54 protein-coding genes and 1 riboswitch (1 of these 55 cut by a window edge) are annotated in these 56,805 nt (G+C 74.1%); of the genes, 24 read left to right on the top strand and 30 right to left on the bottom strand.

Features of this window, described 5'->3' with window-relative positions; genetic code table 11:
- Positions 1–223 precede the first annotated feature (223 nt).
- The 16 genes from ettA to J4709_RS37610 form a co-directional block, all read right to left on the bottom strand.
- A complete protein-coding gene (gene ettA, locus J4709_RS37685) occupies positions 224–1,888 on the bottom strand; it encodes an energy-dependent translational throttle protein EttA (protein ID WP_208248326.1) in 1,665 nt (554 codons plus the stop codon).
- Between the two features lie 509 nt (positions 1,889–2,397).
- The gene (locus tag J4709_RS37680) at positions 2,398–3,687 is read right to left on the bottom strand and encodes a sensor domain-containing diguanylate cyclase (RefSeq protein ID WP_208248324.1); all 1,290 of its coding nucleotides are present in this window, start codon (positions 3,685–3,687) and stop codon (positions 2,398–2,400) included.
- A 440-nt stretch (positions 3,688–4,127) separates the two neighbouring features.
- Positions 4,128–4,601, bottom strand: a complete 474-nt coding sequence (locus tag J4709_RS55110) for a single-stranded DNA-binding protein (protein ID WP_173095754.1) — start codon at positions 4,599–4,601, stop codon at positions 4,128–4,130.
- Positions 4,602–4,689: 88 nt separating this feature from the next.
- Entirely contained in the window at positions 4,690–6,429 is a 1,740-nt protein-coding gene (locus J4709_RS37670) for a GTPase family protein (RefSeq protein WP_232384639.1), read from the bottom strand.
- Positions 6,426–8,420 carry an AAA family ATPase gene (locus J4709_RS37665; protein WP_307801898.1) on the bottom strand — a complete coding sequence of 665 codons (1,995 nt, stop codon included), beginning with the start codon at positions 8,418–8,420 and terminating at the stop codon, positions 6,426–6,428. The genes J4709_RS37670 and J4709_RS37665 overlap by 4 nt, the downstream gene beginning before the upstream one ends.
- Positions 8,417–9,655, bottom strand: coding sequence for a uroporphyrinogen-III C-methyltransferase (gene cobA, locus J4709_RS37660; RefSeq protein ID WP_208248322.1), 1,239 nt, complete (start codon positions 9,653–9,655; stop codon positions 8,417–8,419). The genes J4709_RS37665 and cobA overlap by 4 nt, the downstream gene beginning before the upstream one ends.
- 111 nt (positions 9,656–9,766) lie before the next feature.
- Positions 9,767–10,879, bottom strand: coding sequence for a nicotinate-nucleotide--dimethylbenzimidazole phosphoribosyltransferase (cobT, locus tag J4709_RS37655; RefSeq protein WP_232384637.1), 1,113 nt, complete (start codon positions 10,877–10,879; stop codon positions 9,767–9,769).
- 10 nt (positions 10,880–10,889) lie between these two features.
- Positions 10,890–11,948, bottom strand: a complete 1,059-nt coding sequence (gene cobC / locus J4709_RS37650) for an Rv2231c family histidinol phosphate aminotransferase CobC (RefSeq protein WP_307801897.1) — start codon at positions 11,946–11,948, stop codon at positions 10,890–10,892.
- Positions 11,945–12,562 carry a precorrin-8X methylmutase gene (locus J4709_RS37645; RefSeq protein WP_208248320.1) on the bottom strand — a complete coding sequence of 206 codons (618 nt, stop codon included), beginning with the start codon at positions 12,560–12,562 and terminating at the stop codon, positions 11,945–11,947. Before J4709_RS37645 ends, cobC begins: the two co-directional genes overlap by 4 nt.
- A 99-nt stretch (positions 12,563–12,661) precedes the next feature.
- Entirely contained in the window at positions 12,662–13,111 is a 450-nt protein-coding gene (locus J4709_RS37640; protein WP_208248318.1) for a cobalamin biosynthesis protein, read from the bottom strand.
- Positions 13,108–14,106 (bottom strand): hypothetical protein, encoded by a 999-nt coding sequence (locus tag J4709_RS37635; protein ID WP_208248316.1) that lies wholly within the window; start codon positions 14,104–14,106, stop codon positions 13,108–13,110. Before J4709_RS37635 ends, J4709_RS37640 begins: the two co-directional genes overlap by 4 nt.
- A gap of 2 nt (positions 14,107–14,108) precedes the next feature.
- On the bottom strand, positions 14,109–14,621 hold the full coding sequence (locus tag J4709_RS37630; RefSeq protein WP_208248314.1) for a hypothetical protein: 513 nt from the start codon (positions 14,619–14,621) through the stop codon (positions 14,109–14,111).
- Positions 14,622–14,706: 85 nt separating this feature from the next.
- Positions 14,707–15,282: a GNAT family N-acetyltransferase gene (locus J4709_RS37625; RefSeq protein WP_208248312.1), complete on the bottom strand. Its 576-nt coding sequence runs from the start codon at positions 15,280–15,282 to the stop codon at positions 14,707–14,709.
- A 33-nt stretch (positions 15,283–15,315) separates the two neighbouring features.
- Positions 15,316–16,686 (bottom strand): cobyrinic acid a,c-diamide synthase CobB, encoded by a 1,371-nt coding sequence (locus J4709_RS37620; protein ID WP_208248311.1) that lies wholly within the window; start codon positions 16,684–16,686, stop codon positions 15,316–15,318.
- Positions 16,680–17,294, bottom strand: coding sequence for a cob(I)yrinic acid a,c-diamide adenosyltransferase (gene cobO, locus J4709_RS37615; protein ID WP_208248309.1), 615 nt, complete (start codon positions 17,292–17,294; stop codon positions 16,680–16,682). The genes J4709_RS37620 and cobO overlap by 7 nt, the downstream gene beginning before the upstream one ends.
- 77 nt (positions 17,295–17,371) lie before the next feature.
- Positions 17,372–19,315 (bottom strand): putative cobaltochelatase, encoded by a 1,944-nt coding sequence (locus tag J4709_RS37610; protein WP_208248385.1) that lies wholly within the window; start codon positions 19,313–19,315, stop codon positions 17,372–17,374.
- Positions 19,316–19,452: 137 nt separating this feature from the next.
- A riboswitch (cobalamin riboswitch) is annotated at positions 19,453–19,576 on the bottom strand.
- Between the two features lie 116 nt (positions 19,577–19,692).
- Between J4709_RS37610 and J4709_RS37605 the strand changes: the two genes are divergently transcribed.
- A complete protein-coding gene (locus J4709_RS37605; protein WP_208248307.1) occupies positions 19,693–20,475 on the top strand; it encodes a TetR/AcrR family transcriptional regulator in 783 nt (260 codons plus the stop codon).
- Here the strand turns inward: J4709_RS37605 and J4709_RS37600 are convergent.
- Entirely contained in the window at positions 20,386–21,072 is a 687-nt protein-coding gene (locus J4709_RS37600) for an ATP-binding protein (protein ID WP_307801894.1), read from the bottom strand. The two genes, J4709_RS37605 and J4709_RS37600, sit on opposite strands and share 90 nt — an antisense overlap.
- Before the next feature lie 194 nt (positions 21,073–21,266).
- Here J4709_RS37600 and J4709_RS37595 point away from each other — a divergent pair, with 194 nt between their 5' ends.
- From J4709_RS37595 to J4709_RS37565, 7 genes are all read left to right on the top strand, one after another.
- Complete coding sequence (locus J4709_RS37595; RefSeq protein WP_208248305.1) at positions 21,267–22,109, top strand: helix-turn-helix domain-containing protein; 843 nt, start codon at positions 21,267–21,269, stop codon at positions 22,107–22,109.
- Entirely contained in the window at positions 22,106–22,306 is a 201-nt protein-coding gene (locus tag J4709_RS37590) for a DUF397 domain-containing protein (RefSeq protein ID WP_208248303.1), read from the top strand. Before J4709_RS37595 ends, J4709_RS37590 begins: the two co-directional genes overlap by 4 nt.
- Positions 22,307–22,480: 174 nt before the next feature.
- Entirely contained in the window at positions 22,481–23,500 is a 1,020-nt protein-coding gene (locus tag J4709_RS37585; protein ID WP_208248301.1) for an LLM class F420-dependent oxidoreductase, read from the top strand.
- Between the two features lie 169 nt (positions 23,501–23,669).
- The gene (locus J4709_RS37580) at positions 23,670–25,325 is read left to right on the top strand and encodes an acetolactate synthase large subunit (protein WP_208248298.1); all 1,656 of its coding nucleotides are present in this window, start codon (positions 23,670–23,672) and stop codon (positions 25,323–25,325) included.
- Positions 25,326–25,412: 87 nt separating this feature from the next.
- Complete coding sequence (locus J4709_RS37575) at positions 25,413–26,288, top strand: RpnC/YadD family protein (RefSeq protein WP_208248297.1); 876 nt, start codon at positions 25,413–25,415, stop codon at positions 26,286–26,288.
- A 108-nt stretch (positions 26,289–26,396) separates the two neighbouring features.
- Positions 26,397–26,636, top strand: coding sequence for a hypothetical protein (locus tag J4709_RS37570; RefSeq protein ID WP_232384636.1), 240 nt, complete (start codon positions 26,397–26,399; stop codon positions 26,634–26,636).
- A gap of 93 nt (positions 26,637–26,729) precedes the next feature.
- The gene (locus J4709_RS37565; protein ID WP_208248378.1) at positions 26,730–27,503 is read left to right on the top strand and encodes an SDR family oxidoreductase; all 774 of its coding nucleotides are present in this window, start codon (positions 26,730–26,732) and stop codon (positions 27,501–27,503) included.
- On the opposite strand, the gene J4709_RS37560 is transcribed toward J4709_RS37565, so the two are convergent.
- Positions 27,466–28,710 carry an MFS transporter gene (locus J4709_RS37560; protein ID WP_208248295.1) on the bottom strand — a complete coding sequence of 415 codons (1,245 nt, stop codon included), beginning with the start codon at positions 28,708–28,710 and terminating at the stop codon, positions 27,466–27,468. The two genes, J4709_RS37565 and J4709_RS37560, sit on opposite strands and share 38 nt — an antisense overlap.
- Positions 28,711–28,799: 89 nt before the next feature.
- Here J4709_RS37560 and J4709_RS37555 point away from each other — a divergent pair, with 89 nt between their 5' ends.
- Positions 28,800–29,381, top strand: a complete 582-nt coding sequence (locus J4709_RS37555) for a TetR/AcrR family transcriptional regulator (RefSeq protein WP_208248293.1) — start codon at positions 28,800–28,802, stop codon at positions 29,379–29,381.
- A 32-nt stretch (positions 29,382–29,413) separates the two neighbouring features.
- On the opposite strand, the gene J4709_RS37550 is transcribed toward J4709_RS37555, so the two are convergent.
- From J4709_RS37550 to J4709_RS37530, 5 genes are all read right to left on the bottom strand, one after another.
- Entirely contained in the window at positions 29,414–30,220 is an 807-nt protein-coding gene (locus tag J4709_RS37550) for a methyltransferase domain-containing protein (RefSeq protein WP_208248290.1), read from the bottom strand.
- 179 nt (positions 30,221–30,399) lie between these two features.
- Positions 30,400–30,636 carry a hypothetical protein gene (locus tag J4709_RS37545; RefSeq protein ID WP_208248288.1) on the bottom strand — a complete coding sequence of 79 codons (237 nt, stop codon included), beginning with the start codon at positions 30,634–30,636 and terminating at the stop codon, positions 30,400–30,402.
- Between the two features lie 185 nt (positions 30,637–30,821).
- A complete protein-coding gene (locus J4709_RS37540) occupies positions 30,822–32,828 on the bottom strand; it encodes an FtsX-like permease family protein (protein ID WP_232384635.1) in 2,007 nt (668 codons plus the stop codon).
- Positions 32,825–33,523: an ABC transporter ATP-binding protein gene (locus J4709_RS37535; protein WP_208248286.1), complete on the bottom strand. Its 699-nt coding sequence runs from the start codon at positions 33,521–33,523 to the stop codon at positions 32,825–32,827. Before J4709_RS37535 ends, J4709_RS37540 begins: the two co-directional genes overlap by 4 nt.
- A complete protein-coding gene (locus J4709_RS37530; protein WP_208248284.1) occupies positions 33,520–33,714 on the bottom strand; it encodes a hypothetical protein in 195 nt (64 codons plus the stop codon). The genes J4709_RS37535 and J4709_RS37530 overlap by 4 nt, the downstream gene beginning before the upstream one ends.
- A 121-nt stretch (positions 33,715–33,835) precedes the next feature.
- Between J4709_RS37530 and J4709_RS37525 the strand changes: the two genes are divergently transcribed.
- The 4 genes from J4709_RS37525 (at position 33,836) to J4709_RS37510 (ending at position 36,949) form a co-directional block, all read left to right on the top strand.
- The gene (locus tag J4709_RS37525; protein WP_307801893.1) at positions 33,836–35,071 is read left to right on the top strand and encodes a sensor histidine kinase; all 1,236 of its coding nucleotides are present in this window, start codon (positions 33,836–33,838) and stop codon (positions 35,069–35,071) included.
- Between the two features lie 4 nt (positions 35,072–35,075).
- On the top strand, positions 35,076–35,723 hold the full coding sequence (locus J4709_RS37520) for a response regulator (protein ID WP_208248282.1): 648 nt from the start codon (positions 35,076–35,078) through the stop codon (positions 35,721–35,723).
- A gap of 95 nt (positions 35,724–35,818) precedes the next feature.
- Positions 35,819–36,151 (top strand): hypothetical protein, encoded by a 333-nt coding sequence (locus J4709_RS37515; RefSeq protein WP_307801892.1) that lies wholly within the window; start codon positions 35,819–35,821, stop codon positions 36,149–36,151.
- 120 nt (positions 36,152–36,271) lie between these two features.
- The gene (locus J4709_RS37510) at positions 36,272–36,949 is read left to right on the top strand and encodes a DUF4328 domain-containing protein (RefSeq protein ID WP_208248280.1); all 678 of its coding nucleotides are present in this window, start codon (positions 36,272–36,274) and stop codon (positions 36,947–36,949) included.
- A 3-nt stretch (positions 36,950–36,952) separates the two neighbouring features.
- Here the strand turns inward: J4709_RS37510 and J4709_RS37505 are convergent, their stop codons facing one another.
- The 3 genes from J4709_RS37505 to J4709_RS37495 all read right to left on the bottom strand — a co-directional run bounded on the left by J4709_RS37505 (position 36,953) and on the right by J4709_RS37495 (position 40,984).
- Positions 36,953–40,300, bottom strand: coding sequence for a DNA polymerase III subunit alpha (locus J4709_RS37505; protein ID WP_307801891.1), 3,348 nt, complete (start codon positions 40,298–40,300; stop codon positions 36,953–36,955).
- A gap of 1 nt (position 40,301) precedes the next feature.
- A complete protein-coding gene (locus tag J4709_RS37500; RefSeq protein WP_208248276.1) occupies positions 40,302–40,577 on the bottom strand; it encodes a DUF6504 family protein in 276 nt (91 codons plus the stop codon).
- Between the two features lie 128 nt (positions 40,578–40,705).
- Complete coding sequence (locus tag J4709_RS37495) at positions 40,706–40,984, bottom strand: hypothetical protein (protein ID WP_232384634.1); 279 nt, start codon at positions 40,982–40,984, stop codon at positions 40,706–40,708.
- Between the two features lie 251 nt (positions 40,985–41,235).
- Between J4709_RS37495 and J4709_RS37490 the strand changes: the two genes are divergently transcribed.
- The 4 genes from J4709_RS37490 (at position 41,236) to J4709_RS37475 (ending at position 46,312) form a co-directional block, all read left to right on the top strand.
- On the top strand, positions 41,236–41,982 hold the full coding sequence (locus J4709_RS37490) for a TetR family transcriptional regulator (protein ID WP_208248274.1): 747 nt from the start codon (positions 41,236–41,238) through the stop codon (positions 41,980–41,982).
- A 91-nt stretch (positions 41,983–42,073) separates the two neighbouring features.
- Entirely contained in the window at positions 42,074–43,036 is a 963-nt protein-coding gene (locus J4709_RS37485; RefSeq protein ID WP_208248272.1) for a quinone oxidoreductase family protein, read from the top strand.
- Positions 43,037–43,076: 40 nt separating this feature from the next.
- Positions 43,077–44,399, top strand: coding sequence for a DUF4389 domain-containing protein (locus J4709_RS37480; protein ID WP_208248270.1), 1,323 nt, complete (start codon positions 43,077–43,079; stop codon positions 44,397–44,399).
- A 146-nt stretch (positions 44,400–44,545) separates the two neighbouring features.
- On the top strand, positions 44,546–46,312 hold the full coding sequence (locus J4709_RS37475; RefSeq protein ID WP_208248268.1) for a serine/threonine protein kinase: 1,767 nt from the start codon (positions 44,546–44,548) through the stop codon (positions 46,310–46,312).
- A 24-nt stretch (positions 46,313–46,336) separates the two neighbouring features.
- On the opposite strand, the gene J4709_RS37470 is transcribed toward J4709_RS37475, so the two are convergent.
- On the bottom strand, positions 46,337–47,296 hold the full coding sequence (locus J4709_RS37470) for an alpha/beta hydrolase (protein ID WP_208248266.1): 960 nt from the start codon (positions 47,294–47,296) through the stop codon (positions 46,337–46,339).
- A gap of 218 nt (positions 47,297–47,514) precedes the next feature.
- Between J4709_RS37470 and J4709_RS37465 the strand changes: the two genes are divergently transcribed.
- Positions 47,515–48,915 carry an amino acid permease gene (locus tag J4709_RS37465; protein WP_232384633.1) on the top strand — a complete coding sequence of 467 codons (1,401 nt, stop codon included), beginning with the start codon at positions 47,515–47,517 and terminating at the stop codon, positions 48,913–48,915.
- A 24-nt stretch (positions 48,916–48,939) separates the two neighbouring features.
- Here J4709_RS37465 and J4709_RS37460 read toward each other — a convergent pair whose 3' ends face one another.
- On the bottom strand, positions 48,940–49,584 hold the full coding sequence (locus J4709_RS37460; RefSeq protein WP_208248264.1) for a LysE family translocator: 645 nt from the start codon (positions 49,582–49,584) through the stop codon (positions 48,940–48,942).
- Between the two features lie 43 nt (positions 49,585–49,627).
- A complete protein-coding gene (locus J4709_RS37455) occupies positions 49,628–50,662 on the bottom strand; it encodes a saccharopine dehydrogenase family protein (RefSeq protein ID WP_208248262.1) in 1,035 nt (344 codons plus the stop codon).
- A 128-nt stretch (positions 50,663–50,790) separates the two neighbouring features.
- Here J4709_RS37455 and J4709_RS37450 point away from each other — a divergent pair, with 128 nt between their 5' ends.
- Entirely contained in the window at positions 50,791–51,753 is a 963-nt protein-coding gene (locus tag J4709_RS37450; RefSeq protein WP_208248260.1) for an AraC family transcriptional regulator, read from the top strand.
- Between the two features lie 38 nt (positions 51,754–51,791).
- Positions 51,792–53,330 carry a glycosyltransferase family 39 protein gene (locus J4709_RS37445; protein WP_208248258.1) on the top strand — a complete coding sequence of 513 codons (1,539 nt, stop codon included), beginning with the start codon at positions 51,792–51,794 and terminating at the stop codon, positions 53,328–53,330.
- A 2-nt stretch (positions 53,331–53,332) separates the two neighbouring features.
- On the opposite strand, the gene J4709_RS37440 is transcribed toward J4709_RS37445, so the two are convergent.
- On the bottom strand, positions 53,333–53,980 hold the full coding sequence (locus J4709_RS37440) for a DUF1444 domain-containing protein (RefSeq protein ID WP_307801887.1): 648 nt from the start codon (positions 53,978–53,980) through the stop codon (positions 53,333–53,335).
- Between the two features lie 135 nt (positions 53,981–54,115).
- Here J4709_RS37440 and J4709_RS37435 point away from each other — a divergent pair, with 135 nt between their 5' ends.
- The 4 genes in view from J4709_RS37435 to J4709_RS37420 are tightly spaced (each overlapping or abutting the next) and all read left to right on the top strand, a layout consistent with a single transcriptional unit that may run on beyond the window.
- Positions 54,116–54,763: an ABC transporter permease gene (locus tag J4709_RS37435; protein WP_208248254.1), complete on the top strand. Its 648-nt coding sequence runs from the start codon at positions 54,116–54,118 to the stop codon at positions 54,761–54,763.
- A complete protein-coding gene (locus J4709_RS37430) occupies positions 54,756–55,961 on the top strand; it encodes an ATP-binding cassette domain-containing protein (protein WP_307801886.1) in 1,206 nt (401 codons plus the stop codon). Before J4709_RS37435 ends, J4709_RS37430 begins: the two co-directional genes overlap by 8 nt.
- On the top strand, positions 55,958–56,779 hold the full coding sequence (locus tag J4709_RS37425) for an ABC transporter permease (protein ID WP_307801885.1): 822 nt from the start codon (positions 55,958–55,960) through the stop codon (positions 56,777–56,779). Before J4709_RS37430 ends, J4709_RS37425 begins: the two co-directional genes overlap by 4 nt.
- On the top strand, positions 56,779–56,805 hold the beginning of the coding sequence (locus tag J4709_RS37420) for a glycine betaine ABC transporter substrate-binding protein (RefSeq protein ID WP_208248252.1). 945 nt of this gene lie beyond the right edge of the window; the window shows 27 of its 972 coding nt (coding positions 1–27); it begins with the start codon at positions 56,779–56,781; its stop codon lies off the right edge, out of view. The genes J4709_RS37425 and J4709_RS37420 overlap by 1 nt, the downstream gene beginning before the upstream one ends.

Raw genomic sequence — 56,805 nt, 5'->3', positions numbered from 1 at the left:
CGCCGTCGGCGTCGGCGCGCTGCTGTCGTCGCGGCTCCTGCGCGTCCTGCTCGACACCGACCCCATCGGCGTCGACGACGACGCCCTGGTCGCCACCTGGGTCGACATGATCCTCAGCCAGCTGCCGCCCGCCGCCGGCTGACCTCCGGCACGCCGGAAAGCGGACGGCCGCGCGGGCACCCCATCCGGGGCCCGCGCGGCCGTCCGCCGCGGTGCGGGCGGGTCAGTCGCGGGTGAGCTTGCGGTGCGTGACCCGGTGCGGGCGGGCCGCGTCGGCGCCCAGCCGCTCGATCTTGTTCTTCTCGTAGTCGGCGAAGTTGCCCTCGAACCAGAACCAGTTCGAGCCCTCTTCCCACGCCAGGATGTGCGTGGCGATGCGGTCCAGGAACCACCGGTCGTGCGAGGTGATCACGGCGCAGCCGGGGAACTCCAGCAGCGCGTTCTCCAGGCTGGACAGCGTCTCGGTGTCCAGGTCGTTGGTCGGCTCGTCCAGCAGCAGCACGTTGCCGCCGAGCTTCAGCGTCAGCGCCAGGTTCAGCCGGTTGCGCTCACCGCCCGACAGCACCCCCGACGGCTTCTGCTGGTCCGGGCCCTTGAACCCGAACGCCGCCACGTACGCGCGGGACGGCATCTCGACCTGCCCGACGTTGATGTGGTCCAGGCCGTCGGAGACGACCTCCCACACCGACTTCTTCGGGTCGATGCCGCCGCGCCCCTGGTCGACGTAGGACACCTTCACGGTCTCGCCGAGCCGCAGCCGGCCGGTGTCCGGCTGCTCCTCGCCGACGATCATCCGGAACAGGGTGGTCTTGCCGACGCCGTTCGGGCCGATGACGCCGACGATGCCGTTCGGCGGCAGGTTGAACGACAGGTCGTCCATCAGGGACCGGTCGCCGAACCCCTTGCCCAGCTTGTCCGCGACGATCACCGTGTTGCCCAGGCGCGGGCCCGGCGGGATCTGGATCTCCTCGAAGTCCAGCTTCCGGGTCTTGGCCGCCTCGGCCGCCATCTCCTCGTAGCGCTCCAGACGCGCCTTGCTCTTCGTCTGGCGCGCCTTCGGGTTCGAGCGGACCCACTCCAGCTCGTCCTCCAGGCGCTTCTTGCGCTTGGCGTCCTTGTTGCCCTCGACCTTCAGCCGGTCGGCCTTCTTCTCCAGGTACGTGGAGTAGTTCCCCTCGTAGGGGAAGCAGCGGCCGCGGTCCAGCTCCAGGATCCAGGTCGCCACGTTGTCCAGGAAGTACCGGTCGTGGGTGACGGCCAGGACGGTGCCCTCGTACTTGGCGAGGAACTGCTCCAGCCACTGCACGCTCTCGGCGTCCAGGTGGTTGGTGGGCTCGTCCAGCAGCAGCAGGTCGGGCGACTCCAGCAGCAGCTTGCACAGCGCCACGCGCCGCCGCTCACCACCCGACAGCTTGCTGACCTCGGCGTCGCCGGGCGGGCAGCGCAGCGCGTCCATCGCCTGCTCCAGCTGGCTGTCGAGGTCCCAGGCGTTGCGATGGTCGAGCTGCTCCTGCAGCTTGCCCATCTCCTCCATCAGCTCGTCGGAGTAGTCCGTCGCCATCTTCTCGGCGATCTCGTTGAACCGGTCGACCATCGCCTTGGTCTCGGCGACGCCCTCCTGCACGTTCCCGAGGACGGTCTTCTCCTCGTTCAGCGGCGGCTCCTGCTGCAGCATGCCGACGGTGAACCCCGGCATCAGGCGCGCGTCGCCGTTGGACGGCTGCTCCAGACCGGCCATCATGCGCAGCAGCGTCGACTTACCGGTGCCGTTCGGCCCCAGAACACCGATCTTGGCACCCGGAAGGAAATGCAGGGTGACGTCGTCCAGGACGACCTTGTCGCCATGTGCCTTGCGCACACGCTGCATCGTGTAGATGTACTCGGCCATGTTTCAAGAGTAGGGGGTCGCAGCCACCATTTCGTCGCCCTCCACCCACCCCCGAACCCCCAACACAGCCCCGCCCCCGCCCACCCCCGGCCAACCACCTCCGCCCGACGTCGAGCCTTGCCCCAAGAGCTGCCGTCGACCGAGCAAGGAACCTCCCCGCGAGCACGGCCAGCCGCCAACCAAGACAGCCAACCTCAACGCGACCAAAAGGCACTGACGCAAAGGGGCGTTCCACTGGACGACCACGCCGGACCGGACAGGCGTCGACCAGGACAGCAAATCTTGACGCGGCCAAACAAGCGCCCACACGAACCGGCGCCCTACCGGGCGGCCCCCAGCCCAGACGGCCGCCGACCAAGGCGCAAGGACAGGTGCTGACGTGGGCGGGCGGGTTATGGGACGGGGCGGACGTTGACCTGGGCGGGCGTAGGGGGCGGAGGGCGTTGGTCTGGGTGGGGATGGCGGGGGCGGACGGGTGTTGGTTGGGGCTTGAGTAGGTAGGTGGGGTGTTAGGCGTCGTCGGGGCGGGGGGTGTCCACGGCGGGGAGGCAGACGCGGTCGCGGCCGGACTCCTTGGCGCGGTACAGGGCGAGGTCGGCCGCAGCGAGCAGTTCGATGAGGTCCTCTCCGTGGGTGCGGAACAGCGCGACGCCGACCGAGACGGTGACGTTGACGGTGCCCTCCTCGGCCGGGACGGCGAGGCGGCGGACGCGGCCGCGCAGGCGCTCAGCCACGCGGCACGCCTCGACGGTGTCGGCGCCCGGCAGCAGCACCACGAACTCCTCGCCGCCGAACCGGCCCACCACGTCGTAGTCGCGCAGCTGGTGGCAGAGGGTGCTGGCGACGCCGACGAGCACCTGGTCGCCGATCAGGTGGCCGTGGGTGTCGTTCACCCGCTTGAAGTGGTCGATGTCGATCAGCAGCAGCGCGAGGGCGTCGTGGGTGCGCTGGGCCCGGGACAGCTCGGTGTCGGCCTCCCGCTGCCAGGCCCCGGCGTTCAGCAGGCCCGTCTTGGCGTCGGTCCGCGCGGCGGCCTGCAACTGCTGGTGCATGAGGCTGCGCTGCAGCAGCATCACGGGTGGCAGCGCCAGCAGCAGCATCCCGAGCGTCAGCGCGCTCGTGATCGCGACGAGGATGCCGACGCACAGCTCCACCACGTCCAGCAGCAGGCTTTCGCGCGTCCAGAGCACGTCCCGCCAGCGGCTCTCGGGGTTGGCGGCGTGCGCCGCCACCGCGACCAGCGCCGTGTTCACGATGGTGAACAGCGCCGCGCAGCCCACCGCCGCGGGGATGCCCGGATACGCATGCACCACCCAGTGCGGCGCACCCTCCAGCGGCGCCGGGACGACCTGGTGGAACACCACTGACGCGCATGCTCCGGCGATGCCGAGGGCCGAAGCGACCAGGCCTCTCCGGTAGACGAGCGTCCGCCGCACCCGGAACTGCAGGAGCGCCTGCAGTGGTATCGGGATCAGCAGCGCGTACAGCGGTGGCAGCAGCAGGGCGACGGGCAGCCACCAGGCCGACAGCAGGTCCCGCGCCACCCCGGCCGGCATGCCGAGGCGCCTCGACGCCTCGATGCAGACCGCACCGCACGCCAGCAGCGCCGCGAAGGTCGCGAGATCCTGCAACCGGAAGGGAGTGCGGAACAGCAGGGCGACGATCAGCCCCAGATGGACGGCGACGACCGTCGGCACATAGACCACGAGCAGGGACGGGCGCCCCAATAGCGATCGGCGGCGGGGCACGCGGGTGAGTTCCCCGCCCCGGTCCTCGGCGGACGACTGCACTGCCGTCATCCTTCCCCCTTACACGCATCACGTTGTGTAACACGATAGTTGCAACGTGTGCGGAACGGGCGGGAAACAGGTACCTTCGGTAGGGCACATGCTGGTGACCGTTCTGGGCACCATGCATAGGAGGCCGCGGATCCGCGGACCTCGGCACATCCTGAGGGGGGCAACACCATGCGCGGCGTTTCCTGGATCTAGGCAGGCCGCTGGACCCCGACGGTGCGGGGGCACCGACCGGCAGTGATTCATCTGCCGGCCACGCCCCCCTCCGCCCGAGTCCGAATCCCCGAACTCCGGGCGTTCCGCCGTCCGTCATCCGGTTGCGTCCGCGCTTCTTCACCCGCCGCTCGCGGCTCGTCACCCGACGGCAACGCCCTACCCCGCCCACATTCCCCACCCCGGGCCTCCTCTCTTTCACCTCGCTCACCCCCTCTCGGTGTTGGGGGTCAGGCGGCTTGGGGGGTGGGTTCGGCTTCAGTGTCGGGTGGGGTGGTCAGGGCCCACTGGTCGGCGGCGTCGCGGGCGGCCTGGCGGTCCTCGTCGGTGAGGGCGCCGCCGCGCTGGACGGGGCGGAAGTCGGCGGTGCCGCGGCCGAGGTCGTGGCCGACGGTGTTGGCCTCGATCTCGGCGGAGAACCGCCACTGGCCGTCGCGTTCGTACTGCCGGACGCGGAGCCGGCCCGTGACGAGGACGGGCGTGCCGCGGCGGAAGTCGGAGGCGTTGACGTTGTCGGCGAGGCCGCGCCAGCAGTTGACGGTCAGGAACATGGTGTCGAGGTCCTGCCAGGAGCCGCTCTCGCGGTCGTAGCGGCGGGGCGTGCAGCCGACGCGCAGGGACAGGAACGGGGTGCCGTTGCCGGTGACGGTGTAGTAGGGCTCGGCGGCGGTCCAGCCGATGACGGTGACGTGCGCTTCGTTCACGGGTCCTCCGTTGGTTCTCGTGGCTTACGTGAACCAACGGTGCCCGAGCCGTCACCCTCGGCGACAGCGTCGTGGAAAATGTGGATAACTATGCGGGCGGGCGGCCCAGGGCGACGTCCACGTCGTGGCGGAAGCCCGCGTAGACGCGCAGGTCGGCGGCGACGGGCTCGATGACCTTGTCGCGGGCGACGCGTTCGATGCCCTCGCGCATGTGCTCTTCCATCTTGTCGCCGTGCTTGGCCGAGGAGAGCGCGACGAGGTTGCGGCAGGCGGACGAGGTGAGCCAGCCCATGCCGAGCGTGCAGACGACGAGGACGGCGACGTAGGGGATCAGGCCGGACTGGCCGATGAAGCCGCCCGGGTCGTCCCCGCCGACCTTGAGCACGCCGTAGGCGACGAGGACGCCGATCCAGACGACGCTGAGGACGGCGACGAGGATCAGGAAGTACTGCCAGGTCTTGACCAGCCACCACCAGCGCGGCACCTGGTTGAAGGTGGGCAGGGCCTCCTTGAGGGACTCGCCGAGCGCCTCGGGGATCTCGGTGGCCTGCGAGCGGGCCGCGGCGCGGACGGAGCGGGCCCAGTGGACGGGGAGTTCGCCGGTGACGCCGTCGGTGACGCCGGCGAGGGCGTTGTCCACGTCGCCCTGCTGGGCGCCGATGGGGCCGGTGAAGGCGTTGCGGAGCTCCTCGCGCAGCTCGGTGAGGCGCATCCGGCGCAGCGGGTCCGAGCGGAGCCGGGTGATCAGGGCGCTGACGGGCCAGCCGACGAAGTCGGAGGCGCGCAGTTCGTAGGCGCTCTCCATGGCCTCGGCGACGGCGGGCGCGCCGGCGGCGTCGGTGAGGGCCTCGACGAGTTCGGTGCGGCGGCCCTCGTCCACGGTGGTGGGGGGCTCTGCGTCGAGGCGGTGCTCGGCGAAGCGCTCGGCGACCCGGTCGACGTCGGCGGCGAGGCGCTCGCTGCGGGCGCGGCGGGCGGCGACGGTGTCGACGAGGACGTCGCGGAAGCCGTGCACGCCGTCCTCGGCGACGGCGGAGGTGGTGATGATGCGCGGCCGGGCGAGGCCCTCGGCCTCCAGGAGGCGGCGCAGGTCGGCGACGCAGTCGTCGATCTCGTCGGGGGCGAGCCGGTCGACCTGGTTGAGGACGATCAGGGTGACCCCGGCGTACCGGGCGAACGGGACGATGTAGTTGCGGTGCAGTGCGGCGTCGGCGTACTTCTGCGGGTCGACGACCCAGACGAGCAGGTCGGCGATCGTGACGAACCGGTCGACCTCGGCGCGGTGCATGGCCTGGATGGAGTCGTGGTCGGGCAGGTCCAGCAGGACGAGGCCCTGCAGGGAGCTGTCGGCGCGTTCCAGGTCGAGGGCGCTGGCGCGGGCGTAGCGGTGCCGCTTGTCGACGTCGAGCCAGTCGAGGAGGGGGCCGGCGCCGTCGAGGCCCCAGACGCAGGCGTGCGCCTTGGACGTCATCGGCCGGCGCATGCCGGTGGGCGAGAGCTCCAGCCCGCAGATGGCGTTGAACAGCGAGGACTTGCCGCTGCCGGTGCCGCCGGCGAGGGTGACGACGGTGTGCTCGCCGGACAGCCGGAGCCGCTGGCCGGCCCGGTCGAGGAGCGCTCCGGCCTCGTCGAGGAGGGGCCGGTCCAGCCGTCCGGTGCCGGCCTGGACGAGGCGGTCCAGGCCGTTGAGCCGGTCGGTGAGGGTGGGGGCGGCGGGGCCGGCGGGCTCGGCGGGGATCGCCGGGTGCTCGCCGGACACGTCCGTCGCGGGGACCGGGACGCCTCCGGGGCTCGTCGGCGAGCCGGCGGGCAGGGCCGAGGTGGTCATCGGGCGACCTCGAGGTTGTAGGTGGCCTGGTACAGCTGGACGGGGACGGTCTCGTCGGGGAGGCCGGCGCCATCGAGCACCTGCCCGAACCGGATGGCCTCCTCGTCGAACAGCATCCCGATGCGGCTGCGCAGGTCGGCGCGGGCCTTGGCGCCCATGCCGCGCAGCGACTCGGCGCCGAACAGCGCCTTGAGCAGCCGCTGCGGGACGGCGCTGTTGCCGCCCTCGACGGCCACGTCGGAGGTGCCGTAGCCGAGCAGGCCGATCGTCAGGACGAGGGAGACGGCCTCGGTGTCGAACGAGACGAGCTTGGCGACCGAGCGCTTGGTCACGCCCTCGGTGCGGATCAGCTCCTGGACGTGGTCCTGCCAGGAGCTGACGGCCCGGGTGACGCGGCGCGACAGCTCCGGGGAGACGTGCCCGATCTCGTCGCCGCGCCCGGCGAGCACCGTGCCGCCGGCCGGGTGGGCGCGCCAGCGGGCGACGACCTGCTCGGCGCCGTGCTCGGCGGTCGACATGATCAGCGATTCCAGGCCGCTGCGCAGCGCGGCCTTCAGCGCGCGCACACGGGCGGGGCTGCGGTGGCGCCGGCTGGAGCCGCGGCCGCGGCGCGCGCGCTGGACGTGCAGGGCGCGCAGCAGGTCGCCGGTGCCGGCGAAGTCCTGCCAGCGGGCGAGCACCTCGCCGCGCAGCAGCGAGCCGTTGCGGGTGGCCTCGTCGAGCTCGGCGAGGGCGGTGCCGTAGGCGGCCTCGACCTCCTGGGCGAGCTCGGCGCGCCGCTCGACCTGCGCCTCGACCTGGCGGGCCAGCTCGGGGACGCGGGTGCGGAAGCTGTCCAGGACGGCGGCGAGGGTGTCGCTGATGACGATCTCGCGGTCCTCGACGTCCTCGGCGACGCCGGTGAGCCAGGCGCGGATGTCCTCGACGGTCTCCTCGGGGAGCCGGCTCTCCTCGATCCGGGTCTCGGGGATCGTGAAGCGGCGGGCGTCGCCGACCTCGTGCTCGTCGAGCATCTCGCCGAAGTGCTCGACGACGTCGGAGCTGCCCTGCCCGACCGATCCGGGGCGGCCGCCGGGGCCGTCGCCCTGCGGGACGCGGGAGAGCACGACGCCGATGGTGGCGCCGTTCTCCTTGGCGCGCTGCAGCATCTGCCACACCTGCGCGTCGGCGTAGCGGGCGGCGGTGGTGACGCACAGCCACAGGTCGGCGGCCGCCATCAGCTTGGTGGCGAACTCGTAGTGGTCCTCGAAGACGGAGTCGAAGTCGGGGCTGTCGAGCAGTGCCAGGCCGGGCGGGAGGGCCTCGCTGGCGATGATGACCAGCTGGTCGCCCGCGATGGCGTCGGGCGCGGGGCCGCGAACGCGGCCCATGCCGGGCAGGAGCGGCCCCTCCATGAACCACTGGACGTGGTCGGGGTGGCAGACCAGGATCGGGCTGCTGGTGGTGGGGCGCAGCACGCCGGTCGCGCTCACGCGGGCCCCGACGAGCGTGTTGACCAGGGTGGACTTGCCCGCGCCGGTGGACCCGCCGAGCACCACCAGCATCGGCGCGCCCGCCGCCTGCAGGCGGGGCAGGACGTAGTCGTCGAGCTGGCCGCGCAGCTCGTCGCGGGCCTCGCGGGCCTCCTGCACGCCGGGCACGTCCAGCAGGAAGTCGAAGGCGCCGAGCTGCTCGCGCAGCGCGGTCAGCGCCCTGACCAGCTCGCCCTGCCGGACCGTCGCGGCACCGGGGCGGGGGCCGGAGGGGCCGCCGGGCCGGACGCCCTTGCGCGCGGCGGCCGCCGCGCGCTCGGGCGGTTCCGCTCCGGGGCCGGTCGCCGTCCCGCCGCCGGACGCCGTCTCCGCGGCCTCCTCGGCGGGCGGGGCGGACGCGGCGGTGTCCGGCTTTTCGGGCATGGCGTCCCGGGACGCGGGCTTCGCGGAGTCGTCGCCTCCGCGTCCGGTGCCCGCCTCCTCGTCGTGGACCGCGCTTCGCTCTGCGGGGGGTGTCACGGATCCCGTCCCAAGTCGGCTCGAATCATGTCGATCTCTCGCGCCACGTCGACCACGTCGCCCACGACCACGATCGCGGGGGGCCGGACTCCGGCGGCGGCCATCTCGTCGGCCACGGTGCCCAGCGTCGCCGTCAGGGTCCGCTGGCCGGGGAGGGTGCCGTCCTGGACGACGGCGACCGGCGTGCCGGACGACCGACCATAGCGCACGAGCGCGGGTGCGATGAGCGCCATCCGCTCCACGGCCATGAGCAGCACGAGCGTCCCGTGGGCGCGGCCAAGCGCCTCCCAGTCCACGGTGGAGTCGGGGTGCCCGGGCGGGACGTGCGCGGAGACGACGTGGAACTCCTGCGCGACGCCGCGGTGCGTCACCGGGATGCCGGCGGCGGACGGCACCGCGACCGAGCTGCTGATGCCGGGGACCACCGTGACAGGGATGCCGTGCCTGGCGCAGTGCAGCGCCTCTTCGCCGCCGCGGCCGAACACGAACGGGTCGCCGCCCTTGAGCCGGACCACGAACTTGCCCTGGCTCGCGTGCTCGACGAGATAGTCGTTGATCTTGTCCTGGGTGACGGTCCGGCCGTAGGGGATCTTGGCGGCGTCGATCACCTCGACGTCGGCGGCCAGCTCGTCCAGCAGCCCGCCGGGGGCGAGCCGGTCGGTGACGACGACGTCGGCCATCGCCAGCAGCTGCCGGCCGCGCACGGTGATCAGCCCCGGGTCGCCGGGGCCGCCGCCGACGAGCGCGACACCGGACGGCTTCTGCCGGGAGTGCCGCGACTCCAGCGCGCCGTCGCGCAGCCCGTCCACGACCGCGTCGCGGATGCCGGCGGCGCGGCGCGGGTCGCCGCCGAGCAGCACCCCGACGGTGGCGTCGCCGGCCTGCCCGCTCGCGGGCGTCCAGGCGGGGGACGACTCGGCGTCGTCGGCGCGCACCGACCAGATCCGGGCGGCCTCCGCCTCGGCGACGACGTCCCCGTTGACCTTGGCGTCGTCGGTGACGGCCTGCACCAGCCAGGCGCCTGCGCAGTCGCCGCGCCGGTAGGGGCGGGCGTGCCAGGCGATGCGGCCGGCCTCGGCGAGGCCCTGCAGCGAGGCGGTCACCTCGGGCGAGACGAGGACGACCTCGGCGCCCGCGTCCAGCAGGGCGGGGACGCGGCGCTGCGCGACCCGGCCGCCGCCGACGACGAGGACGCGTCGCCCTCGAAGGCGCAGACCTAGCAGGTACGGGGGCACGTGGTGATTCTTTCGGACGCCGGTGACGGACAAGTGTCTATGCGGAACAAAGGTACTCGGGTTGGGGAGCTCATGGAGAGGGGCTCCGGCCCTTCGATAGCCGAGCGTGACTCATTCCGAGATCATGTCGTTACGGGGCGCGGCCTCCTTCTCGGCGACCCCGGCGGAGTCGAAGGTGGCGACCTCGTGCAGGACCCGGACCGCACCCTGGACCAGCGGCAACGCCAGCAGCGCGCCGGTCCCCTCGCCCAGCCGCAGCTCCAGGTCGACGAGCGGGCGCAACCCGAGATGATCGACGGCGGCGGCGTGGCCGGGCTCGGCGGAGCGGTGCCCGGCGACGCAGCCGGCGAGGGCGCCGGGGCTCAACTCGGCGGCGGCGAGCGCGGCGGATCCGGCGATCACCCCGTCCAGCACGACGGGAACGCGCAGCGCCGCGGCGCCGAGGACGAACCCGGCGATCCCGGCGTGCTCGAACCCGCCGACGGCCGCGAGGACGTCGAGGGGGTCGCGGGAGCCGGCGCCGTCGAGGAGGCCGTGGCGGGCGAGGGCGGCCCGGACGACCTCGACCTTGCGGGCGTGGGTGGCGTCGTCGATGCCGGTGCCCCGGCCGGTGACCCGCTCGGGCGGCAGGCCGGTGAAGGCGGCGATCAGCGCGGCGGACGCGGTGGTGTTGGCGATGCCCATGTCGCCGGTGATCAGGCAGCGGGCGCCCTGGTCCACCAGCTCGCGGGCGACCTCGATGCCGGCGGCGACCGCGCGGCGGACCTCGCCGGCGGTCATCGCGGGCCCGGCCGTCATGTCGGCGGTGCCGGGCGCGATCTTGCGGTCGAGCAGGCCGGGCGCCGGGTCCAGGGGGGCGGCGACGCCGATGTCGACGACGGTGACGCGGGCGCCGACCTGCTTGGCGAACGCGTTGACGACCGCGCCGCCGGCGGTGAAGTTCGCGACCATCTGCGCGGTGACCTCTTGTGGCCACGGCGTCACACCCTGTGCGTGCACGCCGTGGTCGGCGGCGAAGACGGCGACGGCGGCGGGCTCGGGGAGCGGCGGCGGGCACCGCCCGGCGAGCCCGGCGAGCCGGATCGACACCTCCTCCAGCACGCCGAGCGACCCGGGCGGCTTGGTGAGCCGGGACTGCAGGTCGCGGGCGTCGTCCATCGCCGCCCGGTCGAGCGGCGCGATCGCGGCGCGGGTCTCCTCGATCACGGCGGCGGCGTTCGACAAGGTCGTCTCCTCAGATCCCCAGTTCACCGAGCACTTCCAGCAGGGCGTCGTTGGCCGGGCGGTCGCGCACGGCGATGCGCAGCCAGTCGGTGCCGAGGCCCGGGAAGGTGTCCCCGCGCCTGACCGCGTAGCCGCGCTGCCGCAGCAGCGCCCGGATGCCGAGCGCGTCCGGCACGCGCAGGCACAGGAACGACGCGCGCGCCTCGGGAACCACGTACAGGCCCCGGTTGGTCAGTTCGGCGGCGAGCCGGTCGCGTTCGACGGCGAGGCCGGCGGCCCACGCCTGCGCCTCGGCGAGCGCCTCGGGCTCGCAGCACGCCTCGATCGCCACCAGCGCCGGTGTGGACACGGCCCACAGCGGCTGCGCCTCCGCGAGCCGCGCCACCAGGTGCGGGTGGGCGAGCAGGTATCCGGCGCGCAGCCCGGCGAGGCCCCACGTCTTGGTCAGGGACCGGATCACCACGATCCCGGACGGCAGCCGGGACGCGAGGGTCTCCGGCTCGCCCGGGACGCAGTCCATGAACGCCTCGTCCACCACGACCGTCCGGCCGGGCCGCGACAGCGCGGTGATCGCGGCGGCCGGGTGCAGCACCGACGTGGGGTTCGTCGGGTTGCCGACCACGACGAGGTCGGCGTCCTCCGGCACGACGGCCGGGTCGAGGGTGAAGTCCTTGCCCAGGACGGCCCGCTCCACCGCGTGCCCGGCGGCCCGCAGTGCCGCCTCCGGCTCGGTGAACTGCGGGTGCACCACGACCGCCTTGCGGGGCTGCAGGACGCGCGCCAGCAGCACGAACGCCTCGGCGGCGCCCGCGGTGAGCAGCACCTCCTCGGCACCGCGGCCGTGCCGCCGCGCGACGGCCCGGCGGGCCGGCCGCGGGTCGGGGTACCCGGCCAGGTCGGCGACGGACGCGCGGAGCCGGTCGGCGAGCCACGCGGGCGGCGTGCCGGTGCGGACGTTGACGGCGAAGTCGGCGAGCCCGCCGCCGACCTCGGCGTCGCCGTGGTGGCGCAGGTCGACCTCGTCCACGCCGTCGTCGAGGCCGGGCGCCGCCGGCCGCTGCCCGATCACGGCTCGCCCCCGCCGTAGGACGGCGCGGCGGGCTCGAAGTAGAGCAGCGCGTTGACGGCCGCGGCGGCGACCGCCGGACCGCCCTTCTCCGAGACGTTGCTGAGCTGCGGCAGGCCGCTGGCGCGCAGCGCCTCCTTGGCCTCGGCCGCGCCGACGAACCCGACGGGCGTGCCGACGACCAGGGCGGGCCGGACCCCGCGCGCGATGATCTCGAAGATCGCCTCCGGGGCGGACCCGACGACCCAGACCGCGCCCGGCCCGACCTCGGCGTAGGCCAGCCGGACCGCGGCGGCCGAGCGGGTGGTCCCGGCGGCGCGGGCCATCCGCGCGGCGGCGGGGTCGTCGGCGTGGCAGACCGTCTCGCGGGCGCTGATCCCGGCGGCGGTCATCCGCTCGTCGGTGACGACGGGCGCGCCCGAGCGCAGCGCGGACCAGCCCTGCCCGAGGAAGTCCTCCGTGGTGACCAGGTCCACGGCGTACTCCAGGTCGGCGGTGGCGTGGATCACCCGCTCCGCGACGGCGCGCCACAGCGGCGGCATCGGCGACAGGTCGACCCGGGAGCGCAGGATCTCGTAGGACCGGACCTCGATCGGATGGGGCTGGCGTACGGTCACTGCGCCTCCGGATTGATCATGGTCGGGGTGGGTCACGGTCGGTCCTCGCGGTCGCCGGGGGTTGTCGTCGGGCACCAGGGTTTCACGGGTCGCCGGGCGCTATGACCCGGCTTCACCGGGTTCGCCGGTGATCCGGGCGACCGCCGCCGTGGCGCGCGCCGCCGTGCGCTTCGGCACGACGAGCCGGGCCCCGCCGCCGGGTGCCGACGGTCCGCCGCCGGGCGCGGGCAGGGCGCCGCCGAGCGCGCGGGCCCCGTGCAGGGCCGCCGCCTCGGCGACGCTCGCCGTCCCGGTCCGGGCCCGTACGCCCTCCTCCGGGTTCGGCACCGCCACCTCTGCCAGCACGTCCACAGGGTAGGTGACGAGATGAAATCCGAGCATTTCGGCGGCATCGCGGACATGGCCGGTGCCGGCGCGGGCCGCCGCGGTCGCCACGCACGCGACGTCCTCGCCGCGCAGGTCGTCGCGGTCCAGGACGGCGGCGATCAGCGCGCCGATCTCGCGCGCGTCCGACCGGCTGGACGCGCCGACGCCGATGACCAGGGTCACAGGACCGGGCGGCCGGGCGGGGGCGGGAGGGTCTCGACGCTCCTGATCCGCTTCGCGGCCGGCCGTCCGGAGGCGGGGGCGGGGCGTTCGGCCCAGACGAGGGTGATCGGCGGCGGCGGATCGGCGGCGCCGTCGAGCGGCACCGCTTGGAGGGTCGTGGCGCCGGCCGCGAAGCCATGACCTGCAAGGACGTCCATGAGCGCGGGGGACGCGCCCTCAGAGGCCGTGGCGACGAGGCGGTGCAGCGCCTGCGACGCGCAGGTTGCGAGCACCTCCGGGGACGCGCCCGCCAGGAAGACGGCGTCGGGGACCGGCAGATGATCGATGACCGTGCCGATCTCGCCGCGCGACACCGCCACCCGGACGCCGTGCCTGCGGACGTTCTCCCTCAGCCGGACGCAGACGGAGCCGTCGCGGTCGAGAGCGACGGCCGCCGCGCCGAACCGGGCGCATTCGATCGCCATCGAGCCGTCACCGGAACCGATGTCCCACACCATGTCCCCTATGCGCGGCCCCAGTTTGGCCAAGGCGAACGCACGCGCCTCCGGCGTGAGAACGGGTTCGCCACCGAACGCTTCCTGAGGCAGCGCCCAGGTCGGTTCCCTTAGGGCGGGGCCCGCGATCCATGTGGCCGCGTCCACCTCGCTCCGGTTGTCCATGACCAGGACCACGTCCGGCTTGTTCCACGGCCGCGTCGTCGCCTCGGCCGGACGGACGTGGACGACGCGCTCGGCGGGCCCGTCCACGTCCTCGCATACGACGAACGAACGCGGCGTCTGCGGGAAGAGCGCGCGCCCCAGTTCGGCCGGTCCCGCGCCGGGGACGGTCAGGACGGCGACCTTGGGATGCGCGCGGCAGACGTTCGCCGCGCGCCGGAACTCCTCGGCGGAGACGACCAGCGCGTCGTCCCCGGACACGCCCGCCAGCGCGAACGCCCGTGCCGCCAGCGCCGTCCCGGAGCGCGGCGCGCCGTCGCGGCCGCTGACCGTGAGCACGGCTACCGCGCCATCCGCCCGAACATCCCCACCATGCGCTCTCCCTTCGCGTCGACCAGGACGACCTGCGCCGCCACCGGGCTCGCCGCCGTTCCGGCCGCCTCGGCGGCGAGGCGCTCCAGCTCGCCGGCGGTGCGGCGGCACAGCTCCCGCCCGCACGGGCCGAGCCGCCCGGCGGCCTCCCACAGCTCGTAGGCGGCCTGCGGCGTCCCGGCCGCCTGCACCTCGGCCGCCAGCGCCGGGCCGCCGTCCATGTCCGCGGTGATCGCGGCGAGGACGGGGACACCGCCCGCGATCGCGGCCTGCTCCGCCACGCCGGACACCAGCACGACCTGCGCGAGCCCCTCCCCGACCGCGCTGCGCAGCGCGTCGAGCCCGGCGGGGACGAAGCAGTCGTCCGGCAGTTTCGGCAGCATCCGGCGGGCGGCGTCCGCCGCGTCCGCGCCGTGCATCACCAGCGTCCGGTGCACCGCCCACGCCCCCGTTCGCGTCTCCGTCGCCTGTCTCCCGGTCATGCCCGTCCCTTCTGGTCGTGGGCGTCGAGCCTCCCGGAGGCCGCGCCCGTGCCGGGACACGGCGCGCCGCGCGCCCCCGGATCGGTCAGCATGCCGGGCCGCCCTGCCGGAGATCGGAGGCGATGCGGCTGAAGACGACCATGTCCTGGTTGACGCCGTCGGCGTCGCGCTCGGCGCCCCGCGCGACTCCTTCGCGCACGTAGCCCGCCTTCTCCGCGACCCGGATCGAGGCGTGGTTGGTGGTGAGCGCCCGCAGCTCGATGCGGAAGAGGCCGCAGGACCGCAGCGCCCAGTCCGAGACCAAGGTGAGGGCCTCGGTCGCGTACCCGCGCCCGCGCGCGCTTGACCGCATCCCGTAGCCGACCTCGCAGGTCAGTTGCGCCCAGTCGACTTTGAACAGCCCTATGGTCCCGATGAGGCCGCCTGTATCGCGGTCGGTCACGGCCAGATGGATGCCGAGGCCGAAGCGCTGCACCTTGTGGACGCCCTCGCGCAGGAACCAGGCGAGCGGCTCGGCCTCCAGCGCGTCCGGGAAGTTCGGCGGAAGGAAGTCCTCGCCGGCACGGATCACCTCGATCAGGGCGGGCGCGTCGTCGAGCCCGAACGGCCGCAGGACGAGCCGCCCGGTCTCCAGGCGCACGCTCCCGGTGAAGACGTCCACACCGCTCCCCTCCACGCCCCTCAAGGCAGCCCGTCACAGGCAGGCCGCGACCATCCGGCTGGCGAACCAGGGCGATCCGGCCCAGTGCACATGGAGGTAGGACGCGACGCAGCCGCCCCGCACGAAGCCGGCCGGGCCGGACGCGGACCACTGCCAGGCGGCGGTCTCCCCGTGGACGGGGTCCGTCACCGTGCGGTGGAACTCATGCCCGTGCACCCGTTCGCCCGCGCGCGCGACGACCGAGTCGGCCACCGCCACCGCGGCACGATAACCCAGCGTCAGCCGCGGGGCCATGGCCGCTCTGGCGCCATTCAGCACACCGCACATGGGCGCACCGTCGAGTTCCTGTGCGAGGTACAGGAGTCCGGCGCATTCGGCGTACACGGGGCGGGACGCATTCGCGAACGCCGCCAGTTCCGTACGCAGCCGCTCGTTCGACGACAGTTGCGCCGCATAGACCTCGGGGAAGCCTCCGCCTATGACGACGCCGCGCGTGCCGTCGGGCAGGCCGTCGTCCTGTAGGGGATCGAACCTGACGACCTCCGCGCCGGCCGCTTCTAGCAGTTCCTCGTTCTCGGCATAGCCGAACGTGAAGGCCGGGCCACCCGCCACCGCGATCCGTGGCCTTCCGGCATGCTTCTCCGGCACGGCCTCGGACGGGTTCCAGGGCGCGGCGTCCAACTCGGGCGCCTCGTGGGCCAGTGCTAGCAGGGCGTCTAGATCACACGACGCGGCGACCAGGTCGCCCAGCCGCCGGACGGTGTCCACCGCCTCCGCGTTGCGTTCGGCCGCCGGGACCAGCCCGAGGTGCCGGGACGGCGTCGCGGCGTCGTCGGTGCGGCGCAGCGCGCCCAGAACGGGCAGCCCGAGTTCCTCGACGGCGTCCCGGCACATGCGCTCGTGGCCGTCGGAGCCGAGCCGGTTCAGGACGACGCCGCCGACGCGGACCGTCCCGAACGACCGGAACCCGTGGACCAGCGCCGCGACGGACCGTCCGGCGGCGGCGGACGCGTCCACGACCAGCACGACCGGCGCGTCCAGGAGCGTCGCGACGTGCGCGGTGGACGCGTAGTCCCCTCCCCCGGCCGAGTCGGGCGCCCCGAGCCCGGCCGCGCCGTCGTACAGGCCCATGACGCCCTCGACGACCGCAATGTCCGCGTCCTGCGCGCCGTGCAGGAACAGCGGCGCGACCAGGTCCTCGGACGTCAGCCAGGGATCGAGGTTCCGGCCGGGGCGGCCCGTCGCGAGCGCGTGGTAGCCGGGGTCGATGTAGTCGGGCCCCACCTTGTGCGGGGAGACCCGCAGGCCGCGCGCCGCGAACGCGGCCATCAGCCCGGTGGCCACGGTCGTCTTGCCGCTGCCCGACGAGGGCGCGGCGACGACGAGCCGGGGGACGGTCACCACTCGATGCCCTTCTGCCCCTTCTGGCCGGCGTCCATCGGATGCTTGACCTTGCCCATCTCGGTGACCAGGTCGGCGGCCCCGATCAGCCGCGGGTCGGCGTCCCGGCCGGTGATCACCACGTGCTGGTTGCCGGGCCGGTCCGCGAGCGCGGCGACCACGTCGTCGGCGTCGACCCACCCCCACTTGATCGGGTAGGTGAACTCATCGAGCACGTACAGGCGGTACGTCTCGGCGGCCAGGTCGCGCTTGATCTGCTCCCAGCCCTCGCGGGCGTCGGCCTCGTGATCGGCCTCGGTGCCGGGACGCTGGATCCACGACCAGCCCTCGCCCATCTTGTTCCAGAACACCGGCCCCCCTTCGCCGGTCTGGTCGTGCAGGCGGCCGAGCGCGAGCAGCGCGTTCTCCTCGCCGATCCGCCACTTCGCCGACTTGACGAACTGGAACACCCCGATCGGCCAGCCCTGGTTCCAGGCCCGCAGCGCGAGCCCGAACGCGGCCGTCGACTTCCCCTTGCCCGGTCCGGTGTGCACCATCACCAGCGGCCGGTTGCGGCGCTGCCTGGTGGTGAGCCCGTCGTCCGGCACGTACTCCGGCTTGCCCTGCGGCATCTCGGCCCCTGCTTCCTGGTTCGGCGGCGGATTCCCCGGCGGTCACTCGGTCCCGGCGGTCACGCGATGTTCCGCGATCACGCGACGTTCCGCGCGTCGCGGACGACGCCGGCGAGCGCGTCGGCGGCGAGGCGGTCGAGCCGGACGACCTCGGCGCCGAGCCGGGCGCCGAGCGCGGCGGCGAGGCCGAGCCGCACCGGCCCGGACTCGCAGTCGACGACCACCGACGCGACGCCGGCGAGCAGCCCCGCCGCCGCGGACGGGTCGGGGCCGTGGGTGGCGCGGCCGTCGGTCACCACGACCAGCAGCGGGCGGCGGGCCGGGTCGCGCAGCCGCTCGACCCGCAGCACCTCGGCGGCCCGCACCAGCCCGGCGGACAGCGGCGTGCGGCCCCCGGTCGGCAGCGCGTCGAGGCGGCGTGCCCCGGCCTCCACCGACGAGGTGGGCGGCAGCGCGAGTTCCGCGTCCTTGCCGCGGAAGGTGACGAGGCCGACCTTGTCGCGCCGCTGGTAGGCGTCGAGGAGAAGGCTCAGGACGGCGCCCTTCACCGCGCGCATCCGCTTGCGCGCCGCCATGGAACCGCTGGCGTCCACCACGAACAGGACGAGATTGCCCTCCCGTCCGTCGCGGACCGCCTCGCGAAGGTCTTCGGGTTGGACGACAAGGCCGGAACCGGTGCGTCCACGGGCGTGCTGGTGCGGCGCCGCCGCGCGGAGCGTCGCCGTGAGGTGCAGCCCGCGCGCCCCCGGGCGAGCCCCCGACACGCGTCCGTACGGGCTGCGCGCCTTAGAACGCCGCCCCGGCGCACCGTTCCCCAGGCCGGGGACGGTGAAGAGGCGCGGCTTGTAGGCCGCGTCCGCCGGCGCCGGCTCGCTCTCGCCCGCCCGCCCCGAACCGCCGCTCGGATCGGACGACTCGGACGACTCGGCCGGCGGAGGGACGTGCGCGTCCTCGGCGGCGCCGTCGGGAAGGCCGCCGCCTCCGCCGTCCGGCCCGCCGGGCCCGTCATCGTCGGGAGGCCCCTGGTCATCAGGCGGTTCGGGGTCTTCGCCGTGTTCGTCGAGGACGTCGTCGAGCTTCTGCCGGTCCAGTCCCGGCGCGTCGAACGGGTCGCGGCGGCGCCGGTGCGGCAGCGCCAGCCGGGCGGCCGTCCGCACGTCGTCGGCGGTCACCGCGTCGCGGCCGTGCCAGGCGGCCAGCGCGATCGCGGCCCGCGCCGTCACCAGGTCGGCGCGCAGGCCGTCCACCTCGAACGACGCGCACACGGCGGTGATCTGGCGGAGCGCGGCGTCGGTCAGCTCCACGCCGGGCAGCCGGCGGCGGGCGGCGGCGATCCGGTCGGCGAGGTCCGCCTCGTCCGCGGTGAACGCCGCGGCGAAGCCGTCGGGGTCGTCCTCGAACCGCAGCCGCCGCCGGACGACCTCGGCGCGCTCGGCCGGGTCGCGGGTCGCGGCGACCTCGACGGTCAGGCCGAACCGGTCGAGCAGCTGCGGGCGCAGCTCGCCCTCCTCCGGGTTCATCGTCCCGACCAGCAGGAACCGGGCCGCGTGCCGGATCGAGACGCCCTCGCGCTCCACGTACGACTCGCCCATCGCGGCCGCGTCCAGCAGCAGGTCGACCAGGTGGTCATGGAGCAGGTTGACCTCGTCGACGTACAGGACGCCGCGGTGCGCCGCCGCCAGCAGGCCCGGCTCGAACGCCTTGACGCCCTCGGTGAGCGCGCGCTCGATGTCCAGCGAGCCGGTGAGCCGGTCCTCGGACGCGCCCACCGGCAGCTCCACCAGCCGCGCCGCCCGCTCCTCCGCCTCGCCCGCGGCGTGCGGGCCGTCCGGGCACGCGGGGTCGGGATCGGCCGGATCGCAGGAGAACCGGCAGCCCGGCACGACCGGCGCGGGCGGCAGCAGCCCGGCCAGCGCGCGCACGATCGTCGACTTCGCGGTGCCCTTCTCGCCGCGGACCAGCACGCCGCCGACGCCCGGCGACACCGCGTTGATCAGCAGGGCGAGCTTCAGATCGGCCATTCCGACGACGGCGGAGAAGGGGTAGCGCGCGCGGGCGCGCCGCTCCGGCCGGCCGGCGCCCGTCTTCGACGCAGGTCGCACGTGTCGTCATCCTTCCTCGGGTGTCCACGCCCGTGGCGGTGCCTGTCCGACGGCCGGAGTCTCCTGGCTCCCGGATCACCGCGCTCCCCCGGCCTTCCAGCACCGTGTGCCGTGGCCTCTTCGAGGGGCGCTCCCCTGGTCACAGTTGCGGGACAGCCCCGGATTCGCACCGGGTTCCTCCGCGTCCGTCGCCCGCCCAGGATCGCACACCGGCCGGGCGCGCTCGACCCCGGCTTCTATCGGCGGAGCGCCGATCAATGTTGGCGATACGCCAATCAGATGGTCTACTGGTCGGTATGGAGCGACGCGCAGCCCCGCGCGGCGAGGCCGCCGGAGCCGCGACGCCGCGCCCCGGCGGCACCAGGGGCCCGAAGGCCCGCTACCAGCGCCTGCCGCGCGACGAGCGGCGCGACCAGATCCTCGACGTCGCGCGCCGGATGTTCACCGAACTCCCCTACGCGGAGGTGGCCACAGCGGCGATCGCCCGCGAGGCGGGCGTCCAGCGCGGCCTCATCCACTACTACTTCGGCACCAAGCGCGAGCTGTTCCTCAAGGTCGTCCAGGGTCTGACGGCCACCGCGGCGGTGCAGGCGCCGCCGCCGGACGAGCGGATGACGCTGCCCGAGACGGTCGAACTGTGCGTGAACCTGTTCCTCGACACCGCCGAGCGGAACGCCACGACCTGGTTCGCCGCGCTGGACGCGGAGGGCTTCGGCCAGGACCCGGAACTGCTGGACATCGTCAACCGGTTCCGCGACCGGACCGTCGAGCACATGCTCGCCGTGCTGCGCCTGCCCGCGCCGACCGAGACGCTGCGGGCCGTCCTGCGGATCTACTCCGGGCTCGCGGACGCGGCGACGCGGCAGTGGCTCCAGGAGCGGACCCTCGACCGCGCGCAGGTGCAGACGCTGCTGACCAGGTCGCTGCTGTCGATGGTCACCGACATCGCCCCCGCGCTGGAGGCCCGGGAGGAGCCGGCCGGGGAGCGCCTAGAAGCCGGGGACCGGCTGCTGCACGCCGCCGCGCACGGGAACGGCGAACCAGACGGCCTTCCCGCGGACGCCCGGGCCGAGCCGTGACAGCGTCCGCAGCATGCCCCAGCGGCCCCGCGACAGTTCGCGGACGATGCTGAGCCCGCGCCCGCAGTCGCCGGACGTCCACGAGTAGCCGGGCAGCGACGCGTCGAGGTAGGCGTCGAAGACGGCGCACCGCACCTCCGCGCCGGCCGCACCCGCCGGGGCGCCCGGGGGACGGGCGTCCGGGCCGGCGGGGTCGCCGAGGTAGAGCCACAGCTCGTGCGGGCCGTGGTCGCCCGCGTGCTGGTGGGCGTTGGTGGCCAGCTCGCTCACCATCAGCTGGGCGTCGCCGATCGCCTCGTCCAGCACGCCGAGCGTGGCGAGCGCGTCGCGCAGCACGCGGCGGGCATGGCCGGCGCAGCCGGGTCCGCCCGGCAGCGCCCACACCCAGCCGGGCCTGGCGCCGGCGGGCCCGCGCGCGGCCCCGGCGGCCATCGCGTCGGCCATGGTGGCGGCGGCGAGATCGGCCGCCGGATCGCCGGCGGGGCCCGGGGGCGCCGCCGCGAGGTCGGCGGCCGTCCGGTCGTGCCCGGCGTGCGGACCGGCGGTGTGCCGCGTCGCGCACGGGCTCGCGTCGGTGGTCTCGGGCGGGGTCTTCACGGGTGCCTCCCGCGGGCCGCCTGCCCGGGCGCGCGGTCCGTTCGCCGTCACTATCGGTCCCCGAGCAGTCACGCATTCAAGACTCTCGTGAGATTCTCACGTTCGCAAGCGCCTTCACGGAATTGCCCTGCCCTTCGTGCCGGGTTCGCCAATCGCGTTGTGGCGCGGCCCGAGAGCGGCGAGACTTCGCTCCCATGACGTACCGCCCCACCGTTCGTGGCCGCCGCCTGGCGCGGGAACTGCGCAAGCTGCGCGAAGAGCAGGGTCTGACGCTGCAGGAGGTCGCGGACCGGCTCGACTGGTCCCGGGCCACCGTCTCCCGGCTGGAGACCAGCCAGACCCGCCCGCGGCCCGGCGACATCGCCGACATCCTCGACCTCTACGGCGTGCCGAGCCCCGACCGCGACGCGCTGATCACGCTGGCCCGGCAGGCCGGCCAGCGCGGCTGGTGGACGGCCTACCAGGACGTCTTCGCGGGCAGCTACGTCGCCCTGGAGGACGAGGCGTCGCACATCCGCACCTGGGACCCGCAGCTCATCCACGGGCTGCTGCAGACCGAGGACTACTCCCGCGCCGTGATCAGGGCGGGCCGGCTGCTGCCGGCGGAGGAGGACGTCGAGCGCCGGATCGCCGCCCGCAAGATCCGGCAGGCGCTGCTCGACCGCGACACCGCGCCCCGCCTGCAGGTGATCTTCGACGAGGCGGTGCTGTACCGGCAGATCGGCGGCCGGGACGTGATGCGCGCGCAGCTGGAGCATCTGGTGGCCGCGGTGAACCGCCCAACGGTGACCGTTCAGGTACTTCCGTACGCACAAGAGGGCCATGCGGGGCTTGACGGACGTTTCACCATTTTGTCGTATCCGGACCCCGCAGACCCCGATATCGCCTACGTAGAGGGGACCATGGGTGACGTTTACCTTGAGAGCAGCGAGGCAATAGCAAAGCACAGAGACCGCTTCGATCTGATCGAGGCGGCCGCACTTACCCCCGAGGAATCCGCGCACCTCATAGCCGAGGCAGCAAGGAGCAGCCAGTGACCAACCTGCAGCGCGAACTCAACGGAGCCGCCTGGCGCAAGTCCTCCCACAGCGGGAGCGGCGACCAGTGCGTCGAGGTGGCCCCCCTCTCCAGCGATCTGCGCGCTGTTCGCGATTCGAAGGACCCCGGCGGCCCGGCCCTGGTGCTGACGCCGGACGCATGGCAGGGCCTCCTCGACTCCATCCGGGAGGTCTGAGCACGGCTCCGGAGGGCCGCGGCGCGCGTCGCCGCGCCCCTCCGGCGCGCCCGCCCGCCGCCGGGCCCTTCCCCCGTGCCGCGGCCCCGGGCTTCCCGGGAAAGTAGAACGTGTTCTAGTATCGCCGTGCGCCACCGGCCCGGCGGCGCGGCCCCGCGACCGGAGGATGGCATCGTGACCGCGGAACTCAAGCTCGGCATCAACGTCGGCTACTGGCAGAGCGAGCCCGAGGACCAGACCGAGACGGTGCTGGCCGCCGAGCGCTGCGGATACGACTCGGTGTTCACCGCCGAGGCCTACGGCTCCGACGCGTTCACCCCGCTCGCCTGGTACGCCGCCCGCACATCCCGGATCAAGCTCGGCACCGCCGTCGTGCAGATGTCGGCGCGCACCCCCGCCGCCACCGCGATGCACGCCCTCACCCTCGACGCGCTGTCCGGCGGCCGGGTGATCCTCGGCCTCGGCGCGTCCGGCCCCCAGGTCGTCGAGGGCTGGTACGGGCAGCCGTTCCCCAAGCCGCTCGCCCGCACCCGCGAGTACCTCGACATCGTCCGGCAGGTCTGGCGCCGCGAGGAGCCGGTGACCAGCGACGGCCCGCACTACCCGCTGCCGTACCCCGGCGGCGCCGGCCTCGGCAAGCCGCTGAAGTCGATCGTCCACCCCGTCCGCCCGGAGATCCCCGTCTACCTGGGCGCCGAGGGGCCGAAGAACGTCGCGCTGTCCACCGAGGTCGCGCAGGGCTGGCTGCCGCTGTTCGTCGACCCCGAGCAGATCGAGCCGGTGTTCGGCCCCTCGCTCGCCGGCCGCCCGGACGGCTTCGAGATCGCCGCGACCGTCACCACGATCGTCACCGACGACCTGGCCTCCGCCCTGGAGTTCGCCAAGATCCCCCTCGCCTTCTACATCGGCGGGATGGGCGCCAAGGACCGCAACTTCCACCTCGACCTCATCGGCCGGCTCGGCTACGCCGAGCAGGCGCAGCGCGTGCAGGAGCTGTTCCTCGACGGCCGCCGCTCCGAGGCGATCAAGGCCGTCCCCGACGAGCTGGCCGACTCGATCTCGCTGCTCGGCCCCCTCGGCCGGATCAAGGAGCGGCTCCAGCTCTGGCGCGACAGCCCCGTCAGCACCGTGCTGATCGCCGGGGTGAAGGACGAGCCGACGCTGCGCGCCATCAAGGACATGGCCGACGGCTGAGCACGAGCTCACCCCTGAGGAGGGGCGGTCCGGTTCACACCGGGCCGCCCCTCCCCATTTCGGGTGGGTCACCCGTAACCCACCGCACACGACACGATGGAATGGAGGCGGCGAACCGGGCGCTGCACCGAAGGCACCCGGAGATCACAGACTGGAGATGGGACACACGATGTCCACGCAGGAAGACGCCGCGCGGCTGCTCGTCCGGACCCTGGAGGCCGAAGGCGTCGAGTACGTGTTCGGGATCCCCGGCGAGGAGAACATCCACTTCGTCCACGCCCTGAACGACTCCCCCATCCGCTACATCCTCGTCCGCCACGAGCAGGGCGCCGCGTTCATGGCCGAGATCTACGGCCGCCTCACCGGCAAGGCCGGCGTCGCCTCCGCCACCCTCGGCCCCGGCGCGATCAACCTGCAGCTCGGCGTCGCGGACGCCACCACCAACAGCACCCCCGTCGTCGCGATCTCCGCGCAGGTCGGCCTCGACCGCATCTACAAGGAGTCGCACCAGATCGTCGACCTGGTGTCGCTGTTCCGCCCCATCACCAAGTGGTCCGAGCTGGCGCCGACCGCCGAGGCGCTGCCGGAGATGGTCCGCAAGGCGTTCAAGACCGCGCAGACCGAACGTCCCGGCGCCGTCTACCTCGCCATCCCCGAGGACGTCGAGTCGGCGAAGGTCGCCGGCGCGCTGAAGCCGCTGCCGGTCAACATCGTCCGCCCGCAGGAGCCGTCGCCGTCGCAGATCGCCCGCGCCGCCGACGTGATCGCCCTCGCCCGGCAGCCGATCGTCCTCGCCGGCCACGGCGCCACCCGCGACCGCGCGAGCGAGGCGCTGATCCACTTCTCCGAGCGCCTCGGCCTGCCCGTCGCCACCACCTTCAACGGCAAGGGCGTCTTCCCCGACGACCACCGCAACGCCCTCGGCGCCGTCGGCTTCATGCGCCACGACTATGTGAATTTCGGCTTCGACGACGCCGACGTCCTCATCGCCGTCGGCTACGAGCTGCAGGAGTTCGACCCGGTCAAGATCAACCCGAACGCCGACAAGAAGATCATCCACATCCACCAGTCGCCCGCCGAGGTCGACGACCACTACCCCGTCACCGTCGGGATCCAGGGCGACATCTCCCGCACCCTGCGCGCGCTCGGCGACAGCGTCCACCGCCGCTGGGACGTCAACGGCACCGGCGAGAAGATCCGCCGGATGATCCGCGAGGAACTCGCCGAGGCCGCCACCGAGGACGGCTTCCCCCTCTCGCCCCGCCGCATCGTCGCCGACGTCCGCGCCGCCATGGGCCGCGCCGACATCGTCCTCGCCGACACCGGCGCGGTGAAGATGTGGATGGCCCGCATGTACCCGACGTACGAGCCGAACACCCTGCTGGTCTCCAACGGCCTGTCGTCCATGGGCTTCTCCGTCCCCGGCGCCATCGCCGCCAAGCTCGCCCACCCCGACCGCAGGGTCCTGGCCGCCACCGGCGACGGCGCGTTCCTGATGAACTCCCAGGAACTGGAGACCGCCGTCCGCGAGAACATCCCGATCACCGTCCTGATCTGGGACGACTCCGCCTACGGCCTGATCGAGTGGAAGATGGACCTCGACATCGGCGCCAGCTCCAACATCAAGTTCGGCAACCCCGACTTCGTCAAGTACGCCGAGAGCTTCGGCGCCCGCGGCTACCGCGTGGAATCCGCGTCCGAGCTCCTCCCCACCCTCCGCAAGGCCCTCGCCGAGGACACCGTGTCCGTCATCACCGTCCCGGTGGACTACTCCCACAACCTCCAGCTAACGGACAAGCTGGGCGACCTGACCGGCCCCTTCTGATCACTCTCGAACGCGCTCATGGTCTCGAATAACCATTCGAGACCATGAGCGGAGCGTGACCGTTCGATTACCCTTAGCTTGTGGTCCATGCCAACAAGCGCACACGAGCTGCCGCTGGAGATGGTCCGCAACCAGCCCCAGCTCGTCCCCACGATCCTGCGGACCGTCTTCGACCTGGACATCATCGGTGAACCCAGCATCACGTCCGAATCCTTCGCGGATCTGAACCCTGCCGAACTCCGATGCGACGCCACCGTCCTGTTCGACACCCGGGAAGAACGCACCCACGGCGTCATCGTCGAGTCACAGCAGCGGTTCGACGGCGGCAAGCAGTACAGCTGGCCCGCCTACATCGCGCTGCTCCGGCTACGCCACAAATGCGGGGCGACGCTGCTCGTCCTCTGCCCGGACGAGAACAGCGCCCGCAGGTGCGCCGCCCCCATCGACATGGGCCACCCCAAGTGGGTGCTCAAGCCGCTGACCGTCCACCCCGGAATGCTCCCCCCGATCACCGAACCCGCCGAAGCCGCCCGCATCCCCGAACTCGCCGTCCTCAGCGCCCCCGCGCACGCCGACGGTCCGCACGCATCCGCCGTGGTCAGCGCCGTCGCCGCGGCCATCGACACCCTCACCGGGGACACCGGCCCTCTGTACCATGACTACCTGAGGACGCTGCTCTCCGACGCCGCCCGCAAGCTCCTGGAGGACACCGTGAAGACAGCCGGCTACGAGTGGCAGTCAGACTTCGCCAAGAAGCACATCGCCGAAGGACTCGCCGAGGGTCGCGCCGAGGGAGAGGCGATCGGCGAGGCCAGGTTCCTGCTCCGCATCCTCAGCAACCGCAGGATCGCCGTCCCAGACGACATCCGCGAGCGCATCACGAGCTGCACCGACACCGACCAGATCGAACGCTGGGGCGACCGAGCACTCGTCATCGACCGCGCCGAGCAGCTCTTCGACTGACGCTGGTGGCCGTCCCCGCTGCCGAGCGGGGGCGGCCACCGGTCGGACACCATCGGACCTCCGCGTCCGGTGCATGTCTGCTGCGCGTCGCTCTGGCGGGAAGGGACCATGGACATCAAGAGCTACGAGTGGCAGTCGGACTTCGCCAAGACCCACATCGCCGAAGGCGAGGTGAAAGGCGAGGCCAAGGGGGAAGCCAAGTCGGTGCTTCTCGTCCTCGATGCACGCGGTCTCTCCGTCCCCGACTCCGTTCGTGAACGTGTCACCGGCTGCACCGACACCGACCAGCTCGAACGCTGGGTCCGCCGGGCCGCCGTCATCGACCGCGCCGAGCAGCTCTTCGACTGACGTCCTGGCCGCCGCGCCGCCGATGTGATGATCCGGCTCCGTCCTGTGTTGGGCGGGGCCGGTTCGTGTGGTGGGGTTCTTTGGGTGAGTGGGATGTTGGCGGGGCGGGTCGCGGTCGTTACCGGGGTCGGGCGGCGGGCCGGGATCGGGTTCGCGGTGGCGCGGGAGCTGCTCGACGCCGGAGCGAGCGTGCTGGTGCATTCGTGGACGCCGCATGACGAGGAGCAGCCGTGGGGAGCCGATCCGGTCGAGGAGGTGCTCGGAGCGCTCGGCGGTGTCGGGCCGCGGTTGGTCCATGTCGCGGCGGACTTCGCTGAGGCGGACGCGCCTGGGTTCGTCGTGCGGCGGGCGGTGGAGGTGTTCGGGGCCGTCGACGTGGTGGTGGCCAACCATGCGCGTAGCGCCGAGCAGACGCTCGGGGAGGTCACGGCGGACGAGCTGGACCGGTGCTGGGCGGTCAACGCCCGGGCGAGCGTGCTGCTCGCCCAGGCGTTCGCCGAGGTCCACGATGACGCGCGGCCGGGCGGGCGGATCGTGCTGTTCACCTCGGGGCAGCATCTCGGGCCGATGGGGCGGGAGATCCCGTACGCGGTGAGCAAGGGCGCGATCCACCAGATGACGTTGACGCTGGCGGACGTGCTGGCCGACCGGGGGGTGACGGTCAACGCGGTCAATCCGGGGCCGACGGACACGGGGTGGGCGGACGAGGAGCTGACCGCGCGGGTGGCGGGGGCGCTGCCGTTCGGCCGGTGGGGCCGGCCGGACGACGTGGCGCGGCTGGTGCGGTGGCTGGTGTCGGACGAGGGGCGGTGGATCACCGGGCAGGTGATCAACTCTGAGGGGGGTTTCCGGCGGTGGAGCGGTTGAGGAGGAGGCCGCCGGCGGCGAGGAGGGCGAGGACGATCACGGCGCCGCCGTAGACGTCGGCGGTGTCGCGCAGGCCGATGTGGGTGGTGGCGATGCCGGCGGCGATGGCGGGGAGGCTGAAGGCGAGGTAGCTGAGGGTGTAGACGGTCGCGAAGAGGGCGGCGCGGCGGGCGGGTTCGGCGAGGGACGCGGCGATGCGGAAGGCGCCGAGGAACGCGGCGCCGAAGCCGAGGCCGGAGATGACGGTGGCGGTGAAGAACAGCGGCGTGGACGTGGTGGCGAGCGCGGTGAGGGTGAGGGCGAGGCCCGCGGCGAGGACGATGGAGCCGCCGATCATCATGGGGCGGGGGCGGCGGGGGGCGGTCGCGATGACGGCGGTGGCGCTGGCGGCCATCAGCGCGAAGACGACGAGCCCGCCGACGAGGTGGCTGCGGACGCCGAGGACGCCGGCGGCGAGCGAGGGGCCGAGCGACATGTAGAGGCCGACGACGCCCCAGGTGGCGATCAGGCTGGGGACGATCAGCAGGAACGTGCGGCGGGCGCCGCGCGGGACGCTGACCTGCGGGCGCAGGGAGGCGAGCGCGCCGGGGCGGCGGGCGGACGTCTCCGGCATGGCGAGGATGCCGGCGACGGCGAGGGCGCAGAGCGCGGCGAGCAGCCAGTAGACGAGGGTGGTCGGCGCGGGCGCGTACTGGACGAGCAGGCCGGAGCCGAGGGCGCCGGCGCCGAGGCCGATGCCGGGGGTGGCGCTGTTGACCAGGGACGCGAGGCGCTGGTCGTGCGGCGGCTGGAGGTCGACGAGGCCCGCGCTGATGGCGCCGGTGGCGGTGCCGGTCGCGAGGCCCTGCAGGATGCGGGCGGCGATGAGCCAGCCGACGCCGTCCGCGGCGACGAACATCAGCATGGCGGCGACCTGGGCGATGAGTGCGGCGGCGAGCACGGGGCGGCGGCCGATGTGGTCGGACAGGGCGCCGACGGTGACGAGGGCGGCGAGCAGCGCGAGGGCGTAGACGGCGAAGACGACGGTGAGGGTGGTCGCCGAGAACTTCCATTCGGCCTGGTAGACGACGTAGAGGGGGGATGGTGCGGCGGCCGCGGCCATGAAGGCGAGGAGGGTGGCGGTGAGGGTCCAGAAGGCGGCGGCCCGGGGCAGCCGGCGGGCGCGCGGCGGCGCGGCGGGATCGGCGGCCGGGAGGGCGGTGGTCACGGCGAACTCCTAAAGCAAAGATATTGGCTTTAAGAGACCGTACTCGCCTCTCGGACCTAAAGCAAAGATTATTGCGTTAACCTGGCGCCATGAGCACCGGCACCCGTCCCGCGGCGGCGCGGCCCGGCGGGCGCAGCGCCCGCGTCCGGGACGCGGTGCACCGCGCGGTCACCGAGCTGATCTGCGAGCGCGGCGCCGACCGGGTCACGATCCCGCTGGTCGCCTCGCGCGCGGGGGTCAACCCGACGACGGTCTACCGGCGCTGGCACACCGTGCCCGCGCTGCTCGCGGAGGTGGCCGCCAAGGAGCTGGACGCCGACGCCCCTCCCCCGCCGACCGGCGACCTGCGCGCCGACCTGGCGGCGTACGCGGAGTGGGATCTGGCGCACCTGTCGCGCCCGGGCGGCATCGCGTTCTTCCGCGCGGAGGTCGCGGCCGACCTCGACGAGCGCAAGGCGGGCCTGCGCGAGTGCCTGCGCCAGGTGGACGACGCGCTGGAGGCGATCGTCGCCGCGGCCCGGGCGGGCGGCGAGGCCGATCCGCCGCCGGTCGAGGAGATCATCGACCGGGTGGTGGCGCCGCTGTACTTCCGGGTGGTGTTCGCGATCCCGGGGACCGACGCCCGGTTCGCCCGCGCGCTGGCCGAGGAGTACCTCGACGGGCGGGCCTGACCGGGGCGCGGCCCCCGTCACCGCGTCCTGGATCAGGCGCGGCAGATGATCTCGCCGTGCGTGACGGAGTACCAGCCGTCCTCGGCGGCGGCCCACTCCTTCCAGCCCTCGTAGACGCGCTGCAGTTCCTCTCGGGTGGCGTGCCCGCCGGCGACGGCCGTCTCCGCGACGGACGAGTCGCGCATCCGGCCGCCCCACGACTCGCTCCACCACTCGCGCTCCTCGGGGGTGCTGTAGCACCAGCTCGAGGTGGACGCGGTGACGTCGGTGAACCCCGCCTGCCGCGCCCAGGAGACCAGCCGCCGGCCGGCGTCCGGCTCGCCGCCGTTGCCGCGCGCCACCTTGTAGTAGATGGGCATCCAGGGGGCCATGGCCGCGGGTTCGGGGTACCAGATCATGGTGCCGAAGTCGGCCTCGCGGGCCGCGACGATCCCGCCGGGCCTGGCGACGCGGCGCATCTCGGCCAGCGCCCGGACGGGGTCGGCGATGTGCTGCAGGACCTGGTGGGCGTGGACGACGTCGAAGGTGCCGTCCGGGAAGTCCAGGTCGTGGACGTCGGCGACGGCGAACTCGACGTTGGCCGCGCCCGCGGCCTCGACGTTCCTGCGCGCCTCCGCCAGGACGACCTCGGCGGCGTCGGTGGCGACGACGCGTCCGGGCGCGACGCGCTCGGCCATGCCGGCGGTGATGGTGCCCGGGCCGCAGCCGACGTCCAGGACGGAGGCTCCGGCGCGCAGATGCGGGATCAGGTACGCGGCGGAGTTCTCGACGGTGCGCCACTGGTGCGCGCTCAGCACGTTCGCGTTGTGGCCGTGGGTGTAGGTCGCGTTCGCGGACATCGGGATCACCTCTCTGTCGGTGCCTGCACCCTACGCCTACTTCTCAAATCTTGAGAATCAAATCTCGACATATGAGACGACACAAGCGAGAAGAAGGGGCCGAGGCGCACTGCCTCGGCCCCTTCTCAGAACCGTTCGATGTCAGGCGGCCGCCGTCGGACCACGGGCCGCCTTGGGCGTCATGCGGCCAGGGCGATGCGCCGGCCCGTCACGCGCCGCGCGGCGGGCACCGCGGGGACGGCCGCCGGCGGCGGGGCGGGCAGCGGCGCCAGCACGGCCGGCGCCGGAGGGACCTCGGCGTAGGCGTTCAGCGTCGCGTGCGTGAGTTCGGTGAGCCACGGCTGTACGACGGTCCGCTCGGCGGGCCCGCCCAGCCGCGGGTGGGTGAGATGGAATGTGCCGGTCGCTTCGCTCACTGTCGACACCCCTTCCTTGACCCGGCGGCCCCGCGCCTGTGCGACGGCCACCGGTTGTCACATACCCCTAGGTACGTATGCACAAGCCACACGGTTCGCCGGCTGTTCCGCATCGCCCCAGGTTGTCCCCTAAGTCACATCCCAACCTACGGTCCGCCTCTGACATTTCTCGAACGGATATTCGGCTAGTCGGGGGTCGGCGCGGGGTCGGTGGTGACCGACCGCAGGAGCGGCCGGCTGAGCGCGCTCGCCCCGGCGATCCCGCCGAAGCCGACCGCCACGAACGCCGCGAGCGTCACGGCCCCGGACGCGCCGAACCCGATCGCGAACGGGGCGGCGAAGAACAGCCCGGTCGCCAGCGAGCCGCCGCCCATCACCACGAGCGGGATCAGCGTCTCCTGGCGCCGCGCCCGGTCGAGCACCTTCAGCGGGGTGCCCGCGAGGCGCAGCATCGCGTACGCCTGCCGCCGGTCCAGCACCGCCGACGCGCCGGTGATCCCCGCGCTGGTGATCGCGATGAGGAACGACACGACGAGGACGGTGAGCGCGCCCGTCCGCAGGTCGGACAGCAGCCGGTCCTGGCCGCGGTCCTGGTCGGCCGGGGTGGTGGCGGCCTGGCCGGGGACGGCGGCGGCGAGCGCCGTGCGGGCCCGGTCGACGGCCGCGGACCCGCCCCGCACAGCGACCGTGACGACCGCGGCGTCCGCCGGCGGGTCCACGCCCGCGGCGTCCGGTGCCGGGTCCCCGGTGGAGGGCGGCTTCACCGTGACGGCGGCGTCGATCCCGCCGAGCCGGCCTTTGATCTGCTCGGCGACGGCGGACGCGCGGGCCGGCGGGACGGTCAGTTGCAGTTCGTCCGACGCCTTCGTCCCGGTCGACACGCCGCCGAGCAGGGCGAGGAAGCCGGCGACGAACCCGGTCAGCGCGACGCCGGCGACCGTCCGCCAGGCCGAGCGCGGGTCGTCCATCAGCCTCCGCCCGGCCAGCAGCCGCGCCGGGCCGCGCGCGAGGCCGACGGTGATCCGGCCGATCAGCGCGACCACCCACGGCCCGGCGAGGTTGATCGCGAGGAACGCCAGCATGAGGAAGACCAGCATGATCACCAGGCCGGTCCGGCCGAGGCCGGTGAGCCCGCCGCTCACCGCGCCGAACGCGATCACGACGGCGACGAGCACCAGCGGCCGGACGGCGCGCATCGCGGGCGGCGTCTCGCGGCGGGCGACGCCGAGCGGGCCGACCACGACGCGGCGCAGCCCGACGACCGCGCTGGCTCCGACGAGGACCGGCACCGCCGCGAGCACCGCCGCGACGACCGCTAGGCCGGGCCACAGGTCGGAGGCGTACCAGCCGCCGCCCGCGATGGTGATGTGCATGAGCGCGGGGATCGCCGCCGCGTACAGGACGGTCCCGGCGACCGCGCCCGCCGCCGCGGTGATCACGGCCTCCGCCGTGGTGATCGCGACGACCTGCCCGGGCGTCGCGCCGACCAGCCGCAGCGCGGCGAGCCGCCGGTCGCGGCGCGCGACGGTCAGCCGGGCGGCGGCGCCGCCGAACACCAGCAGCGGCACGGCCATCAGCACCGACGCGATCGCGACGAGCGCCTGGTAGACGCCGGAGAACGTCGCGGCGCCGGTCGCGTACGCGGCGATCCTGGTGGGCGCGGCGGTGTTCTCCACGCCGGACAGGTCATTGCGGCCCGCCGTCATCGCGGGGTCGCCGGGCGCGCGGCCGACCACGGCGACGAGCTCGCCCGGGTGGATCAGCGCGTCCCGTCCGAGCGTCCCCGCGCGGGCGGGGAGGCGGCCGGCGAGCTGGTCGGCGGGCAGGTCCTTCATCAGCCGGGCGAGCGCGGGCGACGTCCACGTCTCGCCGGGCCGCGGGAAGCGCGGCATGCCGGGCGGGGCGGGCGCGTCCGGCTTCAGCGCCGCCAGGTCCACGACGGTGATCGGCTCGTCGCGGACGTGGTCGGTCGCGAGCGCCTCGATCATCACCGGGTGCGCGTCCGCCTTGCCGGGGTGCCGCCAGGAGTCGGCGTGCGCGCGCTGCGCGAACGCCAGGTTGGCGGTCACCGCGAACAACAGCAGGCCCGTGCAGACGGCCACCGCGGCGAGCGTGAGCAGCGAGCCGAGCAGGTTGCGGCGGCCCCCGCCGCGCAGCAACCGCCAGGTCAGGTCCAGTGTGGTGCGCATCATGCCGCCCCGGGGACCGGCTGCTGGACGCGGCCGTCGCGGACCTCGACGGTCCGGTCGCACCAGCGGGCGACGGACGTGTCGTGCGTCACCACGACCAGCGACGCGTCGTTGTGCCGGGTCGCCTCCCGCAGCAGCCGCATCGTCTCGTGCCCGGTGGCCTGGTCGAGCGCGCCGGTCGGCTCGTCGGCGAACACGACCGCCGGACGCGGCGCCAGCGCGCGGGCGATCGCGACCCGCTGCGCCTGCCCGCCGGACAGCTCGCCCGGCCGGCGGCGCTCCATCCCGCCGAGCCCGAGCGGGCCGAACCAGGACCGGGCGACCTTGACGGCCTCCCGGCGCGGCGTCCCGTTCAGCATGAGCGGGAGCGCGACGTTCTCCTCGGCGGGCAGCTCGGGGAGCAGCTGCCCGAACTGGAAGACGAACCCGAACCGGGTGCGGCGCAGCGCGCTGCGGCGGCGCTCGCCGAGCGCGTCGATCCGCTGCCCGAGCAGGTGCACCTCCCCCGCGTCCGGGCGCATGATCCCGGCGAGGCAGTGCAGCAGGGTGGATTTGCCGGACCCGCTCGGGCCCATGATCGCGACGGCTTCGGCGCGGGCCACGGCGAGGTCGACGCCGTCCAGCGCGACGGCGGTGCCGAACCGCTTGGCGAGGCCGCGGCCGGCCAGGACCGGTTCGGCGGGATGCGGCGTGCTCACGCGGCGGCCCTCCGCCGCTCCGCCGCGGAGCGCAGCTCGATGACCTCGCCGGACGCGGCGCCGGGGTCCGAGGGGCCGCGGGAGCGCCGGTCGCGGATCGACTCGATGATCTCCCGTGCGGGGATCACCAGCCCGCCGTAGACCACGAAGACGGCGAACACGACGATGAGGGGCGTGTAGATCAGTTCCATGCCTCCCAGCGTGCGCGCGGCGGGGGTGCGCGCACATCGGGCACAGGGCCGGTCCGCGGCGGCGGCCCATCGGCCGAACGGCCGATCCGGGAGTCCGCTCGGGGTCGTAACCTGCATATTCGTGAGCGATACGGGAACAGGGCTGGACCGCGTCCACTCGGTGGGCGGGTGCCTCATGCGCCTCGCCTACGGCGGCTTCGCCTCGCTGTACCTGCTGCTCTGCCTGATCGCGGTGCACCGCGAGCCACCGCAGCTGGTGGTGGTCCTGTGCGCGACCGGGGCGAACGCGGCGGCGCTCGCCCCGTCCCGGTGGCGGTCGCACGCGGCGGCGGGCGCGGCGGCGCTGTCGATCGCCGGCACCGTCTACCTCGGCCTCGCGGCCGACCTGCGGCACAGCAACCCCGCCGAGCTCGCCGAGGTCGGCGGGCTGCTGATCGTCATCGCCCGGACGGTCTGGAAGGACCCCCGGGACCGGCTCGTCCCGCTGGCGGTGGTGCTCGGCGCGGTCGTCCTGACCGTCCCGCTGCGCTGGTCGCCGGTGGCGGCGCTGGTGTTCACCGCGCCGCTCGGCATCACCGTCGCGGTCGCCCTCGGCGTCGGGCTCTACCTGCGCGCGGTGGACGCCCGCCGGTCCCGGTCGCTCGCGGCGGCGCGCCGCGACGAGCGCCTGGAACTGGCCCGCGACCTGCACGACTTCGTCGCCCACCACGTGACCGGCATCGTCGTCCAGGCGCAGGCCGCGCGGTTCACGGCGCAGTCGGGGGCGGCGCAGTCGCCGGACCAGCTCGACACGATGTTCGCCGGGATCGAGAAGGCGGGCACCGAGGCGCTGACGTCGATGCGGCAGATGGTGGGGCTGCTGCGGGACGCGCAGCACACCGGCGCCGCCGACGGCGAGGCGTTCGGGACGGCGCCCGGAGCGGCCGGCGGGCCCGCGGGCACCGCGGCGACCCGCCCGGTCGGCGACCTGTCCCGGCTGCACGACCTGGTCGCCGGGTTCACCGACCCGCCCGCCACCCTCGCGCTCGCCCCCGACCTCGGCGCGCTGCCGCCCGAGGTCGCGGCGTCGGTGCACCGGGTGGTGCAGGAGTCGCTGACCAACATCCGCAAGCACGCCGCGGACGCCGCGTCGGTGCGGGTCGCGGTCGCGCGGGCGGCCGGCGGGTCGGTGGAGGTCAGCGTCCGCGACGACGGGCAGGGCCGGGGCCGGCGCCTGCCGTCCTCCGGCTTCGGGCTGGCCGGGCTGACCGAGCGCGTCGACGCGCTCGGCGGCCGCCTGCACGCCGGCCCCCGCCCCGAGGGCGGCTGGGAGGTCGTGGCCCATCTCCCCGCCACCGCCGAGGGCAGGGCAAAATGATCCCGTGACCATCCGTGTACTGATCGCCGATGACCAGGAGATGGTCCGGACCGGGTTCCGGATGATCGTCGACTCGCAGCCCGACATGGAGGTGGTCGGGGAGGCGTCCGACGGCGCGGAGGCCGTGGCGCTGGCCCGCCGGCTCCGCCCGGACGTGTGCCTGTTCGACATCCGGATGCCGCGGATGGACGGCCTGGAGGCGACCCGGCTGGTCGCGGGCCCGGACGTCGCGGACCCGCCGCGGGTGGTGATCGTCACGACGTTCGACATGGACGAGTACGTGTACGGGGCGCTGCGCGGCGGCGCGGTCGGGTTCCTGCTGAAGGACAGCGGGCCGGCGCTGCTGGTGGAGGCGGTGCGGGCGGCGGCGAACGGGGAGGCGCTGGTGTCGCCGTCGATCACCGTCCGGCTGCTGGCGCACCTGGCGCGGCCGCCCGCCGCGCCGGCGCCGCCCCGCGAGCCGCCGACGGAGCGGGAGCTGGAGGTGATCCGGCTCGTCGCGCGCGGCCGCACGAACGAGGAGATCGCCGGGGCGCTGTTCGTGTCGCTGTCCACGGTGAAGACGCATCTCGGCAGCGTGCACCGCAAGCTCGGCGCGCGGAACCGGGTCGAGGTCGCGGCGTGGGCGTGGGAGTCGGGCCTGATGGCCTAGCCGCCCACGCGACGGGAGGCACGGCGCAGCGGCGCGCACATCGCACGAGCAACGGGGGAAGGGCACTGGCACCGGAGTCGATCGACGGCATCCCCGTGAGCGTGGTGGTCGTGTGGATCATGTGCGCCGCGGGCTGGGGGGTGGTCCTCGCGGGGCTGCGCCGCGGGCTGCGCGGCCCGGGACGGGGCCCGGCGCTGTTCGCGCACACGGTCACGCCGGCGGGGGTCGTCCTGACGTTCGCGCTGATCGGGTACGGGTCGCTGTACGCGACGATCGCGCTGGCCGCGGAGTGGTGGTCGCTGGCGGTGGTGACGGGGTTCCGGCCCGCCCGGCTCGTGGCCGGTGGCGGCCTCCGGTGGGCGGCCGCGTGGCTGCTGCTGACCGCCGCCGTGACGTATGTGACGGGACGCCTCGTCCTCGGCCGGTAGGGGCGGGGCCGCGGCCGAAGATCCCCCGCAGGAGCTCGAACCCTTCTGGGCCCGCGCAAGTCAAACCTACGTAGTATCCGAAGAAGCGAACGGTAAAAAGGGGCCCTCGGAGGTGAAATCATGCCGTGTGCGCTATGCGGCGACATCATCCCGTCCGAGGTCGCCCGGTGCCCGGCATGCGGGGCCTGGGCGCGGCGCCGCGACTTCCGCGCCGTCGGCGTGGCGGTGTTCATGCTCCTCGGCTTCGACGCGTTCGTCTCGCTCGGGTCGGGGATCAGCCTGCTGCGGGCGTCGCGCCCGCTGCACGACGCGACGCACGACACCTACGACGCGGCCGCCACGGGCAAGGCCCTCGCCCCGTACCAGGACGTGCTGCTGATCGGCGTGATCATGGCGGCGGTGACGGGGCTGCTGTACCTGACATGGCTGTGGCGCGCCTACGGCCAGTCGCCGGGGCCGCACCGCCACCACCGCGCCTGGGTGCTGTTCGGCTGGTTCTGCCCGGTGGTGAACCTGTGGCTGCCGCCGCGCCTGGTCTACGACGTGTGGGTGAGCAGCGGCCGGTACCGGACGGCGGCGCGGCAGGCGGCGGGGCTCGTGGTGGCCGGCTGGTGGGGGTGCGTGCTGCTCAGCGTCGTGCTCGCCCACATGTTCGGGCACGGCAGCGTCGACACGCTGTCCGACGCCCGCTTCGACGTGCACGTCGGGGTCGCGGCGTCGGCGTTCCAGGCGATCGCCGCGGCGCTGTGCATGGCCACGGTCTTCCACATCACCCGCATCCAGGTGGAGCACGACTAGCGGCTAGTTCGGGGACGGGCCGGACGAGCCTCCGCCGGCGTGCCAGAGCGGCGCGCGTTTGACGGCGGGACCGGCATGGCCGATGTCGGAGTACGGGGACATCGCGAAGCCGGTCGGCTGGACGACGCGGCGGCCGACCGGCCGGGGCCGCGGCCAGCGCCGGGCCATGGCCGTGCGGACGGCGTCCATGCCGCCGTGCCGCCATTCCCCGTACAGGGTGTTCAGGTCCCAGCAGGCGGTCGCGGTGATCGAGACGGCGCGCGCCCCGGCGTGCCGGACGCGGCCCCGCACGACCAGCAGCCACGAGCCGAACACGGTCGCCGCGCAGTGCTCCTGCACCGACTCGAAGAACGCGAGGTCGACGGGGCCGGTGGAGTCGTCCAGCGTCGCGAAGATGACGCGCTGCCCGGACCGGACCGCCGGGGTCTGCGTGGCGACCTTCACCCCGGCGACCAGGACGTCGGATCCGGCGGGACGGCCGGGCAGCGCGGCGGCGCGGACGATCCCGAGGCCGTCGAGGAGCCCGTCGTAGAAGCCGAGGACGTGCCGGCTGACGTCCATGCCGAGAACGTCGAGCTCGGCCTCGACGATCTCGGCGGGCGTCATCGGCGGCAGCTCGCCGAGCGGGACGGGTTCGGCGAAGGCGGACGGGTCGCCGTCGCCGTCCTCGTGGCCGAGCGCGAGCTGGCCCTCGGGGACGGCGGGCCCGCGCCGGGCGGTGACGCGGTCGAGGGCGCCGACGCGGCACAGCAGGTCGCGGCGCGGCACCTGCTCGTCGCCGGCGTAGAGCGCGTCGAACGCCCCGGCGAGGACGAGCCGTTCGGCGGTCGGGCGGGACACCCGGGCGCGGCGCCAGAAGTCGGTCAGCGACGCGTACGGGCGCGCGCCGACGATCGCGCCGACCTCGGCGTCGCTGATGCCCCTGACCTCGTTCAGCGCGACGCGGATCCCGGTGGCGCCGCCGTCGGAGACGGGTTCGGCGTGCCAGTCCGGCGCGGACCGGTTGACGTCCAGCGGCAGGATCGGGACGCCGAAGTGCCGCGCGTCGTCCAGGATGACCCGCTTGGGGTACATGCCGGGGTCATGGGTGAGGACGCCGGCGTAGAACGCGGCGGTGTGGTGCCGTTTCAGCCAGGCGGACTGGTAGGTCGGCAGCGCGAACGACGCGGCGTGCGCCTTGCAGAACCCGAACGCGCCGAACGCGGTGAGCGTCCGCCAGACCCGTTCGACGGTCGCCTCGTCGTAGCCGCGCGCCAGGGCCTTCTCGCGGAACCAGGCGCCGACGACGGCCTGGCCGCGCTCGTGGTTCAGGCTGCGCCGCGCCGCCTCCGCCAGCGACAGCCCGCAGCCCGTCATCACGTCGAGGACGCGCAGCACCTGCTCGTGGAAGACGACGACGCCGAGGCTCTCGCGCAGCACCGGTTCGAGGTCGGGATGCGGGTAGTCGGGCTCGCGGACCCCGGCGCGGGCGTCCAGGAACGGCGACACCATGTCGGAGTTGACCGGCCCGGGGCGGAACAGCGAGATGTCGATGACGAGGTCGTCCAGGTCCCACGGCTGGAGCCGGCCGATCAGCTCGCGCTGGCCGGGCGACTCGATCTGGAAGCAGCCGAGCGTGCGGGACGTGCGGATCAGCGTGTAGGTGTCGGGGTCGTCGCGCGGGACGGCCTCCAGGTCGATCTCCTCGCCGGTGGTCCGCGCGACCTCCGCGACCGCGTGCGCCATCGCCGACTGCATCCGGACGCCGATGACGTCGAGCTTCAGCAGGCCCATCTCCTCGACGTCGTCCTTGTCGAACTGGCTCATCGGGAACCCGAGCGCGCTCTGCTCGACGGGCACCCGGTCGCGCAGCGTCGCGTTGGACAGCAGCACCCCGCACGGGTGCATCGCGATGTGCCGGGGCAGGCCGTCGAGCCGTTCGGCGATGCGGAACAGCACGTCGAGGCGGCCCTGCGACAGGTTGCTCTGCCGCAGTTCCGGCAGGTCGTGCAGCGCGGCGCCGATCTGGCTCGCGCGGATGTGCGGGAACGCCTTGGCGATCGCGTCGATCTCCTGCGGCGGCAGCCCGACGGCGTTGCCGACGTCGCGGATCGCGCTGCGCGCCCGGTAGGTCTCCATCATCGACACGCACGCGGTGCCGCCGGCGCCGTACCGGCCGAACAGCGCCTCGTACGCCTCCAGCCGCCGCGCCGACTCCACGTCGAGGTCGATGTCGGGCAGGCCCTCGCGGCTGTCGGCGAGGAACCGCTCCATGACCAGGTCGTGCCGGAGCGGGTCGAGGTCGCCGATGCCGAGCAGGTGGTTGACCAGGCTGCCCGCGCCCGACCCGCGGATCGCGCAGCGGATGCCGCGCGACCGGATCAGCGCGGCGGCGTCGGCGACCGTGAGGAAGTACGAGGCGAGGCCCTTGCGGGCGATCACCCCCAGCTCGTCGGCGAGCCGCGCTTCGGCGCGCCGCGATCCGGCGAGGCCGCGACGAAGCATCCCCTCGCCGCAGCGCGCGGCGAGCCGGGCGTGCGGATCAGCGCCCGTGTCGGGCAGGTGCACCGCGTCCATCTGCAGGTCACGGCCCGGATCCAGAACGCACCGCTCCGACAGCCGGCGCGTCTCGGCGAGCAGCTCGGCCGCGTCGTCCGGGCCGCAGAACAGCTCCGCGACCCGGCGCATCTGCGGCACCGACTTCAGGTAGGCGTGCCCGGTCCGGTCGTCGAGGTGCCGGCGGTCCAGTGGGACGAGCCGCCGCGTCACGTCCAGCACCTGCGCCACCGGATGGTCGGCCGGCTCCAGATACCGGACGGCGTTGGCGAGCACCGCGGGCACCCCCGACGACCGGGCGAGCGCGAGCATCCGCGCCGCCCGGTGCCCGTCCCCCACGTCGTGGTGGTCCACGATCTCGATCACCGTCTCCGCGGTGGCGCGCCACGCGCCGAGCAGCCGGGACGCCAGGTCGGGACGCCGCGCCGCGATGGCCCGTCCCACGTCGGAGGCGGAGCCGAGCAGCACGACGAGCCCCTCGGAATGGGCGCCGACCAGCTCCCGCGTCGTCACCGGGTGCCCCCGCTCGCCCGCCGCGTGCGCCGCGGTGACCAGCCGGCACAGCGACCGCCATCCCGCGCGTCCCTCCGCCAGCACGACGACCCGCTCACCGCCGGCGAAGCCGAGGTCGGCGCCGACGACCGCGCCGATCCCCGCGGCGCCGCACGCCCGGACGTGCCGCACCGCGCCGTACAGGCCGTCCCGGTCGGTCAGCGCGAGCGTCTCCAGGCCGAGGTCGGCCGCGCGCGCGGCCAGCGCGGCGGGCGGCGCCACGCCGTACCGGAGCGAATACGCCGAAGCGACGTGAAGGTGCACGTCAATCCCATACCCGGGATAGCAGCCAGCTGTCGGACACCGCGTCATAGCGCAGCTCGTAGACCCCGATCTCGCGGTCCGGGGTGGCCTCGACGCGCCAGAACTCCCGCTCGCCGGTGGCCTCGCCGTCGGGATGCCGCTCCCGCCACCAGTCCCGGGTCGTGACCCAGTGCTCCAGCACCCGCCGGACGCGGTAGAGCCGGCCGCGCCAGACGAACCGGACCGGGCGCCCGTCGCTCACCCGGACGTCCACCCGGTCGCCGAACACGTGTGCCATCTGCCTCCCCCTCGTGCTCGCCGCACGGGGGAAGGAGCATGCGGCCGTTCGAACATACGTTCGCGGCCGAGTCTAGGGAACCCGCGGACGCACAGGCAAGGCGCCCCCCGCCCGGCCCGCGCGAGGGGTCACCTCAGCAGGGCGAAGATCTGGTCGGCGACGTCGGGGGCGGTGGCGACGTCGGCCATCCCGCCGCCCGGCCACAGGTAGGACCAGCCGGCGCCGACCGGGGTGGCGACGACCATGACCTGCCGGTCGGCGCCCGCTCCGTGCACGCTCAGCACGCTCTCGCCCGGCCCGGCGAACCGGCAGGACAGCCCGCGGGCCTGGAGCTCGCCCGCCAGGGCCGCCAGGTGCCGGCGACGCACCTCGGCGATCTCTCGTCCCTCGACTACAGACATCGGCATCAGCCGCCTCAGCATGGACCGGGCCGTCCGCCGGCGACCATGGGCGATCGTGCGGCGACGGTTGGTGACCGGCTCTCAGGATGGCCCGAACCGGCGGGCCGCGCAGGGGAAACGCCGAGAGTGGGGACGGGGGTTTTCCGGCATGGGCTTTCCCGTGGAGTGGAACCCGGTTCGGAACCGGAGGGTCCATCCGTGATAGAAGCCTGTCTGAGACGGGCGTACGGCGCCCGGCCCGGAGAAGGAGTCAGCCGATGACCGCCGCCCCCGCCGGCGAGGAACCGGACCCGCCGCGAGGCGATCGCCCGGAGCACGATCGGCCGGAAGACGATCGGCCGGAAGACGATCGCGCGGAGGGCGAGGGCGCCGCGGCCCCGCCCGGGCACGCCCTCGCGGGGCTGCGCGAGCGCAAGAAGCAGCGGACCAGGCTCGCGCTGATCGACGCGGCGCTCGAACTGTTCCTCGAGCAGGGCTACGAGGCGACGACGATCGACGAGATCGTGGCGGCGGTGGAGGTGTCGCAGCGCACCTTCTTCCGCTACTTCGCCACCAAGGAGGACGTCGTCACGGGCTTCCTCGCCGAGCACGACGAGGTGCTGATGGACGCGCTGGCGGCGCGGCCGCCGCAGGAGCGCCCGTTCGCCGCGCTGTTCGAGTCGCTGCGGGTGGTGCTGCGCACCATCGCCGCCGGCGACCCCGCCGACACCGAGCGGTTCCGCCGCGTCCGGCGGGTGATCGAGGGGACGCCGTCGCTGATCTCGGCGCACATGGCGCGCTACAAGGCGGCCGAGACCGAGCTGGCCGCCGAGATCGCGCGGCGCGAGGGCGTCGACCCGCTCGCCGACCTGCGGCCCCGGATCGTCGTGGCGTTCTACACCTCGGCGACGCGGGTCGCCTTCGAGGACTGCGCGCGGCAGGGCATCTGGGACCCCGAGACGGTCGCGGCGCGGGTCGAGGAGGCGGTGGCGCTCGTCCACCGGACGATGCAGGACTGGGTGTGACGGAATAGGCCGTGCTGAATAGGCGGGCGGAATAGGCCGTGCGGGCGCCGGGTTCGGCGTTGTCGTAGGTTCCCGGACATCAGGAGTGGACATGCGCGCGATCATCGTCTCCGCGAACGGCGGCCCCGAGGTGCTGGCGGCCGGGGAGCGCCCCGATCCGGTACCGGGCGCCGGGGAGGTGCTGGTCGACGTGGCGGCGAGCGGCGTCAACTTCATCGACGTGTACTACCGGACGGGCGCCTACGCGCAGCCGCTGCCGTACACGCCGGGCGTGGAGGGCGCGGGCACGGTCGCGGCGGTCGGCGAGGGCGTCGCCGACGTCGCGGTGGGCGACCGGGTGGCGTGGTCGAACGTGCAGGGCTCCTACGCCGAGCGCGCCGTCGTCCCGGTGGACAAGGCGGTGCCCGTCCCGGACGGCGTCGGCCTGGACGACGCGGCCGCCGCGCTGCTGCAGGGCATGACGGCGCACTACCTGACGCGTTCGGTGCACGAGGTGAAGCCCGGCGAGACGGTCCTCGTGCACGCGGCGGCGGGCGGGATGGGCCTGCTGCTCACCCAGATCGCCAAGGCGTCGGGGGCGCGCGTGATCGGCACCGCGTCGAGCGCGGAGAAGAAGCGGATCGCGCGGGACGCGGGCGCCGACGAGGTGCTGGACTACGACGGCTTCGCCGACCGGGTGCGGGAGCTGACCGGCGGCGAGGGCGTCGCGGTGGTGTACGACGGCGTCGGCGCGCCGACGTTCGACGGGAGCCTGGCGAGCCTGCGGCGGCGCGGCGTCCTCGCGCTGTACGGCGCGGCGGGCGGGAAGGTGCCGCCGTTCGACCCGCAGCGGCTGAACGCCGCCGGGTCGCTGTTCCTGACGCGGCCGACGCTGGCGGACTACACCGCGACCCGCGAGGAGCTGCTGGAGCGGGCCGCCGACGTGTACGGCCTGATCGCGTCGGGCGCGCTGAAACTGCACGTCGGGAAGCGGTACGCCCTCGCCGACGCGGCCGCCGCGCACGCCGACCTCGAGGCGCGCCGCACCACCGGGAAGCTGCTGCTCATCCCCTAATGATGATCGGAAAGGCACCGGCTCCCCTAACCTTGCCTTCATGACGACACAGACCGCCGACCCCCTCGAACAGGGCGAGCCCCGCGTCCTCGGGCCCTACCGGCTGCTCGGCCGGCTCGGCCGCGGCGGCATGGGCACCGTCTACCTGGCCGCCGAGCCGGACGGGCGGCGGGTCGCGGTGAAGGTCGTCAACCGCGAGCTGGCCGGGGAGCCGGCGTTCCTCGCCCGGTTCCGCCGCGAGGTCACCGCCGCGCGGCGCGTCCACCGGTTCTGCACCGCCCCGGTGCTGGACGCCGAGCTCGACCAGGACCCGCCCTATGTCGTCACCGAGTACATCGACGGCCCGAGCCTGGAGACCGCGATCAAGGAGCGCGGCCCGCTGCCCGGCTCCGACCTGGAGGGACTCGCCGTCGGCGTCGCGACGGCACTCGCCGCGATCCACGGCGCCGGGATCGTGCACCGCGACCTCAAGCCCGCCAACGTGCTGCTGTCGTCCACCGGCCCCCGCGTGATCGACTTCGGCATCGCCCGCGCCCTCGACGCCCCCGACGGCCCGACCCGCACCGGCCAGTTCGTCGGCACCCCGTCCTACATCGCGCCCGAGGTGCTGCACGGCGGGCCGGTCGAGCAGGCGTCGGACGTGTTCGCCTGGGGCTGCGTCATCGCCTACGCCGGGACGGGCCGCGCGCCGTTCCAGGGCGAGTCGGTCGCGGACACGTTCCGGCGGATCGGCGCCGAGCCGCCGGTGCTGGACGGCCTCGACCCGCGGCTCCGCGCCATCGTCGCCGCCGCGCTCGACAAGGACCCGCGGAACCGGCCGACCGCCGAACGGCTCCTCGCCCGGCTCGTCGGGCAGGAGGCGGCGGATCCGGCGCGGACCGCGGAGACGGTCTCGGCGACGTGGCGGCGCCCGGACGAGGCGGCCGCCGCGCCGCAGGCACCGCCGGCGCCGGCACCCGAGCCCGTTCCGGCGCCGGTCCCGGACGTCCCGGCGCCGCGTCCCGCCCCGGCCGCCGCCGTCCCGCAGGCCACGGCGGCCCCCGCGCCGGACGAGGCGACCGTCGTCGTCGACCTGCCGTTCCCGCAGGCGTGGCGCGGGCCGCGCCGCTGGTTCACCCTGCTGCGCGGGCTGCTGGTGGTCCCGCACCTGCTGGTGATGCTGCTCATGTACGCGGCGCTGGTGCTCGTCATGCTGGTCAGCTGGGTCGTCATCCCGTTCACCGGCCGCTACCCGCGCCCGCTCTACGGGCTGGTCGTCGGCTGCCAGCGGTGGTCGAGCCGCGTCGTCGCGTACGCGTTCGGGCTGACCGGCGAGAAGATCCCGCCGTTCCGGACGCTGCCCCGCGCGCGCCGCTCCCGCTGAGCCCGCCGCCCCGCCCCCTGAGCCGACCGCGCCCATGATCCGGCGGGGCCCGCCGAACCCGGACGGTCCTTCGCGCGTCTGATTCGTCGGCGGCCACTAGGGTGCTATCCGAACCCCCGAGAAACCCTCCCCAGGAACTTCACACCATGACCACGCACGCAGGAGAGAACGGCGAGGCCCTGCGCCCCGAGGATCCCACGGGGCTCGGCCCCTACCGGCTGCTCGGCCGGCTCGGCCGCGGCGGCATGGGCACGGTCTACCTCGGCGAGGAGACCGGCGGGCGGCGCGTCGCCGTCAAGGTGATCAACCGCGAGCTGGCCGGGGAGGCGCCGTTCCTCGACCGGTTCCGCCGCGAGGTGACGGCCGCGCGGCAGGTCCGCCGGTTCTGCACCGCGCCGGTGCTGGACGCCGAGCTCGACCGCGAGCCGCTGTACGTGGTCACCGAGTACATCGACGGCCCGAGCCTGGAGACGGCGGTTCAGGAGCGCGGCCCGCTGCCCGGCTCCGACCTGGAGGGGCTCGCCGTCGGCGTCGCGACGGCGCTCGCCGCGATCCACGGCGCCGGGATCGTGCACCGCGACCTGAAGCCCGCCAACGTGCTGCTGTCCTCCACCGGCCCCCGCGTGATCGACTTCGGCATCGCCCGGGCCCTCGACGCGGCGGACGGCCCGACCCGCACCGGCCAGTTCGTCGGCACCCCCAACTACCTGCCGCCCGAGCTGCTGCGCGGCGAGCCGGTCACCCCGGCCTCCGACGTGTTCTCCTGGGGCTGCGTCGTCGCCTACGCCGGGACGGGCGCCCCGCCGTTCGCCGGCAGCACCGTCCCGGAGATCTTCTACCGGGTCGCGCACGACGAGCCGCGGCTCGACGGCCTCGACCCCGGCCTGCGCGACATCGTCGCCGCCGCGCTCGACAAGGACCCGCGGAACCGGCCGTCCGTCCAGGACCTGCTCGGCCGCCTGGTCGGCTCCGGGCGGACGCCCGACCCGGCCGTGCTGGCGCAGACCGTCCAGGCGAGCTGGCACGGCGCCGGCGCGGACCCGACCGTGCAGGCGCGGCACGCCCCGCCCGCACCGCATACTCAGCCGGCACCGCACACCCAGCAGGCGGCGCACGGGCAGCCGGCGCCGACCGCCCTGCTCGGCGCGGACGCCACCCGCCGCGACTCCCGCCCGGCCGGCGGCCCGCCCGGCGCGGGCCTCGCCGGCCTGCCGAAGCGCCCGCTGATCATCGCGGGCGCCGCCGTCGCCGCGCTGGCCGTGGTCGCCGCGGTCGTGGCGTTCACCGTGCTCCGCTCGGACGGCCCGCCGGACAAGCTCGCCACCGTGTTCAGCGACGACTTCTCCAGCCAGGACTCCGGCTGGAGCGGCGGCTCCTACACCAGCCAGTGGGGCTACAAGGACGGCAAGTACTGGCTGGACACCGACACCATCACCGGCGTCCGGACCCGGGACGTGCCGAAGGACCCGAAGGACGTCCCGGACCCGATGCTGATGACCGTCACGGTCTACGTCTCGCAGGGCGCGCCGGACGCGCACTACGGCATGGCGTGCCGGGCGGGCGACAACGGCAAGCAGCAGTACACGTTCCTCGTCCGGCACGACGGCAAGGGCGCGACGCTCCGCAAGTCCAGCGCCGCCCTGGGGTCCAAGGAGCTGGCCTCGCCCGACTCGGTGCCCGGCTTCGACGGGAAGGGCCCGAACAAGGTGCAGATCGCCTGCGCGGGCGAGGACGGCGGCAAGAAGGTCCGGCTGCGGCTGTGGGTGAACGGCAAGCGGGTCATCGACGAGACCGACGCCGACCAGCCGCTGCCGAACGGGTCGGCGCGGCTGCAGATCGAGCGGGGCGGCAACGAGGCGCAGCAGAGCCTCGTCGCCTTCGACGACTTCGACCTGTCCAAGATCACCGGCTGACGCGGCTCACCGGCCGACCGGGCGTCACGGGGCGACGGGCAGGTAGCCGGCGGTCCAGCGGGCCAGCTCGGCGAGCACGCGCCCGCGGGCGGGCTCCGCCGACAGCGTCAGGTCGTGCAGCCCGCCCTCGATCCGGACGAGGGTGACGTGCCCGCCGAGCCGCGGCGCCCACTTCGCCATGTGCGCGACGTCCAGGACGGCGTCGGCTCCGGTGACGTCCACTCCCTTGCGCGTGGGCCGGACGCTGCGCGCCGACGCCATGACCAGGACGGGCACGTCGATGTCCAGCCCCCGGTGCACGCGCAGCTGCCCGCGGCGGACCGCGGCGAGCCACGCCGCCCGCACCGGGAACCCCTCGAGCGGCTTCCAGGCGAGGTCGAAGTCCCATTCGCCCTCGTGGTCGCGGTGGATGCTGCGCGGGTAACGGTCGGACACCCCGGCGGGCAGTGTGGCCTTCGGGAAGCGGGGGCGCAGCGCCCGCGCCAGGCCCGCGCCGATCTTGCGCATCGGCGCGGACTCGTTGATGTCGAGGAACGGGCTGTTGAGGAACACCCCGTCGACCAGGCCGCGCCCCTTGGCCCGGTCGGCCCAGAGCGCGGCGATGAGCCCGCCGGTCGAGTGCCCGTTGAGCAGCAGCGTCTCGTGCCCGTCGACGTCCCGGATGATGCGGACGGCCTCGTCGATCTCCGCGAAGTACTCCGTCAGGCTCTCGACGTAGTTCGGGGTCTGGTGCGGGCGCAGCGACCGCCCGTACTTGCGCAGGTCGAGGGCGTAGAAGTCGAAGCCGAGGCCGAGGTAGTGGTCGGCGAGGTGCGCCTGGAAGAAGTAGTCGACGAACCCGTGCAGGTACAGCACGGCCCGGCGGGACGGTTCCGCGCCGCGCCGCCGGACGAGGGTCGCGACGACCTCGCCCTCGGCGTCGCGTCCCATCGGCAGCTCGATCGCCTCGTAGCCGGGACCGAGCACGTCCTGCGTCACGTCCATCGCGCCTCCCTCTCGCCGTACCGCTGATACCGCCGTACCGCCGTACCGCCGGTCCACAGCGTACGGCCCGGGCCCGTCACGTCCGGAGCCCCATATTCGGACGACCGATAAATGGGACACAGTGGTCCCAAAGTCCCCTAGGGTGAGTGACGACCCCGTCACGGGTCGCGACCCCCAGGCCGCGGGCACGGAATACAGCGGACACGGAACCAGGAGCGATGACCGACACCACCGACGACCGCTCGACCCGGCTGCGGACCGGACTGCGCCGCCGCCACATGACGATGCTCGCCATCGGCGGCGCGGTGGGCGCGGGCCTGTTCGTCGGCAGCGGCGCCGTGATCGGCACCGCCGGTCCCGCCGCCGTGATCTCCTACGCGGCGGCCGGCGTGCTGGTGCTGTGCGTGCTGCGGGCGCTCGGCGAGATGGTGGTCGCGCGGCCGGTCGCCGGGTCGCTCGCCGAGTACGCGCGGATGGCGCTCGGCCCGTTCGCCGGGTTCACGATCGGCTGGCTGTACTGGTACCTGTACGTCATCCTCGTCGGCGCGGAGGCGACGGCGGGCGCGGCGATCCTGGCCGGCTGGATCGACCTGCCGCAGTGGTTCCTCGCCGCGGCGCTGCTGGTGGTGATGACGGCGGTCAACCTCGTCTCGGTCCGCTCGTTCGGCGAGTTCGAGTTCTGGTTCGCCTCCATCAAGGTCGCCGCGATCCTGGTGTTCCTCGTGCTCGGCGTGCTCTGGGTCACCGGCCTGTGGCCGCACTCCCCCGGCGGCCTGAACGTGCTGACCGGGCACGGCGGCTTCGCCCCCAACGGCGTCAAGGCGATCTTCACCGCGATCGTGGCGGTCATGTTCGCCTTCGGCGGCACCGAGATCGTCACGGTCGCCGCCGAGAGCGACGAGCCGGGACGCGCCGTCGCGAAGGCCACCGGCAACGTGCTGTACCGCGTCGCGCTGTTCTACGTGCTGTCCATCCTGCTGGTGGTGTCGATCCTGCCGTGGAACGACGCGAAGGTGCTGACCAGCCCGTTCGTCAGCGCCCTGGACCGGCTGGACGTGCCCGCCGCGGGCACGGTGATGCAGGCGGTGATCCTCACCGCGGTGCTGTCGGTGCTGAACTCGGCGATCTACGTCTCGTCCCGGATGCTGTACGTGCTGACCCGGGACGGCGACGCGCCCGCCGGGCTGGTGCGGCTGAACCGGCGCGGCGTGCCGGTCCGCGCGATCCTGCTCGGCACCGTCGCCGCGTGGGCCGCGGTGATCGCCTCCTACACCTCCCCCGACCAGGTCTTCAAGTTCCTGATGAACTCGATCGGGGTCGTGCTGGCGTTCGTCTACCTGGCGATCATGTTCTCCCAGCTGCGGCTGCGCGCCCGGCTCCAGCGCGAGGACCCGGGCAGCCTCACCTACCGCATGTGGCTGTACCCGTACCTGTCGTGGCTGGTCATCGCCGCGCTGCTGGCGGTGCTGGTGTCGATGGCGCTGATGCACGCGCAGCGGTCGCAGCTGATCGCCTCGCTCGTCAGCCTCGCGGTGGTCGCGGCCTGCTACCCGCTGCGCGTCCGCTTCGGCCGCAAGCCGCCCGTCACCGCGCCCTCGACCCCGGCGAAGGCCCCCTGACCGGGAAGGCCCCCTGACCGGCGGTCAGTCCTTCTTCCCCGTCGCCGCGATGGTGACGCCGAGGCCGATCATCATCAGGCCGCCGGTGCCGCCGATCGCGGCGAGCCGGCGCGGCGACCGGGCGAACCAGTTGCGCGCGGCGCCCGCGGCCAGCCCCCAGCAGCTGTCGCACAGCAGCGCGATCAGCACGAAGATCAGCCCGAACACCAGCATCTGCAGCGGCACGTGCCCGCGCCCGCGGTCGACGAACTGGGGCAGCACGGCGGCGAAGAAGACCGTCGTCTTGGGGTTGGTGATCCCGACGACGAAGCCCTGCCACAGGTCCCGGGCGCGGCTGCGGCCGGACGCGTCGCCGGTCCCGCCGATCGCCGCGGTCAGCGACCGGCGGTGCCGGAAGGCCTGGACGCCGAGGTACACCACGTAGGCGGCGCCCGCCAGCTTCAGCGCGGTGAACAGCACGACGGACCGTTCCACGAGCGAGCCGATCCCGAGCGCGACGGCGACGACGAGCACCAGCGCGCCGATCTCGTTGCCGATGACGCTCGTCAGCGCGGTGCCGCGGCCGTGCGAGAGGGCCCGGCCGACCACGAACAGCACCGTCGGGCCGGGGATCAGGATGATGGCCAGTGCCATCGCGGAGAACGCGAGCAGTGGTCCCGTCGACATCATGGTCGAACAGTACGCACCGGCCATCCCGCCCGCACACCGCTTTTCACGCGTCCTCGACCCGCCAGGACGCGCCGGACGCCGCGAGGAAGCCGAGGAGGTCCGCCGGGTCGAACGCCTCGGCGGGCGTGCGGGTCCCGGCGGGGGCGCCGTCCGCGACGAGCCGCCGGGCGCCCTCGACCGCGATCACCGCGGTGGTCCCGTACCCGTCCGTCCCGGTGACCTCGCCGCGCACGGTCCGCCCGGACCGGTCGGACGCCTCGGCCAGCATGAGCCACCGGGCGCCCGCGCGAGACGCCTCGTCCGGCCGCTCCGGAACGCTCTCCACCGCGTCGGCGGTCAGGCCGCCGAACAGCGCGGCGACCTCGGTGCGGATCGCGCCCCGGACGCGCCGCGCCCGCACATGGCGCGGAACGGTGACGACGCCGGGCAGCGCGAAGGACGCGACCGCGACCTTCTCCGGCCCGCCGGGCAGGGCGATCGTCCGCCCGGTGTCGTCGGCGGGCGCGGCGGCCCAGCCTCCGTCGCGGTACTCCAGCGGCACCGCCGCGCCGCCGGCCGCCGCCATCGAACGCGCGGTGCCGCGCGACACCGCGCCGGGCCGCCGCAGGTCGGCGACCAGCAGGTCGTCGACGTCGCCGAGGCGCGCGGCGACGAGCGCGGCGATCAGGTCGCCGGGCCCGCCGTCGTCGGCCAGGCCGGGGACGACCGTCACTCCGGCGCGCCGGGCGTCCGCGTCGAACGCGTCGAGGACGTGCCGCAGGTAGCCCTGCTCGCCCGTGGTGTCGACGTAGTGGCATCCGGCGGCGATCGCGGCCCGCACGACCGGTTCGCCCCAGAGTGCGAACGGCCCCGCGCAGTTGACCACCGCGTCGCAGCCGTGGAACGCGTCGGCGAGGACGGCGTGGTCCCCGAGCCCCGCGATCCGGAGGTCGGCGTCCCGCGCGCCGGCGCGGTCGGCGGCCTCGCGCAGGCGTTCCCCGTCGCGCCCCACGGCGACGGCGGCGATGCCCCGGCGGCGCAGTTCGGCGAGCGCCAGCCCTCCGGTGAACCCGCTCGCTCCGTAGACGGCGATCCTCATACTGCCTCCCTGTCGTTGTGCTCTCTGCGATCACCGTAGGGAGCACACGGGAGACTCCCCATGCCTGAGAATCCAGCCGCCATGTCCATTCGTCTCGCTGCTGGGCACTCTGCGATACGTTCGGACGCATGGACGTGCTCAGCGACGCGATCTCCGCCATGCGGCTCGGGCGGCCGCACTCCTCGCGCACCGTCCTGGACGCGCCGTGGGGCGTGCGGTTCGACCCGCAACCTGGCGCGGGCTTCCATGTGCTCCTCAAGGGCACCTGCTGGCTGATCCCCACGGTGGGCGGCCCGGTCCGGCTCGGTGTCGGAGACGTCGCGTTCCTGCCGCGCGAGCTGGGCCACGGCATCGCGGACGTCCCGGACCGCCCGCTGGCCGACGCGCGCTCCCTCATCCGCCCGCAGGCCGCCGACTCCGACGCCACCGCCGACGCCAACGCCAACGGCCGCGGCGCGGACGTCCGGACGGAGATGCTGTGCGGCGCGTACCGGCTCGACCAGACCCGGGTGCATCCGCTGCTCGCCGAACTCCCGGACGTCGTCCACATCCCGGCGCGGATCGGGAGGCATCCGTCGCTGCGCGGCGCGATCGAGCTGCTCGGCCGGGAACTGGACGGCGGCACGCGGCACGGCGGCGACGCCGCGCTGCCCGCGCTCCTGGACATCCTGCTGCTCTACATGGTGCGGGCCTGGTACGAGGACCGTCCGGCGGACGAGGCGACGGGCTGGGCGGCGGCGCTCCGCGATCCGGCGGTCGCGGCCGCGCTGCGGGGCGTCCACGACGAACCGGCCCGGCCGTGGACCGTCCGGTCGCTGGCCGGACGGGCGGGCCTGTCCCGCGCCGCGTTCGCGCGCCGCTTCACCGCCACGGTCGGCTCGCCTCCGCTCGCGTACGCGACGTGGTGGCGGATGACGGTCGCCGCGCGGCTGCTGCGCGACAGCGACCTGCCGTTGCGGGCGGTCGCGGAGCGGGTGGGGTACGCGTCGGAGTTCGCGTTCGCGAAGGCGTTCAAGCGGGAGTTCGCGGAGGCGCCCGGCCGGTTCCGGGAGGCGGTGCGGGGAGATGACCGGCCCTGGCCGGAGGGATGATCGTGACGTAGGCCACATCCCCGGCATACGGTGATCGCATGGCCGCCCCCGCGTCCGCCGCGCACGGGCCCGCCGGGGTCGCGTCCGCGGACGGCCCGGCGGCGGTGGCCTGGCGGCCGGTCCTGCTGCTGGCCGGGGTGCTCGGGGCGCTGCTGCTCGCGGTCGCCGCCCGCTACGGCTACCACCGCGACGAGCTGTACTTCCGCGTCGCCGGGCGGCATCCGGCGTGGGGCTATCCGGACCAGCCGCCGCTGCTGCCGCTGCTGACCAGGGCGGCCATCGCGGTGTTCGGGGACACGCTGGTGGCGCTGCGCGTCCCGGCGGCGGTCCTCTCCGCGATCGGCGTCGTGGTCGCCGCGCTGACGGCGCGGGAGATGGGCGGCGGGCGCCGCGCCCAGATCCTCACCGCCGCCTCCTACGCCGTGTGCCCGTTCGTGGTCGCGGTCGGCCACAGCTTCTACACCGCGACGCTCGACGTGCTGCTGTCGACGGCGCTGGTGTGGGTCGTGGTCCGGTGGGTGCGGACGTCCGATCCGCGGATGCTGCTCGCGGCGGGCGTGGTCGCGGCGGCGGCGCTGAACGTCAAGTACCTGGCCGGGTTCCTGCTCGCCGCGATCGTCGCGGGCCTGCTGGTCTCCGGGCCGCGGGACTTCCTGCGCCAGCCGATGCTCGCGGCGGGCGTCGCGGTGGCCGTCGCGGCGGTGGTGCCGGGGCTGGTGTGGCAGGCCCGGCACGGCTGGCCGCAGATCGACATGGCCGGGAAGATCGCCGGCAGCGGCGACTTCGCCGGAAGGCCCGGCTTCATCCCGTTCCAGATACTGATGACCGGGATCCTGCCGTCCTGGCTGTGGATCTACGGGCTGTGGCGGACGTACCGGTCGGACGCCCTGCGCCCGTTCCGCTTCCTCGGCCACGCCTACCTGTTGCTGAACGTCGTGTTCATCGCGACCGGCGGCAAGCCGTACTACCTGGCCGGGCTGTGGGCGGCGCTCTGGGCGGCGGGCGCCGTCGAGGTCGAGCGGCGCGGCGCGCCGCGCGGGTGGGGCTGGGCGGCGACCATCCCGGCGTACGCCGTGACGGCGGCCTGCACCATCGCGCTGACGCTGCCGGTGTACCCGGTGAAGTGGCTGGCCGACACGCCGCAGCCGGTCATCAACGCCGACTCCGCCGAGACCGTCGGCTGGCCCCGCTTCGCGCGGGAGGTCGCGCGCGTCTACCGGACGCTGCCGCCGGACGAGCGCGCCAAGGCCGTGATCGTGGCGGGCAACTACGGCGAGGCCGGCGCGCTCGACCGGTACGGCCCGAAGCTCGGCCTGCCGCGCGCCTACAGCGGGCACAACGGGTTCTGGTACTTCGGCCGGCCGCCCGACACCGGCGGGCCGGCGATCGTCGTCGGCCCGGACACCGTCGCCGACGGCGCTCGCCTGCACCGCTACTGGACGGACGTCCGCCCGGTGGGCCGCATCGACGATGGCGTCGGCCTCGACAACCAGGAGCAGGGCAAACCGGTGTGGGTGTGCCGAGGGCAGCGCGCGCCCTGGACCCGGCTGTGGCCCGAGTTCAAGACCCTCGGCTGACGCTAGGCCAGGATCTCCCAGCCGGACGCGCGGCGGACCAGCAGGTCGTGCGTCAGGAGGCTGCCGGCCGGGACGTCCCACGCCGGGTCGGAGACGCCGTCGCCGCGGTCCTCCGCCCACACCTGCCCGACCGCCCAGCGCAGCTTGTCGACGCCGTCCGGGTGCCCGGTGCCGGACGCCACGAACACGTCCCGGGCGGGCGCCGCGACGACGAGGTCGCCCTCCACGTCCTGCGCGAGCTTGTCGAGGAACCCCTCGTCCAGCAGCAGCGCCGCCTCCAGGCCGCCCCGCCGGGACGGCGCGCCCTGCGGGCCGGGCTCGCCGAGCGTCACCGTCACCGCGCGCACGTCCGGGTACCAGCTGAGCCCGAGCTCGGGCCGGCGGTCCCGCAGGTTGATCACCGCCTGCCGGCGCAGGTCGCCGGCCGCGACGCCGAGGTCGGCGCAGTGCCGCGGCGCGACGTGCTCGTACCGGCGGCCCGCCACCGCGGTCTCGTCGGCGATCTCCAGCGCGTAGGTGACGTACAGGTCGCCGGCGAACGCGTCGCGGACCGGCTCCTCGTCCGGCGGCAGCGGGAACTCCAGCTGGATCTCGGCCGGAACCCGCGCCTTCATCAGCGGGACGATGAGACTGGAACGCTCCTCGGTCACCGACGTTCCTCTCGTGCTCATTGCTGAGGTTGACGAGGGTCGAGCTTAGTACGGGTGCGGGAGGGGCCGGACTGCCCAGCGCATGGCGAGTGTGATCGGACGGGCACGGTGGGTAGTGATCGTGTCGGAGGCGACGTGAACTTCTGGGAGTATCTGGGCAGCCGGCGGGAGCGGCTCCAGTTCGAGACGTGGCAGCACGCCAGCATGGTGTTCCAGTGCGTGCTGGCCGCGCTGGTGCTCGGGCTGCTGATCGGGCTGGCCGTCTACCGCAGCGGCCGGCTGTCCGCGCTGGCCACCAGCACCGCCGGGGTGGTGTTCACGGTGCCGTCGCTGGCGCTGCTCGGCCTGCTGATCACGCCGCTCGGGCTCGGGGTGGCGCCGAGCGTCGTCGCGCTGACCCTGTACTCGCTGCTGCCGATCGTGCGGAACACGATCGTCGGGCTGTCCGGCGTGGACCGGACGCTGGTGGACGCGGCGCGCGGCATCGGGATGACCCGCACCGCGATCCTGCTGCGGATCGAGCTGCCGCTCGCCTGGCCGGTGATCCTCACCGGCGTCCGGGTGAGCACGCAGCTCGCGATGGGGATCGGCGCGATCGCCGCGTACGTGTCCGGGCCCGGGCTCGGCGAGCAGATCTTCTCCGGGCTGGCCCGGCTCGGCGGCGCCAACGCGATCAACATGACGCTCGCCGGGACGGTCCTGATCATCATCCTGGCGCTGCTGTTCGACGGCTGCTTCGTGCTGATCGGGCGGCTGACGACCCCGCGGGGCGTCCGTGTCTGACGGCGTGCGGGAGACCCGGGACGCGGAGCCGGCGGGCGGGCGGGAGCCGGCCGGGCGCGGCGGGATCGAGCTGATCAACGTCACCAAGCGGTACCCCGGGCAGGACGCCCCGGCGGTCGACGACGTCACGATGACGATCCGCGGCGGCGAGATCGTCGTGCTGCTCGGCCCGTCCGGCAGCGGCAAGACCACGATGATGCGGCTGATCAACCGGCTGATCGAGCCGACCTCCGGGAAGATCATCGTGGCCGGGCAGGACGCGCTGGGCCTCGACCCGACGGAGCTGCGCCGGCACATCGGCTACGTGATCCAGAACGCCGGGCTGTTCCCGCACATGACGGTCGCGACGAACGTCGGCCTCGTCCCGCAGATGCTGAAGTGGGACAACAAGCGCATCGCGGAGCGGGTCGACGAGCTGCTGGAACTCGTCGACCTCGATCCCGCGCAGTACCGCGACCGGTACCCGCGCGAGCTGTCCGGCGGGCAGCAGCAGCGCGTCGGCGTCGCGCGCGCGCTCGGCGCCGACCCGCCCGCGATGCTGATGGACGAGCCGTTCGGCGCCCTCGACCCGATCACGCGCGGGAACCTGCAGGACTCGCTGCTGCGGCTGCAGGAGGAGCTCGGCAAGACGATCGTGTTCGTCACCCACGACATCGACGAGGCGCTCAAGCTCGGCGACCGCATCGCGATCCTCGACAAGGGCTCGCGGGTCGCGCAGTACGCGACGCCGCAGGAGATCCTGCTGAACCCGGCCGACGAGTACGTCGAGCAGTTCCTCGGCGGCGGGCAGGCGATGCGGCTGCTGCAGTTCAGCCGGGTCGCGGACGTGCCGCTGCAGGACGTCCCGCGGGCGCGGACCGGGGACGACGCGGCGGAGGTCCGGCGCCGGATCGCGGCCGGCGACATCGGCTTCGCGATCGTCCTGGACGAGCGGGACCGCCCCGTCCGGTGGGCCCATCCGGAGGACGTGGAGGGCGTCACCGGGCCGATCGGCGAGCGCGGGATGGACGTCGCGCCGCCGATCCGGGCCCGCGACACCCTGCAGCAGGCGCTCGAGTCGCTGATCCAGATCGAGCATGAGTGGGTGCCGGTCGTCGGGCCGCGCGGCGTCTACCGCGGCACGGTCACCCTCGGCACCCTGCAGAACGCGATCAAGGACATGAAGGACCGGGCGCGGACGAGGCGGCGGCCGTCGTGAGCGGCGCGCCGCCGGCCGTCCCGGTGTCGTCCGGGGAGGCGCCTGAGGAGAACCCGAGCGCCGCCGCCGAGCCGCGGCAGTCGCTGCACACCCCGACGGGACGGTCCTGGCGGTCGTGGCTGGAGCCGCTCGCGATCATCCTGATCGGTGTCGCGTGGATGCTGTACGTGGAGAACTCGAACCTCGACAGCATCGCCGCCCGCAGCCTCGCGACGCGCTACGTCACGCAGAAGACGTGGGAGCACATCGAGCTGACCGTGGTGTCCACGCTGGTCGTCCTGGTGATCGCGATCCCGCTCGGCGTGCTGCTGAGCCGCTCGTGGGCGCGTCCGGCGACGCCGTTCGTGCTGGCGGTCGCCAACATCGGGCAGTCCGCGCCGGCGATCGGGGTGGTGGTGCTGCTCGCGGTGATCTGGGGCATCGGCTTCTGGACGGCCATCGTCGCGCTGGTCGCCTACGGGGTGCTGCCGGCGCTGCGCAACACGATGGTGGGGCTCCAGCAGGTCGACCCGTCGCTGACCGACGCGGGCCGCGGCATCGGGATGTCGCCGCGCACGGTGCTGCGCCGCGTGGAGCTGCCGCTCGCCGCGCCGGTCATCCTGGCCGGCATCCGCACCACGCTCGTGCTGATGGTCGGGACGGCCAGCATCGCCGCGTTCATCAGCGGCGGCGGGCTCGGCGACCTCATCACCAGCGGCGTCAGCACCCAGCGGACCCCGGTGCTGCTCACCGGCTGCGTGCTCATCGCGCTGCTGGCGCTGCTGATCGACTGGCTCGGCGGGATGGCGACCCGCATCCTCGCGCCGAAGGGGCTGTGATGCGGCGCGGGCTCCCGGCCGCCGCG

Origin of the sequence: Actinomadura violacea (assembly GCF_017573465.1) — a bacterium.
Classification (GTDB): Bacteria; Actinomycetota; Actinomycetes; order Streptosporangiales; family Streptosporangiaceae; genus Spirillospora; species Spirillospora violacea.
This window is presented reverse-complemented; position numbering and strand designations above follow the sequence as displayed.

Bases quoted from the DNA above. Each gene is read 5' to 3' on its own strand.
- ettA (WP_208248326.1), bottom strand. From the start codon at position 1,888: ATGGCCGAGTACATCTACACGATGCAGCGTGTGCGCAAGGCACATGGC.
- J4709_RS37680 (WP_208248324.1), bottom strand. From the start codon at position 3,687: ATGACGGCAGTGCAGTCGTCCGCCGAGGACCGGGGCGGGGAACTCACC.
- J4709_RS37670 (WP_232384639.1), bottom strand. From the start codon at position 6,429: ATGACCACCTCGGCCCTGCCCGCCGGCTCGCCGACGAGCCCCGGAGGC.
- J4709_RS37630 (WP_208248314.1), bottom strand. From the start codon at position 14,621: ATGACCGGGAGACAGGCGACGGAGACGCGAACGGGGGCGTGGGCGGTG.
- cobO (WP_208248309.1), bottom strand. From the start codon at position 17,294: ATGCCGCAGGGCAAGCCGGAGTACGTGCCGGACGACGGGCTCACCACC.
- J4709_RS37610 (WP_208248385.1), bottom strand. From the start codon at position 19,315: ATGGCCGATCTGAAGCTCGCCCTGCTGATCAACGCGGTGTCGCCGGGC.
- J4709_RS37605 (WP_208248307.1), top strand. From the start codon at position 19,693: ATGGAGCGACGCGCAGCCCCGCGCGGCGAGGCCGCCGGAGCCGCGACG.
- J4709_RS37595 (WP_208248305.1), top strand. From the start codon at position 21,267: ATGACGTACCGCCCCACCGTTCGTGGCCGCCGCCTGGCGCGGGAACTG.
- J4709_RS37580 (WP_208248298.1), top strand. From the start codon at position 23,670: ATGTCCACGCAGGAAGACGCCGCGCGGCTGCTCGTCCGGACCCTGGAG.
- J4709_RS37575 (WP_208248297.1), top strand. From the start codon at position 25,413: ATGCCAACAAGCGCACACGAGCTGCCGCTGGAGATGGTCCGCAACCAG.
- J4709_RS37570 (WP_232384636.1), top strand. From the start codon at position 26,397: ATGGACATCAAGAGCTACGAGTGGCAGTCGGACTTCGCCAAGACCCAC.
- J4709_RS37565 (WP_208248378.1), top strand. From the start codon at position 26,730: ATGTTGGCGGGGCGGGTCGCGGTCGTTACCGGGGTCGGGCGGCGGGCC.
- J4709_RS37555 (WP_208248293.1), top strand. From the start codon at position 28,800: ATGAGCACCGGCACCCGTCCCGCGGCGGCGCGGCCCGGCGGGCGCAGC.
- J4709_RS37550 (WP_208248290.1), bottom strand. From the start codon at position 30,220: ATGTCCGCGAACGCGACCTACACCCACGGCCACAACGCGAACGTGCTG.
- J4709_RS37540 (WP_232384635.1), bottom strand. From the start codon at position 32,828: ATGATGCGCACCACACTGGACCTGACCTGGCGGTTGCTGCGCGGCGGG.
- J4709_RS37530 (WP_208248284.1), bottom strand. From the start codon at position 33,714: ATGGAACTGATCTACACGCCCCTCATCGTCGTGTTCGCCGTCTTCGTG.
- J4709_RS37510 (WP_208248280.1), top strand. From the start codon at position 36,272: ATGCCGTGTGCGCTATGCGGCGACATCATCCCGTCCGAGGTCGCCCGG.
- J4709_RS37500 (WP_208248276.1), bottom strand. From the start codon at position 40,577: ATGGCACACGTGTTCGGCGACCGGGTGGACGTCCGGGTGAGCGACGGG.
- J4709_RS37495 (WP_232384634.1), bottom strand. From the start codon at position 40,984: ATGCCGATGTCTGTAGTCGAGGGACGAGAGATCGCCGAGGTGCGTCGC.
- J4709_RS37490 (WP_208248274.1), top strand. From the start codon at position 41,236: ATGACCGCCGCCCCCGCCGGCGAGGAACCGGACCCGCCGCGAGGCGAT.
- J4709_RS37485 (WP_208248272.1), top strand. From the start codon at position 42,074: ATGCGCGCGATCATCGTCTCCGCGAACGGCGGCCCCGAGGTGCTGGCG.
- J4709_RS37480 (WP_208248270.1), top strand. From the start codon at position 43,077: ATGACGACACAGACCGCCGACCCCCTCGAACAGGGCGAGCCCCGCGTC.
- J4709_RS37475 (WP_208248268.1), top strand. From the start codon at position 44,546: ATGACCACGCACGCAGGAGAGAACGGCGAGGCCCTGCGCCCCGAGGAT.
- J4709_RS37470 (WP_208248266.1), bottom strand. From the start codon at position 47,296: ATGGACGTGACGCAGGACGTGCTCGGTCCCGGCTACGAGGCGATCGAG.
- J4709_RS37465 (WP_232384633.1), top strand. From the start codon at position 47,515: ATGACCGACACCACCGACGACCGCTCGACCCGGCTGCGGACCGGACTG.
- J4709_RS37460 (WP_208248264.1), bottom strand. From the start codon at position 49,584: ATGATGTCGACGGGACCACTGCTCGCGTTCTCCGCGATGGCACTGGCC.
- J4709_RS37455 (WP_208248262.1), bottom strand. From the start codon at position 50,662: ATGAGGATCGCCGTCTACGGAGCGAGCGGGTTCACCGGAGGGCTGGCG.
- J4709_RS37450 (WP_208248260.1), top strand. From the start codon at position 50,791: ATGGACGTGCTCAGCGACGCGATCTCCGCCATGCGGCTCGGGCGGCCG.
- J4709_RS37445 (WP_208248258.1), top strand. From the start codon at position 51,792: ATGGCCGCCCCCGCGTCCGCCGCGCACGGGCCCGCCGGGGTCGCGTCC.